This window comes from Vibrio sp. 10N.286.48.F5, from assembly GCF_041469785.1.
GTDB classification, from domain to species: Bacteria; Pseudomonadota; Gammaproteobacteria; order Enterobacterales; family Vibrionaceae; genus Vibrio; species Vibrio crassostreae_C.
Genome location: NZ_JBFRLG010000028.1, coordinates 1,676 through 59,346 on the forward strand (window position 1 = coordinate 1,676; position 57,671 = coordinate 59,346).

The following is a 57,671-nucleotide window of genomic DNA, read 5'->3' on the forward strand; positions in this document are numbered from 1 at the left end:
ACGGTGACCAATGTTGAAGATGGTCAGGAAGTTTCCATCATTATCACCGATGTTGATGGCAAGTCAGAAAATTATACCGCGACAGTCACTGGTGGCGAATGGACTCTCACAGGTCAAGATTATTCAGCCTTCGCTGAAGGCACTTTAACGGTAGAAGCTACGGTTACCGACATTGCGGGCAATACAGCGACCTCCAGTGACACAATAGTCAAAGACACGCTGGTGGACATCAGCGTGGATTTTGATGGTTTTGGTGATGAGTATTACAACTCTGCCGAGGTCGGTAATGGCGCATTAGTTGGCACGGTGACCAATGTTGAAGATGGCCAAGAAGTTTCAATCACTATCACCGATGTTGATGGCAAGTCAGAAAATTATACCGCGACAGTTACTGGTGGTGAATGGACATTAGTCGGCCAAGATTATTCAGCCTTCGCTGAAGGCACCTTAACGGTAGAAGCTACGGTTACCGACATTGCGGGCAATACAGCGACCTCCAGTGACACAATAGTCAAAGATACGCTGGCAGACATCGATGTCGATTTTGATGGTTTTGGTGATGAGTATTACAACTCCGCCGAAGTGAGTAATGGCACTTTGGTCGGAACGGTGACCAATGTTGAAGATGGCCAAGAAGTTTCAATCACCATCACCGATGTTGATGGTAAGTCAGAAAGTTATACCGCGATAGTTTCTGGTGGCGAATGGACATTAGTCAGCCAAGACTATTCGGGTTTTGCTGAAGGTACGCTAACAGTAGAAGCAAGTGTTACAGACGTTGCGGGCAATACTGCTACTTCTAGCGATACCATCGTTAAAGATACGTTAGCGGACATCAGTGTCGATTTTGATGGTTTTGGTGATGAATATTACAACTCTGCCGAGGTGAGTAATGGCGCACTGGTCGGCACGGTGACCAATGTTGAAGACGGTCAAGAAGTTTCAATCACTATCACCGATGTTGATGGCAAGTCAGAAAATTATACCGCGACAGTGACTGGTGGCGAGTGGACTCTAACTGGCCAAGATTACTCTGCCTTCGCTGAAGGTACGCTAACAGTAGAAGCAAGCGTTACGGACATTGCCGGTAATACGACAACTTCTAGCGATACCATAGTCAAAGATACGTTAGCGGACATCAGTGTCGATTTTGATGGTTTTGGTGATGAGTATTACAACTCTGCCGAGGTCAGTAATGGCGCATTAGTTGGCACGGTGACCAATGTTGAAGATGGCCAAGAAGTTTCAATCACTATCACCGATGTTGATGGTAAGTCAGAAAGTTATACCGCGATAGTTTCTGGTGGCGAGTGGAGTCTCATTGGTCAAGATTATTCAGCCTTCGCTGACGGCACTTTAACGGTAGAAGCCACGGTTACCGACATTGCGGGCAATACAGCGACCTCCAGTGACACAATAGTCAAAGACACGCTGGCGGACATCAGTGTCGATTTCGATGGTTTTGGTGACGAGTATTACAACTCTGCCGAGGTCAGTAATGGCGCTTTAGTTGGCACGGTTGAGGATGTTGAAGACGGTCAAACGATCACTATTACCCTTACCGATAGCCTTAATGTCTCCCAAGTTTATACGACCACAGTAGTTGGCGGAAATTGGACGCTGACAGGTCAAGACTATTCGGGGTTTGCAGAAGGAATCTTAACCGTAGAGGCTAGCGTTACGGATGTTGCGGGCAATACTGTTACTTCTAGCGATATAATCGTTAAGGATACTCTGGCAAGTATCACAGCAAAATTCGATGATGCCGACAACATACTCAACACTGAAGAGGTTCAATCTGTTCGTCTACAAGGTGTTGTTCAAAATGTAGAAAATGGACAGCCTATTACCGTCACAGTTTCGGATAGCAATAATCAGTCTATCACGTTACAAACCGTAGTTGTTGCAGGGGCTTGGAGCATCGATGATGTCGATCTGTCTGCATTTGCGGATGGTAACATTACCGTAGAAGCAGTTACCGTTGATATTGCAGGTAATGAAACAACGGGCACAGACTCGACAGGACAAATTAATACCGTACCGCCTGTTATTGATATTGATACCTTGTCTGGTTTCAACATCTTGGATTTCCGTAGCGGCGATTTAACCACCATGCAGGGGACAACCGATGTCTCCGAAGGCTTACCTGTTTACATCGAGATCAATGATGGTACTCAAACGCTGACTTTTGTTGGAATCGTGGATGCGTCAGGTGGCTGGCTAGTCGAGAATATTGATGTCTCTAGCTTAGACCCATCTACTGAGTGGATTATAGATGCGAGAGTGGCCAATTCGATTGGCAATGAAGTCAGCGATGACATGCCAAGTATTATACTGCCAGGTTCAGTCTCATTTTCTGAAAGCACGGTCGGGATCTTCGGAGATCAAACCCAAGTTGCTGACATCAATATTCAGTTTGCTGACGAGTTTGCTTTTAGTGCAAACCAAGTCTCTGCCGAGGGAGTGACGTCTCAAGGTCAATCTATCGCTATTGCATTAGAGTCTGACGGCCAAGTGCTCAAAGCAACACGAACCGATGGAACACTGGTTTTCGAAGCTAAGATTGTTGGAGATACCGTTGAGATCACCTTTTACCAAGCGGTTGACCAACAAGCTGGTGAAGAGTTACTTCAAACGGCGATCATTATCGAAGGTCTTCAGATTGATGACGATGGAACCACTGAGCTCGTTTTAGGCGAATTACCGATCACGATTCTAGATTCCGAACCTTTGCTGTTCGGCGAGTCTTACTCGATGGTTGAAGGTGAAATATCGTCAGGCAACGTTCTTAGCAATGACATTGACCTTGATACTGCTCTAACCATTAGTAGCGTCGAAGTTGGTGGAGTCAGCAAGGACATTTCAGGTGCAACTCCTGCGGTGTTCAATACCGGGGATGGTGTATTGACCGTATTTGCCAATGGCCAGTGGACCTTTGAAGCAAATCGAAATCTAGATCATAACCAAGACCATACCGTTATCTTCAATTACGTTGCCGCTGACTCTAGTGGTGATTTTGGCTCTGCAACGGCGACCATTGATATCACTGATGGTGCGGCAGGACAGATATTGGATGATTCGAAAACGGTGACGGAAGTCGACGTTACCTCCGGTTCGCAAACCATCAATGCTCAATTTACTATATTAGGTGGTTCGGATAACCCAGACCCAGATTCTATACAATTTAGCCCTGAGACTGTCGCGCAACTAGAAGTATTAGGTATCACTTCGGGAGGCGACGCTACAGCACTTACTTATACTCTCAGCGCAGATGGTCTCATTATTACAGCTAAGCAAGGTGATGATGATGTGTTCTCGTTTTCAATGACGACAACGGTCGACGGGAACAATGTACTTGCCGATATTGTATTAGTGATTGAACGCCCACTCGATCATGTTATCACCAGCGATTTACTCACGATTCCGTTGAATATTATTGGTACAGATACTGATGGCACTGCTTTAGAAAACGGCCAAATATCATGGGTGATAGAAGACGGTAATGATCCGAGTTTAGTTCTTGATTCAAATGCTTCAGTCAACGAGTCTGATTTAAGCAATGCTCCTGTCGGTGAAGTCAGTAGCACCGGAACCTTCAGTATCGGGATTGGCAGTGATTACTTAGACAGTGTGTTCTTTGATCTAGCAGATCAACCTCAGCTCTTCAGCGGCGGTGAACAGATTTATTACACTGTTTCTGAGGATGGAACATTATTGACTGGCTACGCCGGACCAGTAGTGGGTGGCGATGTTGCCTTTACTGTGAGTTTTGCCGCGCCCGCATCCGGTGATGTAGACAGCAGTGTGGATTATGTCTTCACTCTTTATAAAGGCTTAGATCAAACCAATGGTACGGATTCTCTTCCTTTTACCGTTACTGCTCGCGATTCAGATAATGATGAAACCAAACTAGACCTTAACATCTCTATTACTGACGGTGGTGAACCGTTTATTGGAAGTGGAACTGTTGAACTATCTGAAACCCCTATCGCCAATACGACACCAGATAGTGTAAAACAAAGCGCAGTGGTAAATTTGGATATCACGGCATCGCATGATCCTATCGTTTATCTTGGTATTGATGTGACAAACGGTCAGGCGGTTTTAGATGGTGATGGGGAAGCCGTTACTCATAATGGTGAAGCTTTAACTTGGAGAGACAATGGTGACGGCAGTTTCGATGCGATATTAAGTAATGGCGATGTCATTATGCAGATTCGTCTGCCATCTGATTATTTCTTAGAAGCTAATATCTCAGGTACCGTTGCCGTTGAGATTGATTTATATCGCTCTATTGATCATGGTGCTGGGTTAAAAGATACCGAATTGAGCATACCGGCCACGGTTGTCGTTATTGATTCAGATGGTTCGCGTTCCACCCAAAAATCAGACATTAAAATATACGATGGTAAGGATCCTGCATTCTCGATTGTAGGCAGCATATCTGTCGATGAAGATGGACTCATTGGTGACAACGAACAAACTGGGACTGAAGAACCAAGCCCATCGATCGCTATTATCCAAGGCTCGGACGATATCGCATCAGTTTCAGTTAATACCGATGCTTTTGACGCATTAGCTTATACCAGTGGTGGGCAAGCCATTTCATTGCAGGCAGTGAATGCCGATGGTTGGTATTACGCTCAAGATACGTCGGGTAACGATATCTTCCGAATTCGTTTTAACAACGATGGCACAACAGAGTTCAATCTATATGCGCCGCTTGATCATGCTACGGGTGATGGTGAAAATAATCTTGCTGTGAATTTTGAATTGGTCGTTACTGATGCCGATGGTGATAGTTCTGATCCGGCTATTTATGTTGTTAATGTTACGGATGCAGTGCCAACTTCTCGTTCTGGTTCCATTGAAATGGTGGAAGGCGATAATCTCAGCGGACAGTTCTTAACAGAAGAATTTGCTGGTGCGGATGGCGCCGTCATTGTTAGTTTTGACTATCGCGGTGATACCTACACTTTTACCGATGTAATTACGTCAATCGAGATTGATCTCATTAATGATTTTGATAATAGCGTCTACGGTCAGTTTACGCTTAACTCTGATGGCAGCTACCAACTGACTACTAATGCCAATGTATCAACTGACCCTACCGATCCTCGATTAATCGATGACATTGATTATTTGGTTCGCGATGCCGATGGTGATGAGGTCACGAGTACTGCTGAGCTTATTCTGGATGATAACGAAGGTTTTATTCGTTATGAAGATTCTGAAACCACAGAAGACAATGACGCGATTATCGTTGTAAGTGTGGCAACCGGCGATGTCGACCAAAGCGAAACCGTTACTACTATCGAGTTCTCAGAAGCATCGCTAAACGGTGGTAGCTTGTACCTTGATGGGGTGTTGCTTCAAGTTGTAGACGGCAAGGTCACCTTGTCTGGAAGTCAATTGGCAGCGATTGATAGTCAGTTTACCGGCCCGAATGGCCAGTTGACTTATCGACCAGCACTTCATGAATCCAATACCACCTCAACGGTTATCCTAGCGATCAACGCAATCATTAGCACTGATACGGATCCTAAAGAACTGACGGCTGATGTTGCAGTGTCTGTTTTACCGGTGGCTGATGCACCGGATTGGTCGGCTTCCGTATTCTCCTATCATTCAGTAGAAGATGACTCAGACCCAGTCAGTTTGGACATAACAGCTCAGCTGGTGGATCAAGATACGTCAGAAACATTGAGCTACCAGATTAGTGGGATTCCTGACGGCTTGAATTTGACGTTAAATGGCAACGCAGTCAAAGAAGGGAAATCTTACACACAGGCTCAGATTGATAAAATGGAAATCAGGGCTGACGACAACCTAGCGGGTCGCTTTGAGTTTGAGATTACTGCGGTTGCAACAGAGTCTGGCAATTCATTCGCTGACCCAGATGATAAAACGGCAAGTATTGTACATACCGTTACTGTCGATATTTCACCTGATGCTGATACTCCTCATGTGTCTGTTAAAGACTACAAGGGACTAGAGGATGAAGCTATTTACCTCAAAGACGTTATTGAAGGCGCTTTGGCGGACACCGATGGTTCTGAATCGTTAAGTTATATTATCCAAGTTCAAGATGGCTGGTCTGTTGAAGGTGATGGTACCGCAAAGATAGGCAATAATTCCTATTCAGTCACTGCCGAAGCTATCGCCAATGGTGTTGCTTATATTCAGCCTAAAGAAGACATCAGTTCCTTTACTGAAGATCTGTCAATAGACGTAACAGCAATAGCGACTGAGTCGACGATCGATTCACTTATTCCTATCAATGGGCAAGCGTCAAGTGATACAAAAACCATCAATATCTTTTTGAAAGGTGTTGTGGATGAACCTATCGCGGTAGACGGTGGTAATGGTCATTGGCAATACGACAGTGACAGTAAAGTCATCAGCAACCAATCGGTCTTGAATGAAGATGGGTTAATACAGCTCGACTTCCTCATACAAACGACGGATGACGATGCTTCAGAAGAGATCAACATACTGCTTACTAACATTCCTGAAGGCACTTTGCTGGTGGATGCGTTGGGTGAACCAGTATCGCTGACGATTGCGTATGTTGATGATGTGACAGGGCCCGTATTCCAAGTCTCTAACGCTCAACTGGATGATCTGTATCTCAAGCCAGTTCTTGATTTTAGTGGTGAATTAGAACTCACCGTTATTGCTATCTCAACTGAGCCCGATGGTGATTCGGGCGAGTTTCCTATGACACTTAAAGTAGAGCTAGCGCCGGTCGTTGATCAAGAAGACGGTCAAGTGGTCAGTACTCAAGGCATCGAAGACAGTCAAATCGGCCTGAACCTTGAACCTTCAGTGAATCAGGATATTGATGGCAGCGAATCCTTGACGGGATATGTCATTGATAGCCTACCTGCAGATCTCACTCTTTATTTTGATGGGAGTGTTATTCAGGTCCCAGCTTCAGGCTTAGATTTGGATACTCTACTGGACTCAACAACGCCAACGCTTTCGGATCTTCTAAGCAGCGGCAGGCTGTCTGTTACAGCGACAGAAGATTTAAGCGGAACATTCTCAATTCCTATCACCTATGAAGTCGCGGATACCTCTCCAACTGGTGCAACGGATATTAAAGATATTACTGGTTCTATTAGCGTGACTGTAGATGCTCGTGTCGAGCTAGATACTCGATTAGAAGGCTCTACAGAGCTGTTACAGAGTACAGACGGCTCGCCTGTTGATATCTCTAACGCCGTGACGTTCGTCGACGCGGATATCGATGGGTCAGAGTACCTCGATTATATTTTGATCGAGATTCCCGACGGCTATTCGTTGATTGTTGAGCACCCTAATGGTGCCGCTCAAGATAGCTCTGGGAATTGGATCATATCTGCGGATGGGTTAACGAGTGACTCTTTCCAAGAACTCGCAGCGTACATTTTAGATAATGCGACGATTTCCAGCCCAAGTGATACTCCGGTACTGGATATTGTGGTTCGTGCTCGTGTGATTGATGGTGATGATGCGAGATATATTGATGCGACTTTCCCGCTGCAAATTACTGGTCATGACGGCGGTGGCGGTTCTTGTGACCCTGTTGGCCCACCAAGCCCGATTCAACCCGATGGCGAAATTAAAACACCTGAAGGGGAAGATATTGATCTCACTGGCTTGCTAAACACCGATGTTGGCAGTGATCCAGACAATGAAATCTCTTTCTATATTCCTGCCGATTCACTTCCTGAAGGCGTTGAGATCTCCGGTGATGGTGTGATTGCTGAATACGATGCTTCTGGTGAGATCGTCGGTTATTCAATCACTGCCGATGGCCTCTCGAAATTGACGTTAACTGGATTGGACGAAGACTTCGCTGGGTGTATTGATTTCACGATAGAGACGATTGAAACCTCGCCGTGTAATGGTGAGACTGTAACGACAGCTCAAACTATTAGTATTCAAGTCTTGCCTGTTGTGGATGACATCACCGTTGCCACGGATTCGACAACGATTCAAGAAGACATCGCCACGGATCTTAATCTTGAGCTTGTTCTTGGAGATAGCGTTGAAGACGGTCAGTTAATCACGGGTGAAGGCAATAGTGCTACTGGCAAGGAGACAGTTAACTCTCTGACCATCACAGTATCAAATGGTGTAACACTATCGGAGAGTCCTGCTGATACTGGCTTGTTAGTTGATAATGGCAATGGTACTTGGACGGTAACGGATCCTAGCCGCTTGAGTGATGTGTTAGTTACGCCACCTGAGCATTACAGTGGTGAAATTACCCTCACTGTGACAGCAAATATTACCGATGAAGCGGATTGCGTGACAGAAACGGATACGCAAGATAAAACGACGGTCGTGACTATTACTGTTGAGCCAGTCGCTGATGCGGCGAACTTGATAACAGAGGATATTATCGGAGATGAAGATAATTACATTTCGTTGTCATCACTTAGCGCAGAGCTGATTGACCAAGATGGTTCTGAAAACATGTCGCTTTCGTTGAAGGGAGTTCCTGAAGGCGCAGTTGTCGCGATTAAAATCGGAGACAACTATGAGTTGGTTCCAAACAATGGTGCTGATGGCGGTACCTTCGATGGAAACCCTACCTATGAGTGGCAGTTAGATCCAAGTCAGTTATCTAATCTAGTCATTCTGCCACCAAGAGACTTTAGTGGTGACATTAATCTGTCTCTAGAGGCGATTACTCAAGAAATTGGTACGACGGATATCCGTTATACACAATCTGAATTTACTGTAGGTGTTAACCCTATAGGTGACAAAGTTGAGTTCTTCGATTTACCTGAACAGCTCACTGGAAGTGAAGATGATGGCATCGTGATTCCTCTTGATGCCAATAGCTTTGAAACTAACAGTGATGAGTTTTTAGCAATTACGGTAACAGTGAATGGAACTTCGGACCCATCAGGGTTAGTTGGGTTAGACCGAATTCGAATTGGATCAGAAACCAGTTCTTTCACCAGTGTTGGTGGCATCATACAGGCGACGATCCTCGTTAAAGCAAGTTCTGTTGATGAGCTCGAATTCTTTGCAGGCGATGCGTTTGGTAACCTCGATATTACGATTACCGGCCGAACGGTTGATCAAAATACGGTACTCGGTGAGTTAGTGGTCGACACGGGTGACCCGAGCTCGCAAGACATGACGCTTATTATCACACCAGAGCCTGATGCACCGTTATTGAGCGTTGAATATTCTTCGATCGTGGCAGAAGCAAGTGGCACGATTCCTCTTGGTTTAGACCTTTCTCTTGTAAACCCTGCTGATTCAGAAGTGGGCTTCATTACAATTCATGATATTCCCGCAGGTTTGACGTTCTCACACGGCTCTATGGTCGATGGTCAATATGTGGTGGACTTGGCAGATGTGCCTAACCTAGCGATTACCGGGGGCTACAACAGTGGTGATCAATTTGACCTAACGATAGAGCCGTCTGCAGAGATAGGCAATAACCAAGCGGTCGGGTTACCCCAAACCGTATCGATTGAGTTTGTCGCTGAAGGGGATTCTACGATTACCGCGACAGATGATAACGATCTGTTGATTGGCGGTACAGGCTCTGACAATTTTGTGTTCGCATCTTCAGGCTTAGGGAGTGCAGAAGCACCAAGCTACGATGTGATTCAAGATTTTGATGCGTCTCCAGACACTGATGCAATTGACCTCTCGGGTATTTTGGGAAGCCTAGGGCTTAATACAGGGCTAGGGGCAACACAATATCTAGATTTAGAAGAATCTGGTGAAGGTGTGACCATTTCTATTAAACCTAATGGTGACGAAGACGTTCAACAAAACATCTTGCTAGCTGATGTCACGTACGACGATCTGTATCAAGGTGACAGTAGCAGTGCATTAGAAGCACAAATTTTACAAAAAATGATAGAAGACAATAATTTAACGCTGTAAGTTAGATGTACAGTCTATAAAAGGAAGTTTAGATTGGTAGAACAAAAAGACAGCTGGCTAGCTTGTGTTGAGTGGTTGTGTGAGCATTTTAATGTTCGCAGTCACCCTTCCAAAATAGTGTCTGGCCTACCTTTAAATGAAGGCAGGCTCAATGAATCCCTTTTTCCAAGAGCGATTGAGAAATCGGGGTTAACGCTGAGCCACGTTAAAAAAGAATTATTGAATCAATGTCAGTTCCCTGTTGTTGCTGTTGAGTCCGCGACAGGGTCTCCTCTTGTCGTAACCCAAAGCTCCGTTGGCGACTTTCAAGTATTGAATTGTGAATCCAACTTAAGCCAACAAATTCTCCTTAAAGACTTAGTCATTAAAGTGGATGCATTTGTTTGGCAAGTGGGTGCTCAAGCGCTTGATGACGCCCGTGTTCAGGCACATGAGCGCAATGACAGTAAATCCAACACCCGTTGGTTGTGGCGGGTGGTCAAAGAAGTGAAGCCTTGGTATCGCGATCTGTTTATCGCTTCGTTCTTGATCAACGTGCTTGCGCTAGTGGTTCCGTTATTTACCATGAATGTGTACGACCGTGTTGTGCCAAACCAAGCGTTTAACACGCTTTGGGTATTAGCAGCAGGTGTTGGTATCGTTGTTATTTTTGATTGGGTATTGAGAAGCTCACGAAGCTCTGTGACTGATATGGCTGGGCGCTATATTGATAACAAGTTGTCTTCTCAGCTGTTCTCGAAAGTCCTTGGTATGAAGCTCGAAAATCGACCTCAATCGGTAGGCGCATTTGCCAGACAGCTTCAAGACTTCGATAGCGTGAAAGATTTCTTCACTTCTATCTCGTTAGTCACTTTAGTCGATCTGCCATTCACTTTGTTATTCCTACTGCTTATCGGCTGGCTCGGTGGCGCAATGATGTTCATACCTGTCGCGATCATGCTTGTTTTGATTGTGCTGAGCATCGCGATGAAAGGCAAGGTCGAGAAAACATTCGATGAAACCGCACGTCTCTCGACACAAAGACAAGCCCAGCTGTTTGATTGCTTAACAACTCTTCCGGATATCAAGCAAAACAATGCTGAGGGTATTACCCAGAAGCGTTGGGAACAGACGATTTCGTCGCTCTCTCAATGGCAGACTCAATCTCGTCATTACTCCAATATCGTGACGCACTCTATTCAGTCCAGTCAGCAGATCGTTACCATCACTCTGATCATCTTCGGCGTGTATCAGATCTCTGAAGGCTTGCTGAGTATGGGTGGTTTGATAGCCGTTGTGATGTTGAGTGGGCGCGCTGCAAGTTCGGTGAACCAGCTTTCTCTTCTATTGCTGAGGTTCCAGCAAACACGTTCGGCCGTTGAAGGGCTGAATCAGATTATGGAGCTACCTCAGGAAGAGTCCAAACACCAAGTTATCGACAAAGGAGACTTTGATGGTGGGGTTAGGTTAGATGAAGTGACGTTTACTTATCCAGAGACTCAAAGCCCTGCATTAAAGGAGATTTCCCTAGAGATCAAACCGGGTGAGCGAGTTGGTCTTGTCGGTGCGGCAGGCGCGGGTAAAACAACTCTACTATCGATTGTTGCGCGCCAGTATTTGCCAACAACAGGACAAGCTTTCTATCAAGAAATCGATGGGCAATTATGGCCAACCAGTGTCTTGCGCAGTGGCATGGGTTGGGTAGGGCAAACCACTAATCTTATTTTTGGCAGTGTTTACGACAACGTTACGCTTGGTGCGACCAACGTTGATGAAGAAAAGCTAAGACAAGCTCTTCAACAGTCGGGTTTGAATGGTTACATGGGGCGCCTAAGCAATGGCCTTGAAACACCTGTCGGTGAGGGTGGTCGGTTACTTTCTGGTGGTCAGCGTCAAGCCGTTGCCATCGCGAGAGCTCTGTATCGTTGTCCAAAGTTGTTGATTATGGATGAGCCAACCAGTGCATTAGATAGTCAAGCTGAGATTCAATTCTTCAATGCGCTGCAAAGTATGCCGAGAGAAACCTCAATGCTAATCAGCTCCCATAAGTCTTCATTCTTGATGATGTGTGATCGAGTGATTGTATTGGATAAAGGTCAAATCGTGGCAGAAGGTGAACCTAAAGAAATTCTCTCTTTACAGAAGAAAAGTGTACCTAAAGGTACGAGCCGGTTTAAGACGGTATCTGTGGTGAAGGGAGGTCGTCATGAGTAATGATATTCAATGGACCAACAACCACTTAGCATTCCGCTCTCGAAAGCTGATTTGGTTGAGTGCTCTACTCATTGTATCAATTATCGGTTGGGCTACGTGGGCAACATTAGAAGAAGTCGTGATCGGTGAAGGTAAAGTCGTTCCAAGTCTTTCGGTGCAAACCATTCAGAGCTTAGAAGGTGGACTGGTTCAAGAGATCATGGTGCGACAAGGCCAATCTGTAGTGAAGGGGCAACCTCTAGCTAAGTTAGAAGACACACGTTTTAAGGCGGCGTTTTTAGAGTCGGCTCAACAAGCGGATACCTTGCTTGCTCAGCAATTAAGATTAAAGGCTGAGCTGTCGACGGTCGTTTTAAATAACGATGCGAAAGAGTGGTATGAGCGAGTGGTCTTGGTGCCTCAAGATATTGCGGTTGATGTATCAAGCCACCCTGCGTTAATGAATGCCAAGGCGAACTACCGAGAACGTTTAGGACAGTTGAAGTCTGAACTGGAAGAGGCGGCACTTCGTATCGAGCAACAAGACCAAGCTCGTGTCGATACGTTTAACAATATCCAGACTCTTGAAAGCAGCCTCGAGATTGTGATTCGTGAGCGCAACATGCTGAAAGACGTGGTAGCGAGCGGTGCTGTTGCGGAAGTTGAGCTGCTTAAACTCAACCGTGATGTAGTCAAACTCAAAGGTGATATTGCTAGCTCAAAAGTAGCAGCGCAGAAGCAGATAGCTGCCTACTCAGAGTCGATAGCGGATCATCGAAGTATCGCTTTAGATTTTCGTACCAAAGTGCAAGGCCAGTTGAATGAAGTGGCGAGCAAGATAGCGCAGCTGAACGAAAGCCAGCAGGCGATTGCCGACCAACTCAAGCGTACTGAAATTGTCGCGCCCGTTGATGGCACAGTCAAAGAGATCTTTGTGCGTACCATTGGTGGTGTAGTTCGTCCCGGCGAGCCGATCATTGAGATCATTCCATCAAACAGTGACCTGATTGTTGAAGCGAGAATCTCTCCGCAAGATATCGCATTTGTTCATACGGGATTGGGTGCAACAGTCAAATTCACGGCCTATGATTTTGTCATTTATGGCGGACTTAAAGGCGAGGTGATTTATGTCAGTGCCGACGCCTTACAAACGGAAGACGGCAACGCCTATTATCGCGCCCATATTCAGTTAAACGAAGACCAACAACAAAATTCTGCCTTTAGCATTATCCCGGGGATGCAAGTCGCAGTTGATATATTGACCGGAGAAAAAACAGTATTGAGTTATTGGTTAAAACCTATTTTACGAGCTAAGGAAAACTCACTTCGCGAACGATGAAGTGGGTTAAAGCATAAATATAAAAGGAAGTGTAATGCATTCAAAATTCTTACTCTCTTCTTGCTTGCTAATGAGTGGGCTGTCTCAAGCAGCTTCATTAGAAGAGTCCGTGGCCTTTGCCATCGACTATAGCCCAGAGATATTGGCGCAATACTCCCGATACCAATCGGTGGTCAGAGACGGAGACGCGGCGAGTGGTTTGTATATGCCGCAAGTGAACTTGTACGCGGCAGCAGGTTATGAAGAAACGCGCTACAACAGTGGTAGCAAACTTGATACCGATGATCGAGGCCTAACGAGAACGGAAATTGGCGTTAAAGTATCCCAGTTACTATTTGATGGTTTTAAAACCACATCGAATGTCGATCGACTGACGTTCGAAGCAGAAGCTGAGCGTCTAACTCTGATTTCGCGAGCTGAAAACGTATCGTTAGATGTGGTGAGAAATTACCTCGATATCCTAAAAGCAGAGACGCTACTTGAATTGTCTAAGCGTAATGTAAAAGAGCACCAAGAGATCTATCAAGATATCCAAGATAAAAAGAGCAAAGGCTTGAGTAGCAACTCGGATCTGGCTCAAATCTCCGCCCGTGTCGCGACCGCGCAGTCTTCACTTATCGCCGCTCAGAACAACCTGTTTGATTTGCAAACTCAGTATCTACGCTTGGTTGGCAAACCTGCGGTGAACTTGGTTTACCCCCGGTTTGATTACGCTCTATTACCAAGCTCAGCACAGGTCGCACTTGAACAAGCTGTCGAGAATCACCCTGAAATCAAAGCCTCTTTGCTTGATATCGACGCGGCTCGTAAAGAGATGCGCCGCGAGAAAGGGGATTACTACCCAGAACTAAAACTTGAGCTTCATGCCAATAAGAATGACAACGTATCTAACCCGCCAGGCGGTGTCGATGAAGATGCACGTATCATGTTGACGATGGATTATGACCTGTTTAATGGCTTCTCTACCGACTCCAGGGTTGAATCGTCAGCTTGGCGAGTGGAAGAGGCAAGGGCGATCCGATTACGAACAGAGCGTGAGGTTCGAGAAGGTACACAACTGGCTTGGAACGCTTACAAAATGCTTGAGCAGCAAAAATCCTTACTTCAACAGAATGTTGATGCAGCGAAAATTGCAGAGCTTGGCTATATCCAGCAATTCAATGTTGGCAGACGAAGCCTTCTTGATGTACTGGATGCAAAAGTAGAAGTGTTTTTGGCTCGAAGAAACTTCATCAGCACTGAATATGATCAAACGTTAGCGGCTTATCGAGTGTTAAATGCGATGGGTATGTTGACGTATGCGTTGAGGATTGAACATCCAGAAGAGTGGCAAGGGGAGAATAAGTAATGAGATATTTTAAACTAGCGCTACTTAGCTCTATCTTGCTAATGGGATGTGCAGAAACGCCTGATACGACAATGACACGCCACCAAATTGATGACTTAGCGGATAATGACCGAGATGGTGTGATTAACCAGCGAGATCTATGTGCCGATACGCCAGAAGGTGTAACGGTAGACATTAAAGGGTGTGCCAATTGGAAAATTGTCGAAGACGTTGAAGTATTAAGTGTGGCATTTGATTTTGATAAGTATGACCTTAAACCTGATCATACCGCTGTATTAAATGAGTTGGTGCGTTTACTAGGAGAGCAGCCTGATGCTTCGGTTACCTTGGTCGGAGATACCAGTGCTGAAGGTACAAACGTGTATAACAAAGCATTGGCCAAGAAAAGAACGGGCGTGATTCGAGACGCATTGATTGATAGAGGCATCAATGGTGAGCGAATCTTTGAACAAGAGTTTACTCAGATAACCAGCTTAACTCAGCATCTTCACAAGCGTAAGCGTAGAACGATCGCGGTGATTAAAACAGAAAGCATGGAAGTGAACCCATCTTGGAACATCTTCACTTCAGAAATGCAGCTCGATAGTAATAGCGATGTTGAGTCTAAAACGTCGATTGATCCAGTAGGAGGCCAGTAATGAAATGTCTAGCTAATAAATCGGGCTTGCTGCTTGCTGCTGTACCTGCGTTGTTCTCTGTATCGACATTTGCGAATGATGCCAGTGACATTGGTTTGGTCGCGATTGAGCCGAATATGCAGGGGCTTGTAGAAGATCTGCTTAAGAGCCAAGAGATCGACTTAGAAATCTTGTTGAGTGACAGCGTCCCAGAACAGATGATCATGCAGCGCTCGCGTGTTGGTATCACTTCCAAAAAGTGGACTGACAAAGAGATGGCTAGGTTTGATATGCGTTACGGTTATAGGCCAACAGAGCTGATGTTTACCGCTGACGTGATTGCGATTCTAGCCAATGAAAATAACCCTGCGACATCAATCACCGTCGCTGAATTAATTGATGTGTTTGGTTGTTCTAACGATCCTAAACATCCAAAATGGTCAGCAAGTAGTGATATTCGTAACGGTGAAAGCCTAGATACTCATATGTTGCCCTTTGCCATTGATCACAACCTGAAAGGCCATACTACCTTTTCAAGTTGGGTCGAATGTGGAACAGAAGGAGAATATGCCCATACTCAGTTCTTAGCGGATTTACCTGATCTGATTAATAAGATTGAAGACGAAGATGCCGCCATTGGTTACACCGTTTACTCAGATCAGATCTCTGATGTGAAATGGTTGAGCGTGGTTGATAACCTAGGTGTGAACTACGACCTAAACAAAGAAACGATCCTCTCTGGTCGTTACCCGTTAGCAACGGTTTATTACATGTACTTGAATATTCCAGCGCATCGCAAAGGCTTTACGGAACAAGAGGAGTTCTTTGTTGGGCTTACCTTGTCACAAGATCATCAAGTCGTTTTGAACCAATACGGCTTCATCAGCTTGCCGCCAGAAGCTATTCAACGTAACAAAGTCAGATTGTCGCTTGAAGAGCCTGCTATTGAAGGTGGCTACAAGTAATGGGTATGTCATGTTGTAACTGTTGTGGGAGAGTGATATTCTCTCTTTCGTAATGGTTCTCAACGTGACGGATTACGTTATTCGGTGATGAAATTATCTAGCGGGCATGTATGCCCGTTTTTTTTCGCCTAAAATTTGCGACTCGAGCAGTTGTTTGTCGTTTGGTCACGTATAATGGACACTTCATATAGCGCTAAATAAGCCCAGTCGATGAAAATCTTTCAAGTTCTAATCTTGCCTCTAATGCTGTCCCTCAATGCTATTTCATTTTCAGCGCAAGCAACCGAAAGCTGGTGGCTAAGAACAGTATTTAACAGCAGCCCAAGTCTGCCGAATTCTCAAAACTATATTAATGATATCGAGTTGATGGATTGTGGTGAGATCGAAGGTACTTTGTTGTGCAGTGACTTAACCCAATATTACGACCTGGATGTGTATGTTGAACTGGAGTTGGGGGACTCAAGTGTCGAAACGGTTCGCTTTAACCTGCCATATTCGGACCTAAGTTACACAAAGCTTCAGGCATACCTTCGCCAAGATGGCTTTGCTCTCAGTTCAATTCGTATTGGTGAAGATGAATTCGATGTTACAGCTCAACTCGAACAAACTCGAAATGAAGGTGTTGGTTTCGATAAGGTGGATAAACAGCTGGTCGAATTCATCAACGCGCCTCACGGTTCAGCAGAGCAACTGAGTGTGTGGAATGTGCCTAGCTTATCTTCTTCTAGCTCTACTTCTCCTTGGATTCAGTTACAGAGTGATGGTGACAACTTAACGGTTGAACTTAATCGTTTTTAATTGCTCAAATTTATAGATAGTTTCGTTATTTATTAGGCTAAACAAGCCTTTCAGGAGAACGGCTCGCGGGCAGACAGCAAGTTATAATTCATTTAAGTGTTCGTTTTTCTGCGGCTCTCACATTTTTAATAAGCGTTTAGCTTTGCCATTTGTTATACGTTGAGCCTTCGGTAAAACGAGATTAGGATACGTTCAGTATTGATAAAGGAGACAACCCATGGTTGCAAGAGTAACGATAGCGCCACAAGGCCCAGAACTTTCTGAGCTGGTGCAAGGATACTGGCGTACAGCAGAGTGGGGCATGACCCCGCAACAACGCCTGACTTTCCTGAAGCAACATATTGATCTTGGCATCACAACTGTTGATCACGCGGATATTTACGGTAACTACCAATGTGAAAAGTTGTTTGGTGAGGCTTTAGCGCTTGAACCAAGCCTTCGTGATGATATTCAAATCGTCACCAAGTGCGATATCAACCTATGTGGTGACCACACTCCAGATCGTAAGATCAATCACTATGACACCAGCGCGCAGCATATTTACCAATCAGTAAATAACTCATTAGAGCACTTAGGTGTTAACGATATCGATGTATTGTTGATTCACCGCCCTGACGTGTTAATGGATGCCGATGAAGTAGCAGAAGCGTTCGCAGAGCTACACAAAGTAGGTAAAGTTAAGCACTTCGGTGTTTCTAACTTTTCACCGCGTCAGTTCGAACTGCTTCAATCTCGACTCGGTAAGCCGTTAGTGACCAACCAAGTTGAAATCAACCCATTGAACTTCGAAGTGGCTCATGATGGCACGCTAGATCAACTGCAGATGAACCGTATTCGCCCGATGGCGTGGTCTTGTCTTGGTGGTGGTAGCATCTTCAGTGGTGATTCAGCACAAGCGATTCGCGTTCGTGATGAGCTAGAGGCGATTCGTCTAGAAGTGGGTGCAGACAGCATTGACCAAGTGATTTACGCTTGGGTTCGTCGTTTACCATCTAGTCCAATTGCAATTATTGGTTCTGGTAAGATTGAGCGTGTGAAGACGGCCGTTGATGCACTGAAAATCGAGCTGACGCGCGAACAGTGGTATCGCGTATGGGTGGCATCTAAAGGTCACGGTGTGCCATAGAAAGCAATTCGTATAGAAGTCAAAGCCAGCTAAGTAAGCTGGCTTTTTTGTGTTCGCCTAACATGTTTCTCCAAAACTGTGATTAAGGTGGAATAATTTTCAAAAACACTCATAATGCACTCTGTTTTTCACCAGTTGGATATTTCCATTGAGCACTTCAAAATTCTCTTCAATCGCCCTTAAACCAGAGCTTCTAAATACGTTAGATTCTCTTGGTTATACTGAAATGACGCCGATCCAAGCGTTAAGTCTTCCTACTATCCTAAATGGCAAGGACGTTATCGGTCAGGGTAAAACGGGTTCAGGTAAAACAGCTGCTTTCGGTTTAGGCGTGCTGCAGAACCTACGCGTTAAGCGTTTCCGTGTTCAGTCTTTAGTGTTATGTCCGACTCGTGAGCTTGCAGACCAAGTAGCAAAAGAGATTCGTACTCTTGCTCGTGGTATTCACAACATTAAAGTGCTGACACTATGTGGCGGTATGCCAATGGGCCCACAGATTGGTTCACTAGAGCATGGCGCACACATTCTTGTGGGCACACCTGGTCGTATTCTTGATCACCTAGAGAAAGGCCGCATTGACCTGTCTGAGCTGAACACACTTGTGTTAGATGAAGCGGATCGCATGCTAGAGATGGGTTTCCAAGACGCTTTGGATGCTGTGATTGAAGCGGCGCCAAAAGAACGCCAAACTCTGCTATTCAGTGCGACTTTCCCTAAACAGATCAAATCTGTTGCAGACCGCATTATGCGCAATCCAGAAATGGTGAAGGTTGAATCAACACACGATCACTCAAGCATCCAACAACACTTCTACAAGTTAGAAGGTTCTGAAGCTCGTGATGACGCTCTAGAGTTGCTGTTACTTCATCACCAACCGGAGTCTGCGGTTGTGTTCTGTAACACTAAGAAAGAAGTGCAGAACGTAAACGATGAGCTAAGCCACCGCGGTTTCAGTGTTATCGAACTTCATGGTGACATGGAACAGCGTGAACGTGACCAAGCTTTGGTTCAGTTCTCAAACAAAACCATCTCGATTCTAGTGGCGACAGACGTTGCGGCTCGCGGTCTTGATGTTGATAACCTAGATGCTGTGTTCAACTTTGAATTGTCTCGCGACCCTGAAGTTCACGTACACCGTATTGGTCGTACTGGCCGTGCAGGAAGCAAAGGCGTAGCGATCAGCTTCTTTAGCGAAAAAGAGATGTACCGTGTTGCTCAAATTGATGAGTACATGGACATGCCAATCGAGCCATCTGAACTGCCAGCAAAACCAATTGCTAAGCCGTACTACTCAAACATGGTTACCATCCAAATTGATGGCGGTAAGAAAGCTAAGCTTCGTGCTGGTGATATTCTTGGCGCACTGACGGGCCAAGGCGGCATTGATGGTAAATCAGTAGGTAAGATCAATCTGTTTGCAATGCGTGCTTACGTAGCGGTAGAAAGATCTGTGGCTAAAAAAGCACTGAACAAAATCGAATCAGGTAAAATGAAGGGTCGTCAATTCCGCGCCCGAATCCTGAAGTAATTCGAGACTGAATCCCTTTGCTGCGATATGTCTAATTAACGACATTGCTAATTAATGGCATTGCTAATTAATGGCATTGCAGTAAAGGGTGTTCCACAAAATGCCACTTAAGTTTCTTATCTTAGGTTTATCGACCTAGTCCTCTATACCAAAGCATTATTCATCGGGTCTTATCGAATAAAGATCGTTGATATGTTTTCCTTCGCTAAGATACCAAGTCATCGCTTCCTGTCGATTGTGAACCAATATCGTGATTGTGGTTATTGAACCATCATCAAAATAACAAAGCTCATATTCTAAATCGCTTGGATGATCAGGAATAGCGGCCATAGCTTCCCTCCCAAATATCAATCATTTTAAATACGTCAACCCAACTCATTTATAGGGCTCGTATCACGTCAAATGAGTAATAAAATCAAGTTACATCACTGCCATTAATTATTTTTAGTTTAATCATTTGCCTAAATAGCTAGATTAGCAAGTTTGGGTCTCAATTTATCTCAAAGTTTTTACGACCACTGTTTATTAAGACTACTTTTATAAGAGCTAGAATTAGCGTTATAAAAACTGGGCTAACCTTAAAGGGATGAGTTAATCGGTTTGTGGCTTTGTTGAATGTCGTGAGAGGGTAGAATGAGAAAGTGCCGGTGGTTAGTTTTAGTGATCTGTTTTCTATTTACTGGGTGCGGGACCAAGTTCGCCTATAACAATATAGGTTGGTTTGTCGTTAGCTATATAGAAGATTTTGTTTCCCTCTCAAATAGCCAAGAATCAGAGCTTGAAGAGCGATTAGATATATTACAAAAATGGCATAAAGAAACTCAGCTACCTCTGTACATCTCGCAATTAGAAGCGATTCAAAACGTAGATCGGTCGGATATGAATCCCGCTTTTATTTTGGGCCAAAGTGAACAAACGAAAGAGCATATTCGCACAATCGTCAATAAGTTCGCTCCAGATATTTACGCCTTGAGTATGCAGCTTAGCCCTAAGCAAGACAGGGAGTTTTTAAAGAACTTTCGTGAAAAGCAGCAAGACTATTATGAAGAAAGGTTGTCGTTGAACGATGCCGATTCGAGAGAGCGATACCGAAGCAGAATAGAAGAGCGCGCAGAACGGTGGTTAGGTTCAGTATCGAAAGAACAAAAACAGATTATTTTGGCTTGGTCTAAAGAGTGGGTAAATACCAATAGCAGTTGGCGACAATATCAAAACAACACCTATCAAGAGCTAACGACGCTGATGGCAAAGAAGAGCGATCTGCATATTGCTCAGCCGATTATCATGAAGTTGCTTTTAAACAATGAAGCTTATTATCCTGATGAACTTGAGTCACAACTCAACCAAAATATGGAAACATCAGCCAAGTTTTTAGTAGATATCGCCGCGACCAGCAGTAACAAGCAGTGGGCGTATTTTATGAATGAAACAGAAAGCCTCAAAGGAACGTTGAAGTCATTGCAAGAGTAGAGCGTCCCTTTTAAAGGCTAGCGGTTATTGTCGAGCTAGCCTTTCATCACACTTTAAGGTGAATTTCGGAACCTAACCCCTGTTACTCATCAGTAGTTTTGGAATCGAACTTTTGGCTGTCTTCGATATTTTCTGCATTAATTGGAAGCTCGGTTGTTGAATACCGTGGTCACTCTTCAGCTCATCGATCATTAATAACCACAACCTTGCTGTCATTTCTGAATCGGCTAATGCTCTGTGGAAAGTGCCGTCGTTATCTATGCGCTTGAATCGAACTAGGTCGCCCAACTTATGGGTCGGAGCGTCTTGGATTAGCCGACGAGCAATCAACATTGAGCATGCAAACTGTCCATTGTAATCACGTCCAATATTGTCTAATTCTGCGTCGAGAAAGCGTTTATCAAACGAGGCATTATGAGCCACAAGCTGACTGCCTTGGATAAAGTCTGCAAACTCATCCATCACTTCGCTGCAACTGGCCGCAGTGCTTAACATACGGTTACTGATCCCGGTATAGCTTTCAATGAAGCCACTCACACGAAACCCTGGATTCATGAGTTGTTGGAAGGTGTCGACGACTTCGCCGTTAACGAGTTTTACCGCACCGATCTCAATCGCTCGGTCGCCCATATTGGGTGATAAGCCTGTGGTTTCGAAATCGAGAACGATAACGGAATCTGCGGAGTTTGGAGCCATCGTGTTTCCTAATGCTATTTGGTTTTATCGCTTTATATGGAGCGCTTAGTGTTGCTACAGGGCGATCTATTGCGTGTTCTCGCTGATAGTGAGCTCAGTGTAACCCGTTGAATCGTCGTGCTCTCTGCTGAAGGTCAAAGTATCGTAACGGTGAACGATCAGTTCAGCCGTGGTTGCGATAATCGTCCCTTCAAGCAAATGCCCACCAATCACATTGCCATTTTCATCAGCAACGGATATATGAACATGCTGGTGGTTTGGGGTTAGCGTTGCCATCACCGAGACTATTTCGAACGGAGCTTGGACGAGCTTGGTGTTGTTCGCATTAGCTAAACGAATATTGAGCTGAGAGACACAACCGACACAAGACGCTATAGAGCCTGCCGAGATGTTGTGTGTGGTCACTAACCTTTGGATCTCAAGCTTTAGGTCTTGCCCGCGGGTTAATCTCGTTGCGATAGGAGTGATCATCTTATTGCCTCAGTTTTATTTGTATTTCAAAGAACAAAACGAAGCCACATTGGGCTTCGTCTTATTTTCATTTTGGCTAACGCGACTTTTGCATTGTCTAAACCTGAAATTACTCAGGTTGCTGCAGATCTCTTTTCTTTTTAGGCACGAAGTTCAATACAGAGATTGGCACTTCTTTGCGTGGTTCGAAACCTTCAACAACGCGACGCTCAATCAAGTGACCAAGACGTTTTTCGATAATGCACAGGTTCTTGAAGTTGTCTTTCGATAGGAAAGAGATTGCTTCACCAGACGCATCAGCACGGCCTGTACGACCAATACGGTGAACATAGTCGTCCGCTGGGAATGGGATGTCGTAGTTCACTACGCGGCTTAGGTTATCGATATCGATACCACGAGCAGCAACACCTGTCGCAACTAGATACTTTAGACGACCTTTTTTGAAATCAGCCAGAATCTTTTCACGAATCGCTTGGCTGCGTCCACTGTGGAAAGCTTCCGCTTCGATACCACGCTTTTCAAGTTGAGCAACCAATTTAGCCGCGCCGTGCTTAGTCTCGATAAAGATAAGCGCTTGGTCCCACTCACCGTCAGTGATCATGTGGCTTAAAAGTGCAGATTTTCGGTCTTTATCGACGGTTACCAACCATTGCTCAATGTTCGCTTTAGACGCATCTGTCTTGGCAATCGAAATCTCTTCCGCTTCGCTGATAGCACTTTTCGCTAGCGCGCGCACTGGCGTTGAAAGCGTTGCTGAGAACAGTAGATTTTGGATGTCTTGTGGTAGACGCGCGATGATCTTGTTGATGTCTTCAATGAAACCCATGTCTAGCATGCGGTCAGCTTCATCTAGAACCAGAACTTCCACTTCATCAAAGTGAACGGCACGTTGTCCGTACATGTCGATCAAACGACCTGGTGTTGCCACAAGAATATCGACACCTTCGATCAAGCGGTCTTTCTGGTGTTGGTAAGATACGCCACCGTACATCGCTAATGATGTTAGGTTTAGGAATTTCGCGTACTTAGTAATGTTCTGTTCAACCTGAATCGCAAGCTCACGAGTTGGTGTCAGAATAACAGCACGAATGCGTTTTTTACGTTGTGTTTCACCTTTACTTAGCATTTCTAAGATAGGGAGAACAAAGCTCGCAGTTTTACCTGTACCTGTTTGTGCAGCAGCAATAAGGTTCTTACCAGAAAGCACAATCGGAATTGCTTTTTCTTGAATAGAGGTTGGCTTTTCATAGCCTTGTTTTGCAACGGCTTTAACAATAGGTGAGCTTAATCCAAGCTTGGAAAATGGCATAAGTTTCTCGGTATGATTTGGCTAAATAGCGATGGAAAGGTTCAACAATCTTATACAAGGATAAGATTAATGGCGGCATTCTACCATGTTGCTTGTGTACCGCTAGTAACATGCACATAAAAAAATCCAGTGTCGACAAGACACTGGATTTTCAGTTTTGGGTGTTCGCTATTTAGCTTGGGTTTATCGAAAGCGTTTAAGCGATCTCAATCTTCTCGGCTTGGTTCTGCTCTACCATTGATAGTGCTAGCGCTTCTGCGGCCTTAATGCCGTCGATACCAGCAGACAGGATACCGCCTGCGTAGCCTGCACCTTCACCAGCCGGGAAGAAGCCCTTAAGGTTGATGCTTTGGAAGTCTTTGCCACGTTTGATGCATACAGGAGAAGACGTACGTGTCTCAACACCGGTAAGTAGGCCGTCTGGCGTAGAGAAACCTTTGATCTTCTTCTCGAACGCTGGGATTGCTTCACGAATCGCTTCGATAGCAAAATCAGGCAGCGCTTTTGAAATATCAGTCAGGTGGATACCCGGCGTGAATGACGGTTGTACTTCACCGATTGCACTTGGATCGCGACCTTTCAAGAAGTCACCGATTTTTTGAGCTGGTGCATCGTAGTTTTCACCACCAAGAACATAAGCGCCGCTTTCTAGTTCACGTTGTAAACGGATACCAGCCAGTGCGTCACCTGGGTAATCACGCTCTGGGTCGATACCTACAACGATCGCGCTGTTTGCGTTACGTTCTGCACGAGAGTATTGGCTCATGCCGTTCGTTACTACGCGGCCTTCTTCAGACGTTGCAGCAACCACAGTACCACCTGGGCACATACAGAAGCTGTATACAGTGCGGCCATTCTTACAGTGGTGAACGAGTTTGTAGTCCGCAGCACCTAGGATTGGGTTGCCTGCGTTCTTACCGAAACGAGCTTCATCGATCATCGATTGCTTGTGTTCGATACGGAAACCAACAGAGAAAGGCTTCGCTTCCATGTAAACGCCACGATCGTACAGCATTTCAAACGTGTCACGAGCACTGTGGCCAACAGCCAATACCACGTGACGAGATTTGATCTCTTCACCGTTAGAAAGCGTTAGGCCAGTGATTTGACCATCTTCCATATGAACGTCGTCAACACGAGTGCTGAAACGGATTTCGCCACCAAGTTCAATGATAGAAGCGCGCATCTTTTCGATCATGGTAACCAGTTTAAAGGTACCGATGTGCGGCTTACTTACGTATAGAATTTCTTCTGGTGCACCCGCAGCAACGAACTCTTCAATTACTTTACGGCCGTAGTGCTTTGGATCTTTAACTTGGCTGTACAGCTTACCGTCAGAGAAAGTACCTGCGCCGCCTTCACCAAACTGTACGTTTGATTCTGTGTTCAGCGTACGCTTACGCCAGAAACCAAAGGTATCTTTCGTACGCTCACGAACTTCTTTACCACGCTCAACGATGATTGGGTTGAAACCCATTTGAGCAAGCACTAGGCCAGCGAATAGACCACATGGGCCAAAACCGATAACCACAGGGCGCTCAGTTTGGTTCTCAACCGCTTTAGCAACAAACTTGTACTCCATATCAGGAGTCACTTTTACGTGCGGGTCGCTAATGAATTGTTCTAACAACTCAGCTTCGTTTTCAACGAGAACGTCAAGCGTGTAGATAAGTAAGATCTTTGATTTCTTACGAGCATCGTAGCCACGTTTAAAGATATTAAAAGAGAGTACCTGATCAGAGTTAATACCAAGTTTCGCTTCAATAGCGTCTTGAATAGCAGACTCTTCATGGTCTAGTGGGAGTTTAATTTCGGTTAAACGTATCATTTCGATGTCTCGTTTTTATAGGTGTCTTAGCTAGATCGTTTCTTAATACAGAGTTTGATGGAAACGCTGATGTTCAAAGAAGCGATAAGCTCACAATGGCGCGCATTTTACGAGAAATTGATTTATCTGTCATACTAATTTGGAAACATGGAGCAAATAGACACGATATTAGAGCCGTATGATGTTGAATTTTGCTTTGGGATGAGTATTATCCCCATTCTTCAATTTTGACTAACTTATAGAGCAGAGCATCATGGCATTTGTCGTAGGCGATAATTGTATTCAATGTAAATACACAGACTGTGTGGCAGTGTGTCCCGCAGATGCGTTCCATGAAGGCCCAAACTTCATGGTAATTAACCCGATCGAATGTATCGATTGTGGTTTATGTGTACCTGAATGTGATGCTCAAGCGATCTTCCAAGAAGACGAACTGCCAGAAGATCAAAAGATCTTCATCGAAGTGAACGCAGAGCTCGCTGAGATTTGGCCTGTGCAAACGGAAGTAAAAGCACCAATGGATGACGCTGAAAAGTGGAATGGTGTGTGTGATAAGTTGGCAATGCTAGAAAAGTAATTGTTGAAAAGAACTCAAATAAAAAGGCGTACTGATTTAATCAATACGCCTTTTTTAATATCTGAACACTGTCGATTAGCTAGTTAGCTTAGAGGTCTAGCTGTGCTGACGACGCATGTTGTCGAGAATGATGCCAGTCGCCATTGCAACGTTCAAAGACTCTGCGCCACCGAATGCTGGAATCGTAATCTTATCTGTCACGTATTTAGCGGCGTGTTCACGAATACCGTGAGACTCGCTGCCCATCAGCAAAATGCCATTTGCAGTGAAGTCAGTCTTATGAACACTTTCGCCTTCCAAAAATGCACCGTAAACCGGTAGATTCGCTTGCTCTAAGTAAGCTGGTAAGTCAGTTTGACTTACGTGTACTCGGCCAAAGCTGCCCATAGTCGCGCTGATAGTTTTAGGGTTGTATGGGTCTGCGCAATCACTGCTCGCAACGATATGCTTGATGCCATACCAGTCTGCTACGCGAATAATCGTACCTAGGTTGCCAGGGTCTGAAACGCCATCAAGCGCAATCATCAGTCCTGTTGCTTCTGGTAGTTCAAACGTTGGGATCTCAACAACTGCAATCGCGGCATTGTTACTCACCAAAGTACTTGCTTTGGTTAGATCATCCAGCGAGGCTTCAACACAATCAAACTCAATCAGTGAAGCATGATTTTCAGATAAGAAATCAGCGGTAGCAAAGACATTCTTCACCACTAAGTCACTATTGAACAGCTCAAGAACGTTCTTTTCACCTTGAACTAGAAACAGGCCGTGGGCTTTACGTTGTTTCTTTTGGCCCAAAGCACGAAGGAGTTTTAATTGGTTTTTTGAAATCATGTTTTTATCCTAGATATAAGCCCGCGCATTATAGAGCAAAGGTTAGCGAACCAAAAGCGTGATGACTCAATGCGATCTACATAAAAAGCAAAAGCAACTCACTTAAAAAAGAAAAGCGCACTAAATAGCGCGCTCTTATGGGATTTACTCACCTAAGTTAAGCTGAACTGACAGCCTAATACGGAGCAGGATAGCGTTTAAATACTGTGTTGATATCAGTCAGGATCTCTTCTGATAGCGGTTTACTAAAAGCGGCTACGTTCTCTTTTAATTGCTCCATGGTCGTTGCACCGATGATGGTGGACGTCACCCCATCAACTTGATTACACCATGCCAATGCCAGTTGGCTCGGAGTAAATCCATGAGCGTTTGCTACTTCAACATAGCCTTTAACCGCTTCGTTGGCAGATTCAGTGTCACGGAAAATGCCTTTACGTTGCATGTAAGTCCAACGGCTGCCTTCCGGTCTTGCGCCATCAATGTACTTTCCACTCAACATGCCTGCAGCTAAAGGTGACCATGGCAGGTAAGCTACATCTTCATGCACACAGTTCTCAATCAGATATGGCCAGTCTTTTGCGTGCAGTAGGCTAAATTCATTCTGAATCGAAACCATACGTGGCAAATCGTGTTTTTCACTCAGCTTGAGGTAAGTGTTAATGCCCCAAGTAGAATCATCTGAAAGCCCGACATGGCGAATTTTCCCCGCCTTAATGCAGCTTGCCAGTGCTTGTAGGATTTCCAACATCTCAGCTTCATGCTGCTTTCGGTCAATATCACTGAATCGAATGTGATTCGGGAAATGCTTACCAAAGTGAGGCGTTGTACGATTTGGCCAATGAAGTTGGTAAAGGTCGATATAGTCTGTTTGTAGGCGTTTTAATGATGCGTCAACGGCTGCGATCACCGCTTCACCCGTTATCGGGCCGCCATCTCGAACCCAAGGAAGCCCTGGCCCGGCAATTTTGCTCGCAATGATCAACTCTTGTCGACGCTGTGGGTTACGCGATAACCAGTTACCAATGATCGCTTCTGTTTTTCCGTAGGTATCTGGAGAAGGTGGAACCGCGTACATCTCTGCAGTATCGATAAAGTTAATACCTTGGCTTAATGCGTATTCGATCTGTTGGTCGGCTTGCTGCTGCGTATTTTGTAGCCCCCAAGTCATGCTGCCAAGACAGATACGGGAAACGGGAATTTGACTACTTCCTAGCTTTGAATATTCCATTGAATTCGGGGTTCCTGTGGTTAGGTTCTCTGGTACTCGCATTATAGTTTTGAAAAGAGGGCGAGTGAGGAATGAAAACGAATATGAATTATTAGCACAAAATGACACGACAAGGTATGGCATCGGGGAGTTTAGTGAGTCATTTCTCAGCGCTGCAAGCTAGTGTGTGCAATGCGTGAAAATACATTCGCGAGAAACTATGAGCCAATTGGTGATCGAGAAGTGAAGAACAACAAGCAATGAGCGAAGGTTTAATGTTCAGCTTGTTTGGGAGTGGGGGAGAGGAGAACAGATCAAAAATAAAAAAAGCTCTACCGGATAGAGCGTAGAGCTTTTTTATAGGGGTCTTAATAGTGCTAGGTATTCATTGAGTTACGAGGTCGCGTTTGTGTCTAATCCACCCTGGATCTGCGCCTGTCTTAGAGCTTCCTGCCTTTGAACTTCTTTCTCAGTTAATACTGGTCGAAGCGTTTCCTCAGAGGCTTGAGGAGAGAAAATGAAATATTTATTAATCGTCATAACTGTGTCTCCGTGTAACGTATGACAGATTCTGCATCAAGGATAAATTGTGATCATCATCCACTTTGTACTTTTGTTAGGCTGAGAGCGGAGGGCGTAGAATGCGTACAAAGCGATCTCTTATCATCCGTATGCAATGTTGAACTGACGAAACCCTCTGTTTTCAAGTATAGGAAGCGCATCTAATTTCGCACAATAATGATTTAGAGCAATTACATACATGGTCAGGGGCGTAAGATGAAAACCCTCGCTACTGACTCTGTGCTCGTATTTATTTAACGATGTATCACTTATCGACATAATAATTAAGTCAGTAAATCAATTACTTAATCCATGGTGAGATGAATTATGGAAAAGCTTGTAGAACGTTTTCTGAATTACGTTACTTTTGATACCAAATCCGATCCTTCTAATCAGCAATGCCCAAGTTCACCGGGTCAAATTACCTTTGCTGAAGCCTTAAAGTTAGAATTGGTGGCATTAGACTTAGTTGATGTGTCTTTAGATGACAATGGATACTTGATGGCGAAACTGCCGTCGAATGTCGATTACGATGTGCCTGCGATTGGCTTTGTGGCGCACATGGATACCGCTCCTGACGCATCAGGCGCCAACGTGAAACCACAAGTGATTAAAGATTACCGAGGTGGAACGATTGAATTAGGGGAAAGTGGCGAGAGTTTGAACCCAAGCCAGTATCCAGATCTTGATTCTTTACATGGTCACGACCTGATTACGACTGACGGCACAACTCTGCTTGGTGCCGACAACAAAGCGGGCATCGCTGAAATCATCAGTGCAATTGCTTACCTGAAAGCGAATCCAGACATCAAACACGGCGACATCTGCATTGGTTTCACGCCGGATGAAGAGATTGGTCGCGGTGCGAACCTGTTTGACGTTGAAAAATTTGGCGCCGAGTGGGCGTACACCATCGATGGTGGCCCAGTAGGGGAGTTGGAATTTGAGAACTTCAATGCCACGAGCGCCGATGTTATCTGTCATGGCGTGAACGTTCACCCGGGCACCGCAAAAGATAAAATGGTGAACTCGATGAACATTGCAGCGCAATTCCAATTGATGATGCCTGCGCAAGAAACACCAGAGTGCACAGAAGGTTATGAAGGCTTCTACCACCTGAAATCGGCGGAAATGGGTGTGGCTCGCTCTGAACTGGGATACATCATCCGTGATTTTGAACGTGAGGGTGTAGAAGCGCGTAAAGCATTCATGCAGCAGAAAGTCGATGAGCTGAATGAGCGCCTTGAGAAAGGCCGTGTTGAGCTGGTGCTAACCGATAGCTACTTCAACATGAAAGAGATGGTTGAACCGCATCAACATATTATTGAATTGGCCAAGCAGGCGATGATTGAGTGCAATGTCGAGCCAATGGTTAAACCAATCCGAGGTGGTACAGACGGTGCTCGCTTATCTTTCATGGGGCTACCATGTCCGAATATCTTTACTGGCGGTTACAACTTCCACGGTATTCATGAGTTCATTACCATTCAAGGCATGGAGCAAGCGGTAAAAGTGATTGTTGAACTGTCACAACGTACAGCAACGCATTACCAAAAATAGAACATCAGAGCGTTATATCTCTTTGTATTTTTGAGAGTATTCAATAATACTCTCTTTAAGCATAAGGGAGTACGCGATGAAAAAGTTAGTTTTACTTTGCACCCACTTAGCCGTGGGTGCTGTTGGTTTTGGGCTAGGTGTTTACGCATTGCCTATCTTGATTGAGCCTGATTCTCCTTCCTCAAGTTCTGTTGAAGCGATCAGTGAGCAGGCTATCTACACGGGCGAGTTCACTAAAGATCGACAAGACAGTGACTTCTTGCACTGGGGAGAAGGCATCGTCTCAGTATCCGAAAGTGCGATCGCTTTTGAAGGTGAATTGGCGCCGGGACCTGATTACAAGGTTTATCTCTCGCCTAAGTTCATTGAAACCGAGCACGCTTTCAATGACAGCAAGAACGAGTTATTGAGAGTCGGAGATGTGAAAACATTCGACCGCTTTATGGTTGAGCTTCCCGAAGGTACTGATCTTAATCGATTTAATACGGTTGTGATTTGGTGTGAAACTTTTGGCCAATTTATTACTTCTGCCAAGATAAAATGATAGCCTTACCAATAGCTGATTTAGGCACGTAAAAAAGCGCTCTATTTTTGAGCGCTTTTTCATAGCGAAGTCTCCGCTAATCGTTGTAAAGCTCGTCGTTGTAATGCTAAGGAATAAGTAATGGAAAAAGTGTGGCAAGTAATTGATTTTCTACTCGCTCATAAGTTTATTTTTAGTGCGTTGATTATCACTATTATTTTAATCATTCGCCGAATCACCTTATCTCAAATAAGAGGTGATGTTGCTTTCCTTAGTGAAGACCAACGTAACTGGATGTCACGAACCAAAAACGGCACATTCGCGATTATTGTTGTGACGTTATTTGTGCTGTGGAAATCCGAAATCAGCGAGTTTGCGCTATCTGTCACGGCCATTGCTGTTGCGATAGTAGTGGCTTCAAAAGAGATCATTTTGTGTTTCACCGGTTCTATTCAGCGTGCGAGTTCTCGTTCATTTAGAATTGGCGACTGGATCGAAGTGGGTAAAATCAGCGGTGAAGTGATTGAGCACAATCTGATGGCGACCGTGATTCAAGAAATCGATTTGTATCATGGGCAATATCACTTCACTGGCAAGACAGCCACGCTGCCTAATAGCATGTTCTTCACTTATCCGGTTAAGAACCTCAACTTCATGAAGCGTTATGTTTATCATAACTTTTTTGTGACGGTGAAAGACTTTGTAAACCTATACCCTATGCTGTCGGGTCTTATTGTGAAAATTGAAGAGCATTGCGAAGAGTTTATCGATGTTGCTCGCCGTTACAACGGTGTGATCGAAAAGCACGCTGGTGTTGACCTTCCGGGTTCTGAGCCTCACATCCATATCACAAGCAGTTCGACAGGTGAGCAAGAAGTCCATTTTATGATTTTCTGTCCAACCGAGAAGGCGGTTCATCTAGAGCAAGAGATTCGTAAAGATTTCATGGAAGCATACGCTGAAGCATTTCCTGTCAGTGCTTAATCCTGCAGTCCGCTGAGCCCCAAACAAAAGAAAGCCGAGAGCGATAATATCGACTCTCGGCTTTTTTGTTCTAACTATCTGTTCGTTTAATCTAGGTCAGCCAGTGGCAACCAATCGACTTGTACACCAGCTTGTTCAAACATATCTTGGCTCACTTTGATTTTGTCTCCCCAGCGAGAAAGAAAGTCTTCACTTTGCTCTGGGCAGTGAACCGCAGAAATACCGGTTTGGATGATTTTCGCTGCGCAGTTTGGGCAAGGGAAGTGAGTCACCCAGATTTCACAGCTGTCCAAATCACGCTTGGCGAATAAGATCGCATTTTCTTCAGCGTGAAGTGTCTTGAGGTACTTCATCTCTCTGTCATCAGTATCCGCACTATCAGACACGCCATGTGGGTAGCCATTAAAACCAACAGAAACAATGCGGTTGTGCTTAGTGATTACGGCGCCGACTTGAGTTGAAGGATCTTTACTCCAAGAACCGACCAATTCCGCCATTTGATAGAAACGTTTAGCCCATTTTGAAATCATGAGAATTCCTTAACAATTAAATGTGAATGCTTATCTGTCTGACAATACATTATGTTAGACAATATCCATAGAGAACAAAAGCTGAGAGATTGATTTACTTAGGAATTGTAGCGTGTTTGTAATCACTTTATAAGCACTTGGTTTCAATTAACATATTGATACACTTTGGCCAGTTATAATTGATATTCCTCGGACATTTGAAGCAATTGTGTTACGTAACTTTTATGCTGTTCAAATACTAATAAGTGACGGTATAACCATGCGTAAAAAGTTGATCCTTACTGCTCTTGCAAGCTCTCTTATTCTTGCTGGATGTGGGCAAGATGCTCAGAATGCCAAGCAAGCGCCTTTACCTCTCGTAGCTGTACAGGATGTTAGCGTCGTTTCTCACCAACAAAGTAAGTCGTACATCGGTCGTATTGAAGCCGTTGAAGACACGGCAATTACTGCACAAGTTTCTGGCTACCTGCAAAGCCGCCATTTCAAAGAAGGCCAAATGGTCGAGAAGGGGCAATTGCTTTACTCAATTGAGCCTTCATCATTTGAAGCAGAAGTAGCAAGCGCGAAAGCGGCTGTTGCTCAAGCGAATGCCAACCTTAAAAAAGCCGAACTTGATTTCAATCGTGGTAAGAACCTACTTCCGAAAGGCAGTATCTCTCAATCTGAATTCGATGCATTAACCGCAAACTTGTTAGGTTCTCAAGCACAGCTTGAAGCAAGCCAAGCACAGCTTAATGCTGCGAATGTTCAGCTTTCTCATACCAAAATCATCGCGCCTTTCTCTGGCCGTATTAGCGATACCAAAGTGAGCACGGGTGATCTGGTTTCGCCGTCTTCAGGTGTACTGACGACTTTGGTTAGCCTAGACCCAATCCACGCATCGTTCAGCATCAGTGAGCGAGAGCGTATTGAGCTGGGTATGGACCGCATCGAAGGCGATGGCAGTAGCGACTCTGCAGGTGTTGAAGTTCAGATCATGCTTGAGAACGGTGAAGCGTTCGAACATCTAGGTCAGCTTGACTTCTTGGGCAACCGTATCAACCTTAATACTGGTACGATCGCGATGCGTGCGATTGCTGATAACCCGAATCAGCAACTACTTCCAGGCCAACACGTTCGCGTTGATCTACGTGAAAAACAACCTATTGATGTTGTGACTATTCCTCGTCGTGCAGTGCAAACCGACCTCGAAGGCGACTTCGTGATGGTATTAGTTGAAGGAGAAGCCGAACCCGTTGCTGAGCGCAGAAACATCGAGATGGGTCGTCAGGTTGAAGGTGGTGTGATTGTTCATTCCGGTCTGGAGAAGAATGACACAGTGATCACTCAAGGCTTACAGCGTGTGCGTAATGGTATGTCCGTTCGCATTCAACCTGCTGCTGAAAAAGCTGAGTAAGGGGCTTATTTATGTTGAGTCGTTTCTTTATTCAAAGGCCCAAGTTTGCCCTTGTCATATCCATAATCTTAACGCTGGCGGGTGCGATTTCTCTCGCTATCTTGCCAGTGGCGGAATATCCAAAAATCAGCCCGCCTTCTGTAAGTGTTACCGCATTCTACACAGGTGCAAGTGCTGAAGTAGTAGAACAGGCGATAGCCGACCCCATAGAAACGTCGGTTAACGGCGTTGAAGATATGATCTACATGTCTTCTAAAAGCGCTAACGATGGTTCATACAACCTTAATGTGACCTTTGATGTTGGTACTGACCCAGATATGGCTCAGGTCAACGTTCAGAACCGAGTTGCTCAAATCGAATCGAAGCTTCCGCAAGAAGTTCGAATGGTGGGTGTCACCGTTAAAAAGCGTTCACCAGACCTTTTGATGGTATTGAACTTCTATTCGCCAAACGGTGAGTACGACGATCAATTCTTGATCAACTACGTTAACCTAAACATTAAAGACCAACTGGCTCGTGTGAAGGGCATCAGTGAAGTTAACGTGTTGGGTGGTGGTGAATACGCGATGCGTGTTTGGTTAGATCCTGAGAAAATGGCTAACCTCAATATCACCACTTCAGACGTGAATCGCGCGTTGGCAGAGCAGAACGTTCAAGTTGCTGCAGGCCGTATTGGTGCTGCACCTTATAACAACGCACAAGAAGTACAATTCAACTTGGTAACAAAAGGCCGATTAGAAACAGCTGATGAGTTTGAAAATGTTGTTCTTCGTGCAACTCAAGACGGTTCAACGGTTTACTTAAAAGACATTGCACGTGTTGAGCTTGGTAAAAAGTTCTACGACGGTAATGGTAAATACCGTGGTCAAGATGCGTCGATCGTAACGCTGTCACTTCAATCAGACGCTAACGCGCTGGAAAGTGGCAAAGCTGTGATGGCGATGCTGGAAAACTTAAGCAAGAACTTCCCAGAAGGCGTGGCGTATGAAGCAAGTTACGACACTACACTGTTTGTTGCTGAGTCGATCAAAGGGGTAGTAAAGACCTTAATCGAAGCCATCTTGTTGGTTATTGCGGTAACGTACCTGTTCTTGGGTAGTGCGCGTGCAACCTTGATTCCTGTAGTTGCGATTCCGGTATCTTTGATTGGTACGTTTGCCATCATGCAGATGACGGGTTTCACCATCAACACGGTAACCCTGTTTGGTTTGATACTAGCGATTGGTATCGTAGTAGATGATGCGATCTTGGTTATCGAGAACGTTGATACCACAATGGCTAAAGACCCAACCATTTCACCGCGTAAAGCCACGCTTATTGCGATGAAAGAAGTAACGGGGCCGATCATTACGTCGACCTTGGTTCTACTTGCGGTATTCATCCCTGTTGCAATGCTTCCTGGTATTACTGGCATCATGTACCGTCAGTTCGCTCTGACTATCTGTATCGCGGTTGTTATCTCTTCAATTAACGCATTAACGCTATCACCTGCATTGTGTTCACTGGTTCTTAAGCAGGGTGGTGGTAACACGGCGCGTTGGTACCAAGCATTTAACCGTGGTCTAGAGTCTGTTACTAACAAATACGGTCAAGTGGCTGGCTTCTTAGTTAAGAAAGGCGTTCTGCTGTTCACTTTCTTCTTTGTGGCTTTGGCGGCTGTGACTTATTTTGCGAAGACAACGTCTACGGCGTTTGTACCTCAAGAAGATAAAGGCATTTTGCTGGTTAACGTTCAGCTTCCTGACGCGGCATCCTTGTCTCGAACCGAAGAAGTGACTAAGCAGCTGCTTGAAATGGTTGAACAAGAGCCGGGTGTTGATGGCGTAACACTGGTTAACGGCTACGCATTTATGACGGGCGCTTCTGCGTCGAATGGTGCGTCAATGTTCATCAAGCTTCACGATTGGGACATGCGTAATGCACTGGATGGTCAACACTCTGCTCAGGCTATCTCACAGCGTATTAATGGTCGTGCTGCGACTGAACTTCCTCAAGCTGTCGTGTTTGCGATGGGGCCTCCTGCAGTTCCGGGCATGGGGGCCGCGTCTGGTTTCGAGTTTGTACTTGAAGATACGCTAGGCCGAAGCCGTACTGATCTTGCTATGGTGATGAATGACGTGATAGCTGAGGCGAGCAAACAGCCTGAGATTTCACACACATTCAGTACTTTCCGTGCGAACGTACCTCACTACTATGTCGATATTGACCGTGAGAAAGCGCAGCAATTAGGTATTCCGTTGTCGGAAATTTTCCAAACACTACAAGGTAACCTTGGTTCGTTGTACGTGAACGACTTCACCATGTTTGGTAAGAACTTCCGCGTAACCATGCAAGCTGACAGTGAACACCGTAGCAGCATGGACGACCTACAACGATTCCACGTTCGTTCGTCTAATGGCGAGATGATCCCGTTAAGCACATTGGTGACTTACGATCAGATCTTCGAACCAGATGTAGCATGGCGTTACAACATGTACCGCAGTGCCGTGATTCAAGGTCAACCTGCAGAAGGTTACTCAAGTGGTGATGCGATTGCGGCAATGGAACGCGTAGCTGCAGAAGTATTGCCTCAGGGGTATCAGTACGAATGGACAGGCATGGCTTACCAAGAAGTACTAGCAGGTAACCAAGCGATCTTTGCTTTCGCACTGGCTCTGATCTTCATCTACCTGTTTATGGTGGCTCAATACGAGAGTTGGACAATTCCGATTGCGATTATCCTCGTGGTACCTGTCGCAACCTTAGGCTCCTTCTTGGCATTGAATCTAACGGGCACTCCGCTGAACCTTTATGCACAAATAGGTTTGGTTCTCTTGATAGCCTTGGCCGCGAAGAACGCAATCTTGATTGTGGAATTCGCAAAGGTAGAGCGTGAAGAGAAAGACGCACCGATTGAAGATGCAGCGGTGAAGGGCGGTACACTGCGTTTCCGTGCTGTGAACATGACGTCTTGGTCGTTCATCTTAGGTATCTTCCCGCTTATCTTCGCTGCGGGCGCAGGTCACGTGAGTCAGAACTCTCTGGGTATTTCACTGATCGGCGGCCTGTTATGTGTATTACTGGCGGGTACGTTCCTAATCCCTGGCTTCTACGCATTCGTGCAACGTAAGCGTGAGAAAGCACACGGTGGTAATACCAAGCTGGTTCCGCTTGATGACGAATAGAGGATTGAGTGTCTTGTAAGATTCGTCTCTTACAAGACCAACCCTCGGAAAACTAATTCCTTGTAAAAACTAAGGTTTAGCATTGCGCTAAGCCTTTTTTTATTCCACTTATGAATAAAAACGCCTTTTATATAAACAAATGTTTGTCATGTGATAGAGCTAACACTCTAATTTGGGTTTTGTAATAAAATGATGTTTTATTGGTAAGTATATGTTTAATATGATTTTAACAAGGTTCAGCTAACGGTTGTATGCTCGAAAACATTTGCACAATAGTGTGAAGTGTTTCAAAATTACGAAGTTATATTGAAATTTTTTGTGCATTGAGGTTCTTATGAAAGTCATTGATTTATTTAAACACCGAGGCGATAGCATGTCTTCGCAACACTCAGAGTTTATGCAATGGATGTCTCCAGCTCTTAGAGATTACTGGGGCGACTTTCTTAATCGTACGCAAAATAGCCATTTCTTTGCGTGGGTTCGTGATCACCACAAACCTGCTGTCAATGAAGATGCACCAGAGATGCCGGTGGAACAGCCGATCGTACTTAAGCCAGAAGCACAACTTGTGTTTGATGAGCTTAATCAACAGATCGGTGAAGTCATCCATACTGGCGACTGGATCAATGTAAGTCAAGACCGTATTAACCAGTTCGGCCTTGTTACTGAAGATATGCAGTGGATTCACACTGAGCCTGAAAAAGCGGAAACAGACTCTCCGTTCAAAACAACCATCGCACATGGTTTTTTAACTTTATCTCTGCTTCCTCGATTGACTGACAGTGTTGACCCTGACAAGTCTCAATTCCCAACAGCGAAGATGGTCGTAAACATTGGTCTTAACCAAGTACGTTTCCCATACCCTGTTAAATCGGGCAGTAATGTTCGTGCTAAAAGTACGCTAACAAAAGTAACGCCAATTAAGAAAGGCCTAGAGATTGAACGCGAAATTCGCGTCGAAATCGAAGGTATTCGTCGTCCTGGCGCTGTGATCGTTTCAGTGATTCAACTTCACTTCTAAACGAACCATATAGATTCCAAAAAAAAGAGAGAGCTTAATGCTCTCTCTTTTTTTTCATAAGATAAAACTCACTCACTTATTTAATGCGAGTGTAGCCGTACTCTTCGATAAGGTCTTGCCCTTGCTTTGACTTCACGAACTTGATGAAGTCTTTGCTCTCGTCAGAAACTGAGTCTGTCTTGTGCAGCAACAAGAATGGGCGAGCCAATTCATAGCTGTGGTTAGCAATGTTCTTAGATGTTGGCTCTACGCCTTCAAATGTAATTGCTTTAATCGAACGGTCGATTGAACCAACAGAGATAAAACCAATCGCGTGTGGGTTATGGTTAACAATCGTTTTAACCATGCTGTTGCTGTTTACAACCAAGTTATTTGGGTTGATGTCAGACACTAGACGGTCATTAATGATCTTCGTTAAACCAAGCAAGCTTTCGAAGCTATAGCGTGAGCCAGAAGACGCTTCGCGAGTGACAACTGCGATAGGCTGATCTGCGCCACCCACAGCTTTCCAGTTCGTGATTTTGCCTTTGTAGATATCGAACAGCTGCTCACGTGTAACGTTGCTTACAGCGTTTGAGCGGTTAGTTACTACAGCTAGGCCGTCAAAGGCAATTGGAAATACCTTCAACTTCTCGTCTTGTTCGCGGTCGGTTAAATAACGCGAGCTCATACCGATGTCAGAGACACCTTTATTAACCATGGTAATACCTGCTGTAGAACCAATGCCCTGAACCGCAATATAGTTATCAGGGTGAGTCTTGTTGTACTCCTCAGCTAATACATCCATCACTCGTGATACTGAAGTGGAGCCCGAAATAGTGGTTTCTTGTGCTAAAGCAGCATGAGAAGACAGGGCTAAGGATAAAAGAGAGGCAAGCGCGACTCGTAACATAAACAACTCCTAGTTAATAACATTTGTCGCATATGATAGGTCGGTTATATGACACTTTTGTGAAATTCCATACTCTCGATGTATAGCTGTTCGCTTGATGAGTCGTAGCTTTCTGGGTTTCCGAAAGCAAGATTCGTTTCTGGGAGCAGGGCAGGTATTTTGATTACGCTTGTTCGCTAAAATGTTTGTTGAGTCCTAAGCTAAGTAGAGGAATTCACTACTTAGAAGTTTCTATGAAGTTACAAGGGGTGTTATGTCCGTCATTCATATCGAGCTGAATCGTCTTTTAATTGGGGCCGAGAGGCTCTGTACATCTCGAAATCGAAGTTTACCTGTCGAGCTAGGCAAATCCCTATATGAAGAGTGTGAGGGTGGTGTGCTGTTTTCTCAGGCGCATTATCTACTCGACTCATCTCACAGTGATTATACAAACGAGATCGTCTGCGTGACTTTTGATGAGTCGCTGTCTTGTTGGTTAGTGATGGTGCCGCTTGAAGGGGATGTCGAAACCGACTCTGTGAATTGGGGGCCGTATCCGTACCTTCCTAAATCGAAGGATCTTGATGCTATTTTGGCGGAAATAGAAAAAGACCCTAAATCGTACTTCTGGTCATAGTCACTCTGTTTTCACGTTTGCTGGTGGCCTGCTCGCAAAGCTGAATCAATGAGTATCAAAACTCAACCACTGAATCCCAAAGCCAAATCATCTCATCCCACACCCAAGTGGCTTAATATTGAAGCCACTTGGTTTACACCAGTTCCCAACTAAGACGTCCACATCAATCTATCGCTTTGTTTCTTTAAACTTGCGGCTTTACGCTCTGCAGTTGTGCTTGTGCCACTAGCGATCGGAAGTCTTTTGGTGTTTTTCCGTGATACGTTTTAAAGGCCGTGCTGAAGTGAGCGGCACTTTTAAAGCCTGACTCATACGCGATTTGAGTGATCGACTTATCCGATGTTCTTAGCTGAGTGGCTGCATGAGCAATACGTTTTATCTTTAATAAGTTTGAGAACGACAGATCTTCAGCCGATAAGCGACGTTTAAGCGTAGCCGGTGACATTCCCATGTAACTGGCGAGCGTATCCAAAGAGATATTGTTTTCAATGTTTTGCTCGATGTAATGAATGACTCTTTGGGTCACGGTTAACCTTGAAGCTCGAGCAATAATAGCCAATAGAGCTGGGTACTGTTCCACCATCAAAGACAGCAAACTTAAGCCTAATTGAGTGAGTGCGTAGTCATTCTGAGAAGAAGAGTTGGCCAGTGACATGATGAGATCTTTCAACTGACAGAGCTCAGTATCCGTTTGATTGAACTTAATGTACTTGTCTGGGATTCGAGCGGACTCTAAATCGCTGAACTGATTAATGAACTTTTGAAAGATAGCCAAATCAAAATCTAAGCAGGTTGCGCTGAATTCGCCATTTTCAGTGTTAACCGTGATGTCTTTAATCTGACCAGAATTGTAAAGGGTGAAATCTCCCGCTTGCAACGAGGCTTGAGTACCATTGGGCAACACAAAAGAAATGCTGCCTTTCGACACTATAAAGATACCGTTTTTAGAGGCAGGATAACGTTCTCGTCTCCTGGGAATGAAGTTTCTGAACTGAGTAACTGTGATTGATGACATAGTGAGCTTCTTTGACGTTGTAAATTGATTGCTTATTGATTGTTTTTTTTAAGTATTGTTTAAGCATGAGACATTTACAAAAAAGGCGCTAATAATTAGCGCCTTTAGAAGTGAACCTTTGAAGCTTTTGACCTTGATAGCTTTGACCTTGAAAGCCGTAACCTTGAAAGCTGTAGCTGTTAAAGCCTTTAAGCTTCGGTTTCGTTTGTCGTTTCAGGCTCGCTAGGCAAGTCCGCAAATACTTGAGTAGGTTTTGCTACTAAGTTACGGTTTTCCTGATTAACTTCAGAGAGAACTACTTCTAAAACGTCTCCCAGTTTGTATACCATTTCTTTATCGATAGATACAGTACCCATATCACCGTTGCACTCTATTCTTTCTTTATTATTAAGAATGAGAGATCCAGGGATAAATGCAGCAGCACCATTTTCAAGTAAACGTACACGCATACCTGCACGGTTAATATCGAAAATCTCAGCTTGGAAACGAGTTTCTTCTGCTGGAGCATTGGCTAGAGTGCGAGCATACAACCAATCGCCAACATTACGCTCAGCCATGCCGTGGTGACGGCGGTGCAGGGCAAGTTCATCACCGATAGTTTCATCTGGTGTTTGAATTGGCGCTTTACCTAAGATGTGTGCTTTAAGCATACGGTGGTTAATCATGTCGCCATATTTACGAATTGGAGAAGTCCAAGTTGCGTAAATATCTAATCCCATCGCGTAGTGCGGTGCAGGCTCATTGCTGATCTCGCTATACGCTTGGAATTTACGAATACGGTTGTCGTAGTAGCTGTTATCTAAAGAACCTAACCAACGACGTAGAGTAGCAAAACCTTCTAGAGAAATGATTTGCTCTTCAGTGAACGGCGTTTCCGCTTGCGGGTTTACCAGTTCAAGAACGTCGGAGATTTTCTCAGCCTTGAAACCAGAATGGCAGTTAAACACACCTTGGTTGAAGCTCTCTTTTAGTACTCGGCCCGCACAGATGTTCGCGCTGATCATTGATTCTTCAACCAGCTTGTTTGCGCTACGACGCATGTCAGCGTGGATAGCGACAACATCGTTATCTTCGCTCAGTTCAAAGCGGTAGTCAGGGCGATCTGGGAACACAACAGCGTTTGCTGAGCGCCATGCTGAACGTGCTTGAGCAAATTGGTGAAGATCAGAAACAATTGCAGCAATCTCTTCTGATGGTTGCCATTTCTCTGATGCACCTGTTTCTAGCCAGTCTGATACGTTGTCGTAAGCAAGACGAGCATGAGATTTGATGTTTGCAGCGAAGAAGTTAATGTCATCACCGATAACGCCATCTTTAGATACCGTTACTGTGCAGCAAAGTGCAGGACGAACTTCGTTCTCGATCAGTGAACATAGGTTGTCAGCAAGATCACGAGGCAACATTGGGATGTTGCGACCAGGAAGGTAGATAGTGAAACCGCGCTCGCGTGCCACTTTATCCATCGCATCATCTGGAGAGATGTAAGCCGTTGGATCAGCAATTGCGATAGTCAGTTCAAAATCACCGTTCTCTTTCTTCTTCGCGTAAAGCGCGTCATCCATATCTTTTGTGCTTTCGCCATCGATAGTCACAAAAGGGACGTGCGTCATGTCTACACGTTCAAGATCGGCGTCATCGTTGATTAGCCAGTTGTCGATGCCTTCAGGCTCGCTGTTTGGTAGATCGTTTTGTGCCAGCGTTACCCACCAAGGTGCAATCTTGTCGTCAGCGTCTGTGATTTTCTCAGAGATCTGAGCCAAGAAACCATTGTCACCTTTTAATGGGTGTTGAACGATATGAGCAACAACCCAGTCACCTTCTTTAAGCGTTTCAGGGTTTAGACCCTTCATTGCTTTCGCTTTAAGTTGCAGTTTTTTGAGCTGCGGGTGATCAGGAACAACGTTCAATCGGCCTTTGAAAAGCTTAACTCGTGCAATAAAGCGAGTAAGACCTTGTTCAACCAATTCCTCAGGCTCTGCTACTTCGCGCTCTTTCTCTGTGCGAATGATGGCAATCACCTTGTCACCGTGCACACATTTCTTCATGTACGGAGGCGGGATAAAGAAGCTTGTTTTGCTATCAACTTCGAGAAAACCAAAACCTTTTTCAGTGGCTTTGATGGTACCTTCCTTTTTAGGGAGGGTTTCTTGGATTTGCTGCTTGAGCTGAGCGAGTAGAGGATTATCTTGAAACATTTTGACTTTTATCTATCGAGGACAATTGAGCACACTATAATCATTGCGAGGCTTGATTACTACTTAAAGGCGAAGTGAGCGTTAATTAATTGCCCTCTTATTTAACTAGGTCAATTTGCTAGGAGATGGGTGCTGTGGCGAGATATTCATCAAGTTTTGACGATATGATAACCAGTATTGATGTAAAAGCGAAAAATATGTGATGTATTTCAATTTTTTCTGGATTTTTTTATGCATTTAGGGAATAATCCGCCTCCCTTAGACGTCCCTAATGGCTTGAAGTGTTTTATTACTGCTTCGTAACTCTGAATGGAATCAGTATCTGATTGGATCAGTATTGGAATTGATAGAGCTCCCGGGACCTTTTGTTTACTTATATATAGTGGGATCCCAATGTCCGAATCTGTAATTCAATTTAATGAATTAGCCCTAAACGATAACATTCTTTCAGCTCTTGATAGCATGGGTTTCGTTTCTCCGACTCCAATCCAAGCAGCAGCTATTCCTCTTCTTCTTGAAGGCCGTGACGCACTAGGTAAAGCACAGACTGGTACTGGTAAAACAGCAGCATTCTCTCTGCCTTTACTTAACAAAATCAACCTGAACCAACACAAACCACAAGCAATCATCATGGCTCCTACTCGTGAGCTAGCGATTCAAGTTGCTGCGGAAATCAAAAACCTTGGCCGTGATATCAAAGGTCTTAAAGTTATTGAAATCTACGGTGGTGCTTCAATTGTTGACCAAATGCGTGCTCTAAGCCGCGGTGCTCACATTGTTGTTGGTACTCCAGGTCGTGTTAAAGACTTACTAACTCGTGACCGTCTACACCTAGATGAAGCACACACATTTGTTCTTGATGAAGCAGATGAAATGCTGAAAATGGGCTTCGTAGATGACGTTACTTGGATCCTAGAGCAAGCTCCAGAATCTGCACAACGTGTACTTTTCTCTGCAACTATGCCTCCAATGGTTAAGACTATTGTTGACCGTTACCTACGTAACCCGGCTAGAGTTGACGTTGCTGGTACTAACCACACAGTTGATAAAGTAGCGCAGAACTTCTGGGTTGTTAAAGGCGTAGAAAAAGACGAAGCAATGTCTCGTCTTCTAGAAACCGAAGAAACTGACGCGTCAATCGTATTCGTACGTACTCGTCAAGACACTGAGCGTCTAGCTGATTGGCTATCTGCACGTGGCTTCAAAGCTGCTGCACTGCACGGTGATATTCCTCAGTCTCTACGTGAGCGTACTGTTGATCACATCAAACAAGGTGTTATCGACATCCTAGTTGCAACTGACGTTGTAGCTCGTGGTCTTGATGTTCCACGTATCACTCACGTATTCAACTACGACATCCCATTCGATGTTGAATCTTACATCCACCGTATTGGTCGTACTGGCCGTGCTGGACGTAAAGGTAAAGCGATCCTACTAGTTCGCACTAACCAAATTCGCATGCTTCGCACAATCGAGCGCGTAACTAAGTCTCAAATGGAAGAAATTCAACTTCCTCTACGTGACCAAGTTGCTGCTGCACGTGTTGCTAAGCTTGGCGCTGAACTTGAAACTGAGAAAGAAAGCAAAGCACTAGAAAACTTTGCAGGTCTTATCTCTACTCTTCAAGAGTCTCTAGAAGTTGATGCTGCTACTCTAGCTGCAATGCTTCTTAAGCGTCAGCAAGGTAAGAGCCCACTATTCTACGTTGGCGAAGACCCAATGATCGCTGCTATTGAGCGTGATAAGAACCGTCGCAAAGAGCGTCGTGAAGATCGTGACAACGGCCGTGACGGTGGTGGTCGCAACTTCAATACTCAAGATTGGGATACTTACCAACTACAAGTTGGCCGTGAGCAAGGCGTTCAGGTTAAAGACATCGTTGGCGCACTAGCAAACGAACTTGGCCTAACTAAAGGTTCTATCGGTGCTATCAAGCTAGACCAAGGTTCTACTTACGTTCAACTGCCAAAAGCAATGAACTCTGAAACTGCTGGTAAGCTAAGCAAACTTCGCATTCGTCAAAAAGAAGCTGGCGCTGTAGTTGTTGATTTCAATGACTTCCGTGAGCCTCGTCGTGGCGGCGGCGGTCGTGATGGCAACCGTGGTGGCAACCGTGGCGGTCGTGATGGTGGCGGCTACCGTGGTAACCGTGAAGGCGGCAACCGCGAAGGTGGTAACCGTGAAGGCGGTCGTGGTGGATACCGTGGCAACCGTGATGGTGCTCGCGATGGTAACTCTGCTGGCGGACGTGATGGCGAACGTCGTTTCGACCGTAACCGTGGTGGCGATCACCGTGGTAACTTCCGTGGCGAACGTGGCCATGGTAACGGCAATGGCGGTGGTAACCGTGGTCGTCGTCCAGAGCGCAACGAAGGTTAATCAACCTGTCGCTTAGACGCTTTAGGTCTAGACACTGAATTTAAAAGCCGAGCGTAATGCTCGGCTTTTTTGTGCCTGTTATTTGAACTTAAGCTTTGGTTGGCTCGATATTCGTAGCTAACTTACTTTAATCAAGCTTCGTTCCTGTAACTATGCTTCGTCCATGAAACTAAGCATCGCGCCTAGAACGAATGTTAGTGCCAAAACTTAGCTGTATCGCGTTCTAAGCCTATACCAAAAGAACGTGCTACAAGATGCTGAAACAAAGAGTGAAGGCTATCTAAGCGTCGTTACAGTGCATCTATTCGTAGAGTTGTGCTCGAAGGCAATCAAAATAAGATCAGATCACTATTCTCAACTTCAGTGAGCTTTTTGATGCAAACACTGAGCAATTGAGAAATCGAGCAAAAAGTTATCGGTAATGATAAGCAGACGAAAGGGAAGGGTGGTTGTTTTTCAAGCGGATCACCTGCATTTGTTCGAGTCGCTTTAATTAACTGAATCAAGTTAAAAATAACGTGAGCACTCGTTTGCGTCACCTGTTCATTAATTTTCTTATTCAACTATTTTTTAATTCCGCTCTCGAAATAAATAATTTAATGACCAAGATCAACTTAATTGTGTTCATTTAGTGATTTTTTCAAAACAAAAGTTGAAAGATTCAAAAATTATTGAATAATGGACTTAACTAAAATTGAAGTAAACACTTCATCCAATTCGTACTGAAACAGGATCCATATCCAATGTCTAATTCGTTTGTTCTGGTTATTAACTCGGGTAGTTCATCCCTAAAATTTGCTGTAATCGATTCTGTTTCTGGTGAAGCAGTATTAAGTGGCCTAGGGGAGTGTTTTGGTCTTGAAGATGCTCGTATGAGCTGGAAATTCCAAGGCGAGAAAACTGAAATTGCCATTCAAGGTGAAGATAACCACCACAAAATTGCCATTGGCAAATTGGTTGGCCTGATGGAAGACCTAGGCTTCACGGCTGATATCGTGGCTATCGGTCACCGTATCGTTCACGGCGGTGAGAAGTTCACTCAAACGGTTCGCATTACTGAAGAAGTAACGAACGAAATTGAAAGCCTATCTGACCTAGCTCCACTTCATAACCCAGCAGGTGCTATCGGTATCCGTGCTGCAATTGAAGCTTTCCCTTCTCTACCTCAGTTCGCTGTATTTGATACTGCTTTCCACCAAACAATGCCTCAACGTGCATTCACTGGTGCAATCGCAAAAGAGCTATACACAGACTTCGGCGTACGTCGCTACGGTTTCCACGGCACTAGCCACTACTTCGTTAGCCGTGAAGCTGCGAAGATGGTTAACAAGCCAATCGAAAAATCGAGCTTCATCTCTGTTCACCTAGGTAACGGCGCATCTGTATGTGCTATTAAAGATGGTAACAGTGTTGATACTTCTATGGGCTTCACACCACTTTCAGGCCTAATGATGGGCACACGTTGTGGTGACCTAGACCCAGGCATCATCGAATACCTACTTAAGAAAGGCTGGTCACAAGAGCAAGTATTTAACTCTCTAAACAAGGAGTCTGGCTTCCTTGGCGTGTCTGGTCTTACGAGCGATGCTCGTGGCATCTTAGAAGCAATGGAAGAGGGCCACGAAGGCGCTAAGCTTGCGTTTGAGGTGTTTACTTACCGCGTAGCGAAATACGTTGCTTCTTACCTAGCAACGCTAGATTCTTTAGACGGTATCATCTTCACTGGTGGTATCGGTGAGAACTCTCTACCAATTCGTCGTGAGATCTTAAACAACCTTAAGATTCTAGGTTTCGTTGAAGATGTAGCAGGTAACGAATCTGCTCGCTTTGGTGCTGAAGGGATCATCGCTAAGTCTGAAATGTTAGACGCAGTAGCAATGGTTATCCCAACCAACGAAGAATTCGTGATTGCTCAACAGTCGGTAGAACTTCTGTAATCTGAACTGAAGTCTAAGCAAGAAAAAGACAATCAAAAGCGAGCCCAAGTGGCTCGCTTTTTGTGTCTAGTAAAGATGCGTCTGAATGTTTTAACAGGGGGATAGCCTACAAGGCGATCGTGAAACAGTTTTAGAACAGAGCTTAAATTGCGACTCATCGGGTGATCTGGAAGCGCTAAGGTTATTTAGTCCCTGAGCGGTAGTTTGGATCTGTCCAGCATCGAGGTAACTCTTCCCCTGACATAAACATCAGTTCGGACTTTTTAAACATCTCAGGGTCTTGCTGTTCTTCACCTGCTTGAAACCGACCTTCGATACTGTCTTGAAATAAGTTGGTTAATTTGGTCATTTCAGTTACATCAACGAGGTCACCGGTTTTTTCTCTTTTAGAAACATTTTACCACACGGCTAAGCGGATTGGTGTCGAAAATGAGAGTTATTGGTGGGCAGATCAGTTTGAAAATCTCAGTAATTATCGAGCGCACTAATTAAATACTGGACCTGAGATCTGGCAGCAAACACAGGGGAATATTGATGCTCTAGTTTCAGTGGTGGGGACGGGTGGAACCATTGCCGGAAACTCACACTATCTATCTGAGCAGCAACCCAATCTCGAAACTTGGTTAGTTGACCCAAATGGGTCCGGCATTTATTCGTTTCTACGTAATGGACACTATCAATCAACGGGAAGTTCGTTCACGGAAGGCATAGGGATCATGCGAACGGTTGAAAATTTCAGGCAGGCAAAAATCAATCGTGCAATCACGCTTCCCGATCAGGATTTGGTGACGATATCCCGCCTTGTTGCGGAACATGACGGTATTCTTCTAGGAAGCAGTTCGTCGTTGAACGTAGCAGGTGCGCTATACGCTGCGGCTAGAATGGGGAAAGGGAAAACCATCGTTACATTTAGCTGTGACCTTGCTGAGCGCTCGTATTCGAAGCTGCACAACGAAACGTTTCTGAAAGAAAAAGAGATACAGCTTAATAAAGAAAACCTCTCTCAACTATGGGCTCGTTATCAAGCCGAAGATGGCAGCATGGTCGTCAACGTATAGTCGCTTTAAGTTAGTAACAGCCAGTGGTCTGCCAGCTCTTTCGTTAGCGCTGAACATCCGGTTAGAGCTAAACATCCGTTAGCACCAAATCCGGCACTATTGCTTGTTATTAGGGTAGTGAATCACATTATGAAATACGGCGTTTCCTTCACCGATATTTTTGTAGGCATGGGTCTGGTTGGCATTGAAGCGAACGGCTTGTCCTGCGCGTAACGTATGCCACTCATCATCAAACATCACGGCCATCTCTCCTGAAATGCATAAGATGTGCTCAGTGACGCCTGCGTTATGTGGGGCGGATTCATGCTGGTAATCGGGTGCTAGGGTGAGTTCGAATATTTCAAATCCTAGTGCTTCCTCAAAAGGAAACAACAAACTGACGAAAAAGCCAATGTTGTATTCCTCATGTCTTAGTTCGTTTGCATCTCTGAATAAACTCGTCAGTTCACTGTTTGGGCTAGCCGCGATAAAGCTCGAAAGTGACACCTCAAATCCAGAAGCTATCTGCCAGAGCTTAGCGACTGTCGGGCTGGATTCTCCACGTTCAATTTGTCCTAACATTGCTTTACTCACGCCTGTTGCTTTCGCTGTTTTGTCTAAGCTCCAGCCTTTTTCTTGGCGAAGGCGTTTCAAGTTAACGCCGACTTTAATTTCTGTTTGCATATTTTCTCTACAAGTTTTTCAAAAATTAGTTGTGCGTTATAGCGCACGGGTGCTAAGTTCAGTCTATGGACGTTATAACGCACACAGGAATAAATTAACATGACTAAGCTAAAATTTTCTCACGTCAGTACCGGCTTTATCGCTGTTTTCATTGGTTATGCGAGCGCCGCGGCGATTATTTTCCAAGCGGCAATGAGTGCTGGAGCAACCGAAGAACAAGTGGCGTCATGGTTTTGGGCGTTGGGGGTTGGCATGGGCGTAACCACAATACTGCTCTCGTTTCATTACAAGAAGCCTGTGGTTACAGCGTGGTCGACGCCTGGAGCGGCGTTGTTAATCACATCTCTTGAAGGGCTGACAATGAATCAGGCAGTAGCCGTGTTTTTGTTCAGTTCGATGTTGATCACGTTGGTTGGATTGGTGGGGATATTTGAGAAAGTCCTAAAACAGATCCCAACATCGATTGCCTCAGCGATGCTCGCGGGGATTCTATTGCAATTCGGTTTGGGTTTGTTCACGTCGCTAATGGAAGAGGCACAAGTCGTAGCGGTCATGCTCGCTGTATTTATTCTGGCGAAAGCGCGGTTAGGAAATTTACTGATCCCAAGCATTTTCATCATCGCATTGGTCATGTGTGTGGGTTTTGGCAAACTCGATGTTAGTCAGGTGACTATGGGATTAACGACCCCAGTGTTCATTTCGCCCGATTTTGAGTTCTTTTCGTTGTTTAGTGTTGGTATCCCATTGTTTATAGTGACGATGGCTTCACAGAACTTACCGGGATTTGCGGTTCTAAAAGCGAATGGATACCAAGTTGATTCATCGAAGATCATTACCACCACCGGGGTAACAGGTTTGATCTTCGCACCGTTTGGTGGCTTTGCGTATAACCTTGCAGCGATTACGGGCGCTATTTGTATGGGCCCGAATGCGGATAGTAACCCCAAGACACGTTATATGGCTGGGATCTGTATGGGCGGGTTTTACTTGTTAGCTGGTGTGATGGGGATGTCATTTGTGTCGCTGTTTAGCGCCGTACCCTCCGAGATTGTCATTGCGGTTGCTGGCTTAGCGGTGATGCCCACCTTGATGAATTGCCTTGCGGTATCAATGGCAGACAGTCACTACAGAGAACCCGCACTGCTTACTTTCTTATTCACCGCTTCTGGCACCAATTTACTGGGAATCGGTAGCGCATTTTGGGGTTTGTGCATCGGGTTGTTTTGTTGCTGGTTACATAATTACAAAGCTAAGTCGCGTGGAGCAAACAAGACTTCGCAAACTTCGTCGTAATCAAGCTACCCAAGATTAGGATCAGGTTCGCTGTAAATTAGAAACATCAGCAAGTTGTTTGAGTAGTAAGCCCAGTCATACTCGTGACTGGGCTTGCTTACAAAGGAATAAAGCTACTTAACTTCGTATCTCAGTAGCACTTCATTATCGAGAACGACATTTGTCGACCAGATAAAGCTTGCGCCAGCACCACTGAATTTTTCGATAAAGTTCATGTACGCTTTTTTATTGTTCACGCCAATATCGTCTTCTGAATATACCGATGCTAGAGGCCAAGATGTTGAATCGAACTCTTGGTTCATCCAGTTGGTTGGTGTTTCCCAATGAGCGGCGTAGGCATCTTGACCGTGGTCAGTTCCTTCCGTGGTGCAGCTTTCAGAAAGACGCTTCCCGTCCACTTCACTCAAACAAGTCAGGTCATAAATCGGTGAGGTATAAAAGGTTTGTGCTTGCCAGTCTGGACCTGTCACGGTTCCGTCACTAAAGCTCGCGATAAAGCCACCATCACCAGCGTGGTATGCCTTTCCGCGGTTATCTTCGCTGCCAAGACCTAGGTTTTCTTCCCAATCAATCACTTTCACCGCAATCGTGTAAGGCTTCTTCACCTTAAATTTGACGATGTTTGAGTTAAACGGTGTGAAAGGAACGGTGTCTACCGCGATTAACTTGCCGTTGATATAAAGTTCGAAATAGTTATCGGCAAAAATATAACCTGTTATTTCCTCACCGTCTTGATCCACAACAGCTACCGGTACAGAGCTTTGATCGACTTCGGCTAGGCTGCTTGGCGTGGTGTTTGAGCACTCTTCATAAAGATCAAAGGCTTTCGGCCCTGTCGCAAAGTTGTTCTTGGCTGGAACCGTCCAAACCTTTCCTTCTGAGTCCATAATTTCCCCGACGCCCGCCACTCGGCTACGTCCGTTTGCACACTCAAAGAGATTCGATTCAACAGTGGTCGCCACACCTTGAGTAATACTCGCTGAGCCTTGGTAATCACTGATGTTGCTGACCGAAGGCGTGTCTGATGATGGTGAGCAGCCTGTAGCGAGCAAAGCAACCGATGAAAGGGCAAGGGCTTGATATTTTTTGATGATCATTGATTGGGTATCCTAAATGGGTGATTTAAATAAGCGTGGTTCAAAATAAGCCAAGTGCAAGTAAGTTAATTGAAAACAAAGCTATTTCAAACAAATCCGAGCTAAGTAGCTAAGTAGCTAAGTAGCTAAGTAGTTAAGTAAGCCGTGAACTCATAGCTGATAGCTGGAACGACGAAACTAAGCAAGAGCCAAAGCAATTGTGAGGTACCACGCTTATTATTTGATGAGGCATATATTACCCGTACAAATGTAAACAAGCGTAAAGCTGAGTAAGCATGCGCAAAACAGCGCTTTTATAGGATGATCACATCAGCTTGCGCGGAGCTTGAAAAAATACTTAGAACGAAGCGGTTTCAGGTTGTGATTGAGATAGTATTTTGCTACAAAACGCGCATAATCTCGCTATACAACATTTAAAGAAGAATTTACCTATGACTACCTTTCAATACTACTTTCACCAACTGCCTTGCTTCGACTGTAAAAAAACGACAGTAAGTACTGATCTTGGTTGGTTAACGCCTGCGATGAAAGACGATGCTATCGCACAAGTGACAGCAACACTTGCCCAAGGCGAGGTCACTCCTGATCTTTCAGCGGACGTGGTTTGTACGAAAGATGAAGCGCGTGAGTATTTACTACTGAACTTCTTCGGTTATTCAGAAGAAGAGCTAGCAAGCGGAATCGAAGCGGATGATGAAAAAGAAGTGGTAGACGAAATCGCAGAGCTAGTAGAAGAAGGTAAAGACACCATCACCTTCGAACATGAGATTGCTCTTCAGTGCTGTGCAGACTGCGATGTTGAAGACGAGTCAAACTAAGCTCTTGTATTAAGAGTATTAAACTAAGTACTCTTATTAAGGTTCATCATGAAGCTATGATGTTCTAATGATGAAAGGCGTTAGCGAATTGAGTTCGCTAACGCCTTTTTTGTCTCTCTGTTTCTTATCTTTAAGCGGCATTCAATCTTAAGATGTTGTGCTTTCTATGATGCCTTGTTTGCTCAGTTGCGAAAGGATCTCAGCGGTCTTCTCTCTGAATAAATCTCTCAGTAGACGCACAGTCGGGGTGATGGATTGACGACTTGGACACACTAACCACAGCTCGGTAGGGGTCGGCTTAAACTCAGGCATGACTTTAACCACTTCGCCTGAAAGCAGATGACGTGACATGTCTAGACAAGATTTTATTGCCACTCCTCTACCCGCGATACACCAACGTCTTACAAGGTCAGCGTCGTTCGAAGCTCGGTTCCCTTTTAGTTTCACTTTATGATCTTGAGTGCCATCGTTGAATATCCACTCGTCTTGCAATATGTCATGAAGTTGGTAGAGCAAACCATTGTGTTGAGTTAAGTCACTCGGGTGTTTTGGTGTTCCCATTTCAGCCAAGTATTCAGGGGCCGCACACAATATTCTGGGTACATCGCAGATTTTAAAGCCATACATGTTGGCATCAGTCGGGGAGCCATAACGCAGCGCCATATCGACGGAATCTCGGTAGAAGTCGATATTGCTATCGCTGATGCTAGTACGAAGCGTCGCCTTTGGGTATTCAAGCAAGAACTCATCTAACCAAGGTGTGATTAGGTTTCGTCCTAGATCAGAAGAAAGCGCTATGCGAATTTCACCATCAAGAATCCCGAGCTCTTCGCGCATGTTGAGCTTCGCTTGCTCCAACATCTTTAAGGCTTGTTCGCATTCCGGTAAATAACGCTCGCCAGCTGAAGAGAGCCTTAGGTGGCGCGTGGTTCTTACAAATAACTCCGCACCGAGTGCCGCTTCAACACGTTTTACTGCTGCACTTGCTGTGGCAGTGCGCATATCTAGGTTGGTGGCTGCAGCGGTGATACTGCGAAACTCTGCCACTTTCAAAATGACCTGTAAGTCTTCAAGAAGCATGTTATCTACCTGTATTCAATTATGTTCTAAACATGGCGTTGGGATATTTCCCCATCACAATGTGCAGATGGGTTATCTCTACTTATCGCTTCTAAGTTAGCTTCAAACACTTAATTGTCAAAACTAATTTGATAATAATTCAAATGTGAGGCTGTTTTAAATTAGTAATTTTCTCACTATCATTTTCCCATATCGACAACGTAGCGCAGTACGCACTGTATGGACGAAGCCTACGATCTAGGGGGATAAGATGACTAAGAAAATCACAATGGGTGTAACGGATTTGTCGTTCCACCTTACGACCGCATCGTTGGTTGCCAATGTATTGAAAGCCATGGGTTTTGAGGTAGAGCGTATTTTCTCTCCCCATCAGGAGAACTTTGAAAAGCTGAAAACAGGCCAAGTGGATATGCTTTCTTCTGCGTGGCTGCCATCAAGTCACGGTATCTACAAAGCGGGCGTTGAAGAAGTTGAGCCACTTATCAAGCTTGGGCTTCATTATGAACCTTATGCTTTGTGGGGCGTACCAGACTATGTGCCTGAAGAAGCGGTTTCTGAAGTCTCTGATTTATTAAAAGCCGAAGTGGTCGAGAAAATGAACTCGACCATTCAAGGTATCAACCCTGGCGCTGGCATCACACGTTTCTCTATCCAGATGATGAAAGATTATGGCCTGAGCGATGCCGGCTACCAGTTCTTTCCTGGCAGTGAAGATGATTGTTTCAATGCCTTTGAAAGTGCGGTCGCAAACAAAGAGTGGGTGGTAGTGCCACTGTGGAAACCTCAGTTTTTGCACTATCGCTACGATATTCGTGAGCTCAAAGAGCCAAAAGGCCTACTCGGAATTGTTGATAGAGCAGTGCTTCTTTTAAGAGACGACAAGAAGCATCTGTTCAGCGAACAACAGATTCAGAAGTTGGATTCCCTGCGCTTCTCGAACGACATCATCGCAGAGCTGGATTACAAAGTTTGCCGTGAAGGTAAACCACAAGATCAAGTCACACATGATTGGTTGATTGAGAAAGGGATTATTTAACCTCTAAGCCGTTGGCAGTGCAGTTAGATGTCTGCATTACCCAGATAACGGCAATACAATTATCAAAAATTATTTGAGAATCATTCAAATATTAGGCGGTTTATCTAGAGTGAGAATTGACTAAGATTAACTCGTCTAATTCAAGGAGAAAGCACCATGTCAGTACCATCAAAAATGAAAGCTATCGGATTTACTCAATCACTTGCGATTACAGAGCAAGACAGTTTATTTGAGTTTGAAACGAGTCTGCCAGAACTAAAAAATAATGACTTGCTGGTAAAAGTGAGCGCGACTTCTATTAACCCTGCTGACGCAAAAATTCGTATTCGTAGTGCCAAAGACAAAACACTCGAACAACCAAAAGTGCTGGGTTATGACGCAGTCGGTGAAGTTGTTGGCAAAGGTGCTGACGTTGAAGGCTTCAAAGTCGGTGACCGTGTGTACTATGCGGGTGACGTAACACGCATGGGTGCTAACGCAGAATACCAAGCTGTGGACTACCGTATTACCGCTAAAGCGCCGAAGAGCCTTTCTGATGAAGCTGCAGCCGTTATGCCACTAGCAACGCTTACGGCATGGGAAGCGTTGTTTGACCGCCTGCGAGTTCGTCCTGAAGAGAAAAAATCTATCCTGATCATTGGTGGAGCGGGCGGCGTTGGTTCAATTACGATTCAACTGGCTAAGCAACTCACCAACCTAAATGTTATCGCAACAGCTTCAAGACCTGAAACGGAGCAGTGGGTAAGGGATATGGGTGCGGATCATGTGGTGAACCACCGTAACCTTGTTGAGTCTGTGCGAGAGCAAGGCATTCAACACGTCGACTACATCTTCAATGTTGCGGATACAAAAGGGCACTGGGATGCGATGGTTGAATTGATCGCACCGCAAGGCATGATCAGTTCGATTGTTGAATTTGATGGTGGCATTGACTTGTCAGCGCTGCAAGGCAAATCAGCAGGCTTTGTTTGGGAGCTGATGTTTACACGTTCACTGTTTAACACCGAAGATATCCAGAAGCAGCAAGACATCCTATTCCAAGCCGCGAATCTGATTGATGCGGGCCGTATTAAATCGACGCTAACCTCGACCCTAAATGGCTTTAGTGTGGAAACACTTAAAGATGCACACCAACGTATTGAAAGCAGTGCCTCGATTGGTAAAACAGCTATCAAATACTAATTGCTGATGTTTTAATCCGCCGTTGTTTTGAATTGTTGACGGTTTAAATAGAAGAAGCCCCTGATATCTGATTGCTAGTCAAAAGGTTTCAGGGGCTTTTGTTTGTTTTCAGTTTAGTCAGTTTAGTCAGCTTCTGGTGATGTGATAGGTTTCGATGTTCTGAAGTGAAGCTGTATTAGGTCTAGCTCAAAAGGCGAGGGCTCTTTGTCCGCAATCAAAAAACCGATTTGTTTGATGTCTCGTGCCTTAAGTTCCGGCGCATCGCTCAGTAGCCGACCTCTGAACACCGCTTGAAAATCGTTGAATTGGAACGCCTTGCTAAACTGTTCTCCCTTTATCGTATCGAAATCGTGTTTGTATTGAATTCGATTGCCGTCCTTCGATGTTGTGAACCTCAGTTGGTAAGTGCGACCATCACCAACGAATACTAGCTCTGCACTGTCTATTTCATGGGCAGGTGATTCAATGGAGCGCTTTACAGAACTGAAACCACCATTATTTTCTAACGATAGCTCGCCCCTAAATCGACTCATATCATCAAGATAAATGAGCTCGCCTGTAGAGATGCCACCCATTACATCGTCGTTGGTCACTGTCCAGTTTTGATGCTCACTCGCTTGTGTAAAGTCGATCATGTTTGTCCCTATTGCGCTAGCCTTAAGACTTAACGAATGTAGGCTGAGTAGAAGGAGTAAAGATGTGGTTAACCTAAGGGGTAACCGTGTTTTACAATGGGTTCCGTTCATGAATTTCTCCACTCTTTCCCCGCAGGCTCTGCGTTGTTTACTCGACAGCGATGGTTCACTTATGAAGAAGGTTCAGTTTCAAGCATAGCTAAACAACGCTTGATGAAGTCTTCATAGTTCGATGCTTTGTCGTATTCGATCTTCAATGAGCCGTGGAACATTAGGGTCACTGTAACGTCTCGGTAGCTCAACCAACAGGTGTAACCATCGTAATCGTGCCACGCTACCATCTCGCCCAATTGATACTTGCTGTCCAATTGCTTGCCCGAGGAGCGAATGCAATCGAACACTCTGAGAAACTCTAAGATAGTGATTCTGTTGTCCATGTATCACTCCCGCTGCGCAGTCGATGAAAAATGCTAAGTGCTTGTATTCGAATTAACTACGGTTTGGTTCTGCATTACGATCACTGTGGGGGGGCGGTTGCTCAATCACTGCAGCTGTTTTGCAAAAGGGCTAAGATAAACAGAAGAAAGGCGTTAGTAGACTTGAGTTTACTAACGCCTTTTTATTTGGTGACTTTTTATTGAGTGCCTTTAGCTGGCTCTATGGAGTTTCAACTCAAACTATCAGTTAGAAATCATAGAGCACAGCGGATGCCTAGAAGTAATGAAACACCGGAGGTTCATGCATTAAGAAGTTTTGATGCGAGATGTTCCAAGCATAAGCGCCTGCTAGCGTGAACACCACATAGTCACCGATGTCGATGTGATCGATATTTTGATTCCGTGCCAGAACATCTTTTGGGGTGCACAACTGACCAACTAGTGTGGCTGTAGTCTGGTCTATTGGGTTTGAAATAGTGGGTTGCTGATTACTTTTCACGATTGCAAAAGGGTGGTCATGGCTTTGCGCTGCCGGAGTACGGAAATGATGTGTGCCTCCGCGAGCAATCACAAAGTTTTCACCGAGATTTTGTTTAATGTCTAACACCTCCATCACGTAGTAGCCACAAGGTGCTGAGATGTAGCGCCCGCACTCAAAACGCAGTGTCCAATCTTGTAGTTGTTCTTTGGCAATCAGAAATTCCAATTTGTCACAAAACTCTACCCACGGAAAATGTTGTTTCTGATCTTGATAATTGATTCCCATACCGCCACCCAAGTTGATCGTAAGATCTTCAAGTGAGTATTCTTCTTTCCATTCCTTCACTACTTGGAAATAGCGTTCCATCAAAGCTAAGTGTCGACCGACTTCAAGCTGGTGTGACATCAAATGGAAGTGAAAGCCATTCAACTTGATTAAGGGGGAATCGCGTAGGTACATCAAGGCATTACTTAACTCACTCTCATCGAGGCCAAACGGGGTGGGCTTTCCTCCCATGGCTAATTTGCTAAGTGTGATGTCACCAATGTCTATGTTCATACGCAGGAAGATCGGAGCAGGTCGATTCAACTTTTGTGTTAAAGAACCAATGCGTTGTAACTCAGTGAGGCTCTCTACATGAATCGCATCAACATCGAGTATAATCGCTTGATCTAACTCACTGGGCACTTTCCCTGGGCCACCAAAGATCAGTGGTTTATTGAGTTGTTGCTGGTGGAGGTGTGCAAGCTCTCCGCCTGATGCTGCTTCGAAACCATCAACATAAGGGGCTAAAGTGCGTAATATCGGCTCTGAAGGATTCGCTTTCGCGGCGTAAAATAGCTCTACGTTTTTTGGCAATACATGGCGCATCTGCTTAATGTGCTGCTCCAATGCATCGAGATCATAAAGATAAGCACATAATGGTTGCGTTTG

Annotated in this window: 43 protein-coding genes and 1 pseudogene (1 of these 44 cut by a window edge); 25 read left to right on the top strand and 19 right to left on the bottom strand. The window is 44.8% G+C overall.

Annotated features, from left to right (window positions below):
* Positions 1-3: 3 nt before the first annotated feature.
* The 9 genes from AB4185_RS15115 (at position 4) to dbpA (ending at position 19,796) form a co-directional block, all read left to right on the top strand.
* Complete coding sequence (locus tag AB4185_RS15115; protein ID WP_372135615.1) at positions 4-9,903, top strand: Ig-like domain-containing protein; 9,900 nt, start codon at positions 4-6, stop codon at positions 9,901-9,903.
* Positions 9,904-9,936: 33 nt separating this feature from the next.
* Positions 9,937-12,096 carry a type I secretion system permease/ATPase gene (locus AB4185_RS15120; RefSeq protein WP_372129696.1) on the top strand — a complete coding sequence of 720 codons (2,160 nt, stop codon included), beginning with the start codon at positions 9,937-9,939 and terminating at the stop codon, positions 12,094-12,096.
* Positions 12,089-13,414 (top strand): HlyD family type I secretion periplasmic adaptor subunit, encoded by a 1,326-nt coding sequence (locus AB4185_RS15125; protein WP_108185607.1) that lies wholly within the window; start codon positions 12,089-12,091, stop codon positions 13,412-13,414. Before AB4185_RS15120 ends, AB4185_RS15125 begins: the two co-directional genes overlap by 8 nt.
* A 34-nt stretch (positions 13,415-13,448) precedes the next feature.
* Positions 13,449-14,762, top strand: coding sequence for a TolC family outer membrane protein (locus tag AB4185_RS15130; protein ID WP_017059472.1), 1,314 nt, complete (start codon positions 13,449-13,451; stop codon positions 14,760-14,762).
* Positions 14,762-15,400 (top strand): OmpA family protein, encoded by a 639-nt coding sequence (locus AB4185_RS15135; protein WP_017059473.1) that lies wholly within the window; start codon positions 14,762-14,764, stop codon positions 15,398-15,400. Before AB4185_RS15130 ends, AB4185_RS15135 begins: the two co-directional genes overlap by 1 nt.
* The gene (locus AB4185_RS15140; protein WP_017059474.1) at positions 15,400-16,344 is read left to right on the top strand and encodes a PstS family phosphate ABC transporter substrate-binding protein; all 945 of its coding nucleotides are present in this window, start codon (positions 15,400-15,402) and stop codon (positions 16,342-16,344) included. The genes AB4185_RS15135 and AB4185_RS15140 overlap by 1 nt, the downstream gene beginning before the upstream one ends.
* A 210-nt stretch (positions 16,345-16,554) precedes the next feature.
* Positions 16,555-17,142, top strand: coding sequence for a hypothetical protein (locus AB4185_RS15145; RefSeq protein WP_372135616.1), 588 nt, complete (start codon positions 16,555-16,557; stop codon positions 17,140-17,142).
* A 217-nt stretch (positions 17,143-17,359) separates the two neighbouring features.
* Positions 17,360-18,268 carry an aldo/keto reductase family oxidoreductase gene (locus AB4185_RS15150; protein WP_372135617.1) on the top strand — a complete coding sequence of 303 codons (909 nt, stop codon included), beginning with the start codon at positions 17,360-17,362 and terminating at the stop codon, positions 18,266-18,268.
* A 148-nt stretch (positions 18,269-18,416) separates the two neighbouring features.
* Positions 18,417-19,796, top strand: a complete 1,380-nt coding sequence (gene dbpA, locus AB4185_RS15155) for an ATP-dependent RNA helicase DbpA (protein ID WP_017064348.1) — start codon at positions 18,417-18,419, stop codon at positions 19,794-19,796.
* A 156-nt stretch (positions 19,797-19,952) separates the two neighbouring features.
* Here dbpA and AB4185_RS15160 read toward each other — a convergent pair whose 3' ends face one another.
* Complete coding sequence (locus AB4185_RS15160; protein WP_017064349.1) at positions 19,953-20,126, bottom strand: hypothetical protein; 174 nt, start codon at positions 20,124-20,126, stop codon at positions 19,953-19,955.
* A gap of 303 nt (positions 20,127-20,429) precedes the next feature.
* Between AB4185_RS15160 and AB4185_RS15165 the strand changes: the two genes are divergently transcribed.
* On the top strand, positions 20,430-21,266 hold the full coding sequence (locus AB4185_RS15165) for a DUF6279 family lipoprotein (RefSeq protein WP_372135618.1): 837 nt from the start codon (positions 20,430-20,432) through the stop codon (positions 21,264-21,266).
* A gap of 72 nt (positions 21,267-21,338) precedes the next feature.
* Here AB4185_RS15165 and AB4185_RS15170 read toward each other — a convergent pair whose 3' ends face one another.
* The 4 genes from AB4185_RS15170 to AB4185_RS15185 all read right to left on the bottom strand — a co-directional run bounded on the left by AB4185_RS15170 (position 21,339) and on the right by AB4185_RS15185 (position 25,570).
* Positions 21,339-21,962, bottom strand: coding sequence for a PolC-type DNA polymerase III (locus AB4185_RS15170; protein WP_102320725.1), 624 nt, complete (start codon positions 21,960-21,962; stop codon positions 21,339-21,341).
* A gap of 66 nt (positions 21,963-22,028) precedes the next feature.
* A complete protein-coding gene (locus tag AB4185_RS15175; RefSeq protein ID WP_372135619.1) occupies positions 22,029-22,433 on the bottom strand; it encodes a PPC domain-containing DNA-binding protein in 405 nt (134 codons plus the stop codon).
* A gap of 109 nt (positions 22,434-22,542) precedes the next feature.
* Entirely contained in the window at positions 22,543-23,742 is a 1,200-nt protein-coding gene (locus AB4185_RS15180) for a DEAD/DEAH box helicase (protein WP_065104567.1), read from the bottom strand.
* A 196-nt stretch (positions 23,743-23,938) separates the two neighbouring features.
* Positions 23,939-25,570, bottom strand: coding sequence for an NAD(P)/FAD-dependent oxidoreductase (locus AB4185_RS15185; protein ID WP_048606003.1), 1,632 nt, complete (start codon positions 25,568-25,570; stop codon positions 23,939-23,941).
* Between the two features lie 253 nt (positions 25,571-25,823).
* On the opposite strand from AB4185_RS15185, the gene fdxA reads away from it, so the two are divergent.
* Positions 25,824-26,147 carry a ferredoxin FdxA gene (gene fdxA / locus AB4185_RS15190; protein WP_065584753.1) on the top strand — a complete coding sequence of 108 codons (324 nt, stop codon included), beginning with the start codon at positions 25,824-25,826 and terminating at the stop codon, positions 26,145-26,147.
* A 96-nt stretch (positions 26,148-26,243) separates the two neighbouring features.
* On the opposite strand, the gene AB4185_RS15195 is transcribed toward fdxA, so the two are convergent.
* The 3 genes from AB4185_RS15195 to AB4185_RS15205 all read right to left on the bottom strand — a co-directional run bounded on the left by AB4185_RS15195 (position 26,244) and on the right by AB4185_RS15205 (position 28,725).
* Entirely contained in the window at positions 26,244-26,978 is a 735-nt protein-coding gene (locus AB4185_RS15195) for an RNA methyltransferase (RefSeq protein WP_065584752.1), read from the bottom strand.
* A gap of 175 nt (positions 26,979-27,153) precedes the next feature.
* Positions 27,154-28,206 (bottom strand): aldo/keto reductase, encoded by a 1,053-nt coding sequence (locus AB4185_RS15200; protein ID WP_032545660.1) that lies wholly within the window; start codon positions 28,204-28,206, stop codon positions 27,154-27,156.
* A 372-nt stretch (positions 28,207-28,578) separates the two neighbouring features.
* Positions 28,579-28,725, bottom strand: a complete 147-nt coding sequence (locus AB4185_RS15205; RefSeq protein ID WP_017059486.1) for a hypothetical protein — start codon at positions 28,723-28,725, stop codon at positions 28,579-28,581.
* 348 nt (positions 28,726-29,073) lie between these two features.
* Between AB4185_RS15205 and pepT the strand changes: the two genes are divergently transcribed.
* From pepT to AB4185_RS15220, 3 genes are all read left to right on the top strand, one after another.
* Positions 29,074-30,306 carry a peptidase T gene (gene pepT / locus AB4185_RS15210; protein WP_017059487.1) on the top strand — a complete coding sequence of 411 codons (1,233 nt, stop codon included), beginning with the start codon at positions 29,074-29,076 and terminating at the stop codon, positions 30,304-30,306.
* A 76-nt stretch (positions 30,307-30,382) separates the two neighbouring features.
* Positions 30,383-30,850 (top strand): DM13 domain-containing protein, encoded by a 468-nt coding sequence (locus AB4185_RS15215; RefSeq protein ID WP_017064357.1) that lies wholly within the window; start codon positions 30,383-30,385, stop codon positions 30,848-30,850.
* Between the two features lie 120 nt (positions 30,851-30,970).
* Entirely contained in the window at positions 30,971-31,813 is an 843-nt protein-coding gene (locus tag AB4185_RS15220; RefSeq protein WP_017064358.1) for a mechanosensitive ion channel family protein, read from the top strand.
* An 86-nt stretch (positions 31,814-31,899) separates the two neighbouring features.
* Here the strand turns inward: AB4185_RS15220 and AB4185_RS15225 are convergent, their stop codons facing one another.
* Positions 31,900-32,343 (bottom strand): dCMP deaminase family protein, encoded by a 444-nt coding sequence (locus tag AB4185_RS15225; RefSeq protein ID WP_004737813.1) that lies wholly within the window; start codon positions 32,341-32,343, stop codon positions 31,900-31,902.
* A gap of 259 nt (positions 32,344-32,602) precedes the next feature.
* Between AB4185_RS15225 and AB4185_RS15230 the strand changes: the two genes are divergently transcribed.
* The 3 genes from AB4185_RS15230 (at position 32,603) to AB4185_RS15240 (ending at position 37,924) form a co-directional block, all read left to right on the top strand.
* Positions 32,603-33,739 (top strand): efflux RND transporter periplasmic adaptor subunit, encoded by a 1,137-nt coding sequence (locus AB4185_RS15230; RefSeq protein WP_102320732.1) that lies wholly within the window; start codon positions 32,603-32,605, stop codon positions 33,737-33,739.
* A gap of 11 nt (positions 33,740-33,750) precedes the next feature.
* Positions 33,751-36,903 (top strand): efflux RND transporter permease subunit, encoded by a 3,153-nt coding sequence (locus tag AB4185_RS15235; protein ID WP_372106317.1) that lies wholly within the window; start codon positions 33,751-33,753, stop codon positions 36,901-36,903.
* Positions 36,904-37,237: 334 nt separating this feature from the next.
* Positions 37,238-37,924 (top strand): MaoC family dehydratase, encoded by a 687-nt coding sequence (locus AB4185_RS15240; protein WP_017059493.1) that lies wholly within the window; start codon positions 37,238-37,240, stop codon positions 37,922-37,924.
* Between the two features lie 76 nt (positions 37,925-38,000).
* Here the strand turns inward: AB4185_RS15240 and AB4185_RS15245 are convergent, their stop codons facing one another.
* Entirely contained in the window at positions 38,001-38,816 is an 816-nt protein-coding gene (locus AB4185_RS15245) for a phosphate ABC transporter substrate-binding protein (RefSeq protein ID WP_017064361.1), read from the bottom strand.
* Positions 38,817-39,069: 253 nt separating this feature from the next.
* On the opposite strand from AB4185_RS15245, the gene AB4185_RS15250 reads away from it, so the two are divergent.
* Complete coding sequence (locus tag AB4185_RS15250; protein WP_017059495.1) at positions 39,070-39,432, top strand: DUF3024 domain-containing protein; 363 nt, start codon at positions 39,070-39,072, stop codon at positions 39,430-39,432.
* A 184-nt stretch (positions 39,433-39,616) separates the two neighbouring features.
* Here AB4185_RS15250 and AB4185_RS15255 read toward each other — a convergent pair whose 3' ends face one another.
* Complete coding sequence (locus AB4185_RS15255) at positions 39,617-40,447, bottom strand: AraC family transcriptional regulator (RefSeq protein WP_017064362.1); 831 nt, start codon at positions 40,445-40,447, stop codon at positions 39,617-39,619.
* A 188-nt stretch (positions 40,448-40,635) separates the two neighbouring features.
* The gene (rnb, locus tag AB4185_RS15260; protein ID WP_017059497.1) at positions 40,636-42,642 is read right to left on the bottom strand and encodes an exoribonuclease II; all 2,007 of its coding nucleotides are present in this window, start codon (positions 42,640-42,642) and stop codon (positions 40,636-40,638) included.
* Positions 42,643-42,951: 309 nt separating this feature from the next.
* On the opposite strand from rnb, the gene AB4185_RS15265 reads away from it, so the two are divergent.
* Positions 42,952-45,021, top strand: coding sequence for a DEAD/DEAH box helicase (locus AB4185_RS15265; RefSeq protein WP_081325397.1), 2,070 nt, complete (start codon positions 42,952-42,954; stop codon positions 45,019-45,021).
* A 743-nt stretch (positions 45,022-45,764) separates the two neighbouring features.
* The gene (locus tag AB4185_RS15270) at positions 45,765-46,958 is read left to right on the top strand and encodes an acetate/propionate family kinase (RefSeq protein ID WP_017064366.1); all 1,194 of its coding nucleotides are present in this window, start codon (positions 45,765-45,767) and stop codon (positions 46,956-46,958) included.
* A gap of 181 nt (positions 46,959-47,139) precedes the next feature.
* Here AB4185_RS15270 and AB4185_RS15275 read toward each other — a convergent pair whose 3' ends face one another.
* The gene (locus AB4185_RS15275) at positions 47,140-47,307 is read right to left on the bottom strand and encodes a hypothetical protein (protein ID WP_017062447.1); all 168 of its coding nucleotides are present in this window, start codon (positions 47,305-47,307) and stop codon (positions 47,140-47,142) included.
* A 28-nt stretch (positions 47,308-47,335) separates the two neighbouring features.
* On the opposite strand from AB4185_RS15275, the pseudogene AB4185_RS15280 reads away from it, so the two are divergent.
* Positions 47,336-48,016: pseudogene (locus tag AB4185_RS15280) on the top strand (pyridoxal-phosphate dependent enzyme); the annotation flags it as partial.
* Between the two features lie 96 nt (positions 48,017-48,112).
* On the opposite strand, the gene AB4185_RS15285 reads toward AB4185_RS15280, so the two are convergent.
* Positions 48,113-48,679: a helix-turn-helix domain-containing protein gene (locus tag AB4185_RS15285; protein WP_017070515.1), complete on the bottom strand. Its 567-nt coding sequence runs from the start codon at positions 48,677-48,679 to the stop codon at positions 48,113-48,115.
* Positions 48,680-48,778: 99 nt separating this feature from the next.
* Here AB4185_RS15285 and AB4185_RS15290 point away from each other — a divergent pair, with 99 nt between their 5' ends.
* Complete coding sequence (locus tag AB4185_RS15290) at positions 48,779-49,972, top strand: benzoate/H(+) symporter BenE family transporter (protein WP_102333938.1); 1,194 nt, start codon at positions 48,779-48,781, stop codon at positions 49,970-49,972.
* Positions 49,973-50,085: 113 nt separating this feature from the next.
* On the opposite strand, the gene AB4185_RS15295 is transcribed toward AB4185_RS15290, so the two are convergent.
* The gene (locus AB4185_RS15295; RefSeq protein ID WP_102333937.1) at positions 50,086-51,069 is read right to left on the bottom strand and encodes a hypothetical protein; all 984 of its coding nucleotides are present in this window, start codon (positions 51,067-51,069) and stop codon (positions 50,086-50,088) included.
* Positions 51,070-51,500: 431 nt separating this feature from the next.
* Between AB4185_RS15295 and AB4185_RS15300 the strand changes: the two genes are divergently transcribed.
* Positions 51,501-51,887: a hypothetical protein gene (locus AB4185_RS15300; RefSeq protein ID WP_102333936.1), complete on the top strand. Its 387-nt coding sequence runs from the start codon at positions 51,501-51,503 to the stop codon at positions 51,885-51,887.
* Positions 51,888-52,034: 147 nt separating this feature from the next.
* On the opposite strand, the gene AB4185_RS15305 is transcribed toward AB4185_RS15300, so the two are convergent.
* Positions 52,035-52,967, bottom strand: coding sequence for a LysR family transcriptional regulator (locus tag AB4185_RS15305; protein WP_372110823.1), 933 nt, complete (start codon positions 52,965-52,967; stop codon positions 52,035-52,037).
* 268 nt (positions 52,968-53,235) lie between these two features.
* On the opposite strand from AB4185_RS15305, the gene AB4185_RS15310 reads away from it, so the two are divergent.
* Positions 53,236-54,003, top strand: coding sequence for a glycine betaine ABC transporter substrate-binding protein (locus AB4185_RS15310; RefSeq protein WP_372135629.1), 768 nt, complete (start codon positions 53,236-53,238; stop codon positions 54,001-54,003).
* Positions 54,004-54,159: 156 nt separating this feature from the next.
* Positions 54,160-55,185 (top strand): zinc-binding alcohol dehydrogenase family protein, encoded by a 1,026-nt coding sequence (locus tag AB4185_RS15315; protein ID WP_102428009.1) that lies wholly within the window; start codon positions 54,160-54,162, stop codon positions 55,183-55,185.
* 122 nt (positions 55,186-55,307) lie between these two features.
* On the opposite strand, the gene AB4185_RS15320 is transcribed toward AB4185_RS15315, so the two are convergent.
* The 3 genes from AB4185_RS15320 to AB4185_RS15330 form a co-directional block, all read right to left on the bottom strand.
* Complete coding sequence (locus AB4185_RS15320) at positions 55,308-55,943, bottom strand: CIA30 family protein (RefSeq protein ID WP_372115314.1); 636 nt, start codon at positions 55,941-55,943, stop codon at positions 55,308-55,310.
* Between the two features lie 47 nt (positions 55,944-55,990).
* A complete protein-coding gene (locus AB4185_RS15325; RefSeq protein WP_017081959.1) occupies positions 55,991-56,257 on the bottom strand; it encodes a DUF3081 domain-containing protein in 267 nt (88 codons plus the stop codon).
* A gap of 274 nt (positions 56,258-56,531) precedes the next feature.
* Positions 56,532-57,671, bottom strand: the 3' portion of a protein-coding gene (locus tag AB4185_RS15330) for a type III PLP-dependent enzyme (RefSeq protein ID WP_372115315.1). 63 nt of this gene lie beyond the right edge of the window; 1,140 of the gene's 1,203 nt are visible here — the last part of the coding sequence; its start codon lies off the right edge, out of view; its stop codon occupies positions 56,532-56,534.

Excerpts from the sequence above, each read along its gene's own strand:
- AB4185_RS15125 (WP_108185607.1), top strand. The coding sequence starts at position 12,089 with ATGAGTAATGATATTCAATGGACCAACAACCACTTAGCATTCCGCTCT.
- AB4185_RS15130 (WP_017059472.1), top strand. The coding sequence starts at position 13,449 with ATGCATTCAAAATTCTTACTCTCTTCTTGCTTGCTAATGAGTGGGCTG.
- AB4185_RS15135 (WP_017059473.1), top strand. The coding sequence starts at position 14,762 with ATGAGATATTTTAAACTAGCGCTACTTAGCTCTATCTTGCTAATGGGA.
- AB4185_RS15140 (WP_017059474.1), top strand. The coding sequence starts at position 15,400 with ATGAAATGTCTAGCTAATAAATCGGGCTTGCTGCTTGCTGCTGTACCT.
- AB4185_RS15145 (WP_372135616.1), top strand. The coding sequence starts at position 16,555 with ATGAAAATCTTTCAAGTTCTAATCTTGCCTCTAATGCTGTCCCTCAAT.
- AB4185_RS15150 (WP_372135617.1), top strand. The coding sequence starts at position 17,360 with ATGGTTGCAAGAGTAACGATAGCGCCACAAGGCCCAGAACTTTCTGAG.
- AB4185_RS15160 (WP_017064349.1), bottom strand. The coding sequence starts at position 20,126 with ATGGCCGCTATTCCTGATCATCCAAGCGATTTAGAATATGAGCTTTGT.
- AB4185_RS15165 (WP_372135618.1), top strand. The coding sequence starts at position 20,430 with ATGAGAAAGTGCCGGTGGTTAGTTTTAGTGATCTGTTTTCTATTTACT.
- AB4185_RS15170 (WP_102320725.1), bottom strand. The coding sequence starts at position 21,962 with ATGGCTCCAAACTCCGCAGATTCCGTTATCGTTCTCGATTTCGAAACC.
- AB4185_RS15175 (WP_372135619.1), bottom strand. The coding sequence starts at position 22,433 with ATGATCACTCCTATCGCAACGAGATTAACCCGCGGGCAAGACCTAAAG.
- AB4185_RS15180 (WP_065104567.1), bottom strand. The coding sequence starts at position 23,742 with ATGCCATTTTCCAAGCTTGGATTAAGCTCACCTATTGTTAAAGCCGTT.
- AB4185_RS15185 (WP_048606003.1), bottom strand. The coding sequence starts at position 25,570 with ATGATACGTTTAACCGAAATTAAACTCCCACTAGACCATGAAGAGTCT.
- fdxA (WP_065584753.1), top strand. The coding sequence starts at position 25,824 with ATGGCATTTGTCGTAGGCGATAATTGTATTCAATGTAAATACACAGAC.
- AB4185_RS15195 (WP_065584752.1), bottom strand. The coding sequence starts at position 26,978 with ATGATTTCAAAAAACCAATTAAAACTCCTTCGTGCTTTGGGCCAAAAG.
- AB4185_RS15200 (WP_032545660.1), bottom strand. The coding sequence starts at position 28,206 with ATGGAATATTCAAAGCTAGGAAGTAGTCAAATTCCCGTTTCCCGTATC.
- AB4185_RS15205 (WP_017059486.1), bottom strand. The coding sequence starts at position 28,725 with ATGACGATTAATAAATATTTCATTTTCTCTCCTCAAGCCTCTGAGGAA.
- pepT (WP_017059487.1), top strand. The coding sequence starts at position 29,074 with ATGGAAAAGCTTGTAGAACGTTTTCTGAATTACGTTACTTTTGATACC.
- AB4185_RS15215 (WP_017064357.1), top strand. The coding sequence starts at position 30,383 with ATGAAAAAGTTAGTTTTACTTTGCACCCACTTAGCCGTGGGTGCTGTT.
- AB4185_RS15220 (WP_017064358.1), top strand. The coding sequence starts at position 30,971 with ATGGAAAAAGTGTGGCAAGTAATTGATTTTCTACTCGCTCATAAGTTT.
- AB4185_RS15225 (WP_004737813.1), bottom strand. The coding sequence starts at position 32,343 with ATGATTTCAAAATGGGCTAAACGTTTCTATCAAATGGCGGAATTGGTC.
- AB4185_RS15230 (WP_102320732.1), top strand. The coding sequence starts at position 32,603 with ATGCGTAAAAAGTTGATCCTTACTGCTCTTGCAAGCTCTCTTATTCTT.
- AB4185_RS15235 (WP_372106317.1), top strand. The coding sequence starts at position 33,751 with ATGTTGAGTCGTTTCTTTATTCAAAGGCCCAAGTTTGCCCTTGTCATA.
- AB4185_RS15240 (WP_017059493.1), top strand. The coding sequence starts at position 37,238 with ATGAAAGTCATTGATTTATTTAAACACCGAGGCGATAGCATGTCTTCG.
- AB4185_RS15245 (WP_017064361.1), bottom strand. The coding sequence starts at position 38,816 with ATGTTACGAGTCGCGCTTGCCTCTCTTTTATCCTTAGCCCTGTCTTCT.
- AB4185_RS15250 (WP_017059495.1), top strand. The coding sequence starts at position 39,070 with ATGTCCGTCATTCATATCGAGCTGAATCGTCTTTTAATTGGGGCCGAG.
- AB4185_RS15255 (WP_017064362.1), bottom strand. The coding sequence starts at position 40,447 with ATGTCATCAATCACAGTTACTCAGTTCAGAAACTTCATTCCCAGGAGA.
- rnb (WP_017059497.1), bottom strand. The coding sequence starts at position 42,642 with ATGTTTCAAGATAATCCTCTACTCGCTCAGCTCAAGCAGCAAATCCAA.
- AB4185_RS15265 (WP_081325397.1), top strand. The coding sequence starts at position 42,952 with ATGGAATCAGTATCTGATTGGATCAGTATTGGAATTGATAGAGCTCCC.
- AB4185_RS15270 (WP_017064366.1), top strand. The coding sequence starts at position 45,765 with ATGTCTAATTCGTTTGTTCTGGTTATTAACTCGGGTAGTTCATCCCTA.
- AB4185_RS15275 (WP_017062447.1), bottom strand. The coding sequence starts at position 47,307 with ATGACCAAATTAACCAACTTATTTCAAGACAGTATCGAAGGTCGGTTT.
- AB4185_RS15285 (WP_017070515.1), bottom strand. The coding sequence starts at position 48,679 with ATGCAAACAGAAATTAAAGTCGGCGTTAACTTGAAACGCCTTCGCCAA.
- AB4185_RS15290 (WP_102333938.1), top strand. The coding sequence starts at position 48,779 with ATGACTAAGCTAAAATTTTCTCACGTCAGTACCGGCTTTATCGCTGTT.
- AB4185_RS15295 (WP_102333937.1), bottom strand. The coding sequence starts at position 51,069 with ATGATCATCAAAAAATATCAAGCCCTTGCCCTTTCATCGGTTGCTTTG.
- AB4185_RS15300 (WP_102333936.1), top strand. The coding sequence starts at position 51,501 with ATGACTACCTTTCAATACTACTTTCACCAACTGCCTTGCTTCGACTGT.
- AB4185_RS15305 (WP_372110823.1), bottom strand. The coding sequence starts at position 52,967 with ATGCTTCTTGAAGACTTACAGGTCATTTTGAAAGTGGCAGAGTTTCGC.
- AB4185_RS15310 (WP_372135629.1), top strand. The coding sequence starts at position 53,236 with ATGGGTGTAACGGATTTGTCGTTCCACCTTACGACCGCATCGTTGGTT.
- AB4185_RS15315 (WP_102428009.1), top strand. The coding sequence starts at position 54,160 with ATGTCAGTACCATCAAAAATGAAAGCTATCGGATTTACTCAATCACTT.
- AB4185_RS15325 (WP_017081959.1), bottom strand. The coding sequence starts at position 56,257 with ATGGACAACAGAATCACTATCTTAGAGTTTCTCAGAGTGTTCGATTGC.